At 38.7% G+C, this 57,671-nt stretch carries 55 protein-coding genes (2 of these 55 cut by a window edge); 42 read left to right on the plus strand and 13 right to left on the minus strand.

Going from position 1 to position 57,671, the window contains the following annotated elements; translation table 11 throughout:
- On the plus strand, positions 1 to 595 hold the end of the coding sequence (hutI, locus tag PX700_RS10275; protein WP_479520673.1) for an imidazolonepropionase. Its footprint begins 653 nt before the window's first position; the window shows 595 of its 1,248 coding nt (coding positions 654-1,248); its start codon lies beyond the left edge, outside the window; its stop codon occupies positions 593 to 595.
- A 120-nt stretch (positions 596 to 715) separates the two neighbouring features.
- Positions 716 to 2,380: an EAL domain-containing protein gene (locus tag PX700_RS10280; protein WP_479520721.1), complete on the plus strand. Its 1,665-nt coding sequence runs from the start codon at positions 716 to 718 to the stop codon at positions 2,378 to 2,380.
- Here PX700_RS10280 and PX700_RS10285 read toward each other — a convergent pair.
- Complete coding sequence (locus tag PX700_RS10285; protein ID WP_479520674.1) at positions 2,377 to 3,426, minus strand: formimidoylglutamase; 1,050 nt, start codon at positions 3,424 to 3,426, stop codon at positions 2,377 to 2,379. The genes PX700_RS10280 and PX700_RS10285 overlap by 4 nt on opposite strands.
- Before the next feature lies 1 nt (position 3,427).
- Positions 3,428 to 3,925 carry a ribonuclease E activity regulator RraA gene (gene rraA / locus PX700_RS10290; protein ID WP_002959955.1) on the minus strand — a complete coding sequence of 166 codons (498 nt, stop codon included), beginning with the start codon at positions 3,923 to 3,925 and terminating at the stop codon, positions 3,428 to 3,430.
- 201 nt (positions 3,926 to 4,126) lie between these two features.
- On the opposite strand from rraA, the gene PX700_RS10295 reads away from it, so the two are divergent.
- The 3 genes from PX700_RS10295 (at position 4,127) to PX700_RS10305 (ending at position 7,704) form a co-directional block, all read left to right on the plus strand.
- Positions 4,127 to 4,666 (plus strand): phosphatase PAP2 family protein, encoded by a 540-nt coding sequence (locus PX700_RS10295; RefSeq protein WP_479520675.1) that lies wholly within the window; start codon positions 4,127 to 4,129, stop codon positions 4,664 to 4,666.
- On the plus strand, positions 4,663 to 5,694 hold the full coding sequence (locus PX700_RS10300; RefSeq protein ID WP_479520676.1) for an MJ1255/VC2487 family glycosyltransferase: 1,032 nt from the start codon (positions 4,663 to 4,665) through the stop codon (positions 5,692 to 5,694). The genes PX700_RS10295 and PX700_RS10300 overlap by 4 nt, the downstream gene beginning before the upstream one ends.
- Before the next feature lie 129 nt (positions 5,695 to 5,823).
- On the plus strand, positions 5,824 to 7,704 hold the full coding sequence (locus PX700_RS10305) for a methyl-accepting chemotaxis protein (protein ID WP_479520677.1): 1,881 nt from the start codon (positions 5,824 to 5,826) through the stop codon (positions 7,702 to 7,704).
- Positions 7,705 to 7,729: 25 nt separating this feature from the next.
- On the opposite strand, the gene PX700_RS10310 is transcribed toward PX700_RS10305, so the two are convergent.
- From PX700_RS10310 to priA, 5 genes are all read right to left on the minus strand, one after another.
- Positions 7,730 to 8,104 carry a gamma-butyrobetaine hydroxylase family protein gene (locus PX700_RS10310; protein ID WP_415637797.1) on the minus strand — a complete coding sequence of 125 codons (375 nt, stop codon included), beginning with the start codon at positions 8,102 to 8,104 and terminating at the stop codon, positions 7,730 to 7,732.
- A gap of 57 nt (positions 8,105 to 8,161) precedes the next feature.
- Positions 8,162 to 9,490 carry an HslU--HslV peptidase ATPase subunit gene (hslU, locus tag PX700_RS10315; RefSeq protein WP_415637798.1) on the minus strand — a complete coding sequence of 443 codons (1,329 nt, stop codon included), beginning with the start codon at positions 9,488 to 9,490 and terminating at the stop codon, positions 8,162 to 8,164.
- 11 nt (positions 9,491 to 9,501) lie between these two features.
- Complete coding sequence (gene hslV, locus PX700_RS10320; RefSeq protein ID WP_002958366.1) at positions 9,502 to 10,020, minus strand: ATP-dependent protease subunit HslV; 519 nt, start codon at positions 10,018 to 10,020, stop codon at positions 9,502 to 9,504.
- Positions 10,021 to 10,099: 79 nt separating this feature from the next.
- On the minus strand, positions 10,100 to 10,627 hold the full coding sequence (locus tag PX700_RS10325; protein ID WP_007582031.1) for an SPOR domain-containing protein: 528 nt from the start codon (positions 10,625 to 10,627) through the stop codon (positions 10,100 to 10,102).
- A 20-nt stretch (positions 10,628 to 10,647) separates the two neighbouring features.
- Entirely contained in the window at positions 10,648 to 12,834 is a 2,187-nt protein-coding gene (gene priA / locus PX700_RS10330; RefSeq protein ID WP_415637799.1) for a primosomal protein N', read from the minus strand.
- 230 nt (positions 12,835 to 13,064) lie between these two features.
- On the opposite strand from priA, the gene rpmE reads away from it, so the two are divergent.
- Together rpmE and PX700_RS10340 are read left to right on the plus strand one after the other, a co-directional pair.
- Positions 13,065 to 13,280 carry a 50S ribosomal protein L31 gene (gene rpmE, locus PX700_RS10335; protein ID WP_007582029.1) on the plus strand — a complete coding sequence of 72 codons (216 nt, stop codon included), beginning with the start codon at positions 13,065 to 13,067 and terminating at the stop codon, positions 13,278 to 13,280.
- Between the two features lie 525 nt (positions 13,281 to 13,805).
- Positions 13,806 to 15,047: a malic enzyme-like NAD(P)-binding protein gene (locus PX700_RS10340; RefSeq protein ID WP_415637800.1), complete on the plus strand. Its 1,242-nt coding sequence runs from the start codon at positions 13,806 to 13,808 to the stop codon at positions 15,045 to 15,047.
- Between the two features lie 247 nt (positions 15,048 to 15,294).
- On the opposite strand, the gene metJ is transcribed toward PX700_RS10340, so the two are convergent.
- A complete protein-coding gene (metJ, locus tag PX700_RS10345) occupies positions 15,295 to 15,615 on the minus strand; it encodes a met regulon transcriptional regulator MetJ (RefSeq protein ID WP_007586263.1) in 321 nt (106 codons plus the stop codon).
- Positions 15,616 to 15,904: 289 nt separating this feature from the next.
- On the opposite strand from metJ, the gene metB reads away from it, so the two are divergent.
- Both metB and metL read left to right on the plus strand, forming a co-directional pair.
- Positions 15,905 to 17,152: a cystathionine gamma-synthase gene (gene metB / locus PX700_RS10350; RefSeq protein WP_415637801.1), complete on the plus strand. Its 1,248-nt coding sequence runs from the start codon at positions 15,905 to 15,907 to the stop codon at positions 17,150 to 17,152.
- A gap of 209 nt (positions 17,153 to 17,361) precedes the next feature.
- Positions 17,362 to 19,716: a bifunctional aspartate kinase/homoserine dehydrogenase II gene (metL, locus tag PX700_RS10355; protein WP_415637802.1), complete on the plus strand. Its 2,355-nt coding sequence runs from the start codon at positions 17,362 to 17,364 to the stop codon at positions 19,714 to 19,716.
- 269 nt (positions 19,717 to 19,985) lie between these two features.
- Here the strand turns inward: metL and PX700_RS10360 are convergent, their stop codons facing one another.
- A complete protein-coding gene (locus PX700_RS10360; protein WP_415637803.1) occupies positions 19,986 to 22,478 on the minus strand; it encodes a penicillin-binding protein 1A in 2,493 nt (830 codons plus the stop codon).
- A gap of 130 nt (positions 22,479 to 22,608) precedes the next feature.
- Between PX700_RS10360 and PX700_RS10365 the strand changes: the two genes are divergently transcribed.
- From PX700_RS10365 to PX700_RS10405, 9 genes are all read left to right on the plus strand, one after another.
- On the plus strand, positions 22,609 to 23,688 hold the full coding sequence (locus tag PX700_RS10365) for a pilus assembly protein PilM (RefSeq protein WP_415637804.1): 1,080 nt from the start codon (positions 22,609 to 22,611) through the stop codon (positions 23,686 to 23,688).
- Entirely contained in the window at positions 23,676 to 24,248 is a 573-nt protein-coding gene (locus PX700_RS10370; RefSeq protein WP_415637805.1) for a PilN domain-containing protein, read from the plus strand. Before PX700_RS10365 ends, PX700_RS10370 begins: the two co-directional genes overlap by 13 nt.
- A complete protein-coding gene (locus PX700_RS10375; RefSeq protein WP_415637806.1) occupies positions 24,238 to 24,843 on the plus strand; it encodes a type IV pilus inner membrane component PilO in 606 nt (201 codons plus the stop codon). The genes PX700_RS10370 and PX700_RS10375 overlap by 11 nt, the downstream gene beginning before the upstream one ends.
- A complete protein-coding gene (locus PX700_RS10380) occupies positions 24,840 to 25,379 on the plus strand; it encodes a pilus assembly protein PilP (RefSeq protein ID WP_415637807.1) in 540 nt (179 codons plus the stop codon). Before PX700_RS10375 ends, PX700_RS10380 begins: the two co-directional genes overlap by 4 nt.
- Positions 25,366 to 27,477 (plus strand): type IV pilus secretin PilQ, encoded by a 2,112-nt coding sequence (locus tag PX700_RS10385; protein ID WP_415637808.1) that lies wholly within the window; start codon positions 25,366 to 25,368, stop codon positions 27,475 to 27,477. Before PX700_RS10380 ends, PX700_RS10385 begins: the two co-directional genes overlap by 14 nt.
- Before the next feature lie 184 nt (positions 27,478 to 27,661).
- A complete protein-coding gene (gene aroK / locus PX700_RS10390; protein WP_004589350.1) occupies positions 27,662 to 28,180 on the plus strand; it encodes a shikimate kinase AroK in 519 nt (172 codons plus the stop codon).
- A 27-nt stretch (positions 28,181 to 28,207) separates the two neighbouring features.
- The gene (aroB, locus tag PX700_RS10395; RefSeq protein WP_415637809.1) at positions 28,208 to 29,278 is read left to right on the plus strand and encodes a 3-dehydroquinate synthase; all 1,071 of its coding nucleotides are present in this window, start codon (positions 28,208 to 28,210) and stop codon (positions 29,276 to 29,278) included.
- Positions 29,279 to 30,631, plus strand: coding sequence for an AAA family ATPase (locus PX700_RS10400; protein ID WP_415637810.1), 1,353 nt, complete (start codon positions 29,279 to 29,281; stop codon positions 30,629 to 30,631).
- A gap of 53 nt (positions 30,632 to 30,684) precedes the next feature.
- On the plus strand, positions 30,685 to 31,542 hold the full coding sequence (locus tag PX700_RS10405) for a Dam family site-specific DNA-(adenine-N6)-methyltransferase (protein WP_415637811.1): 858 nt from the start codon (positions 30,685 to 30,687) through the stop codon (positions 31,540 to 31,542).
- Here the strand turns inward: PX700_RS10405 and PX700_RS10410 are convergent.
- Together PX700_RS10410 and PX700_RS10415 are read right to left on the minus strand one after the other, a co-directional pair.
- Positions 31,499 to 31,684 (minus strand): DUF2970 domain-containing protein, encoded by a 186-nt coding sequence (locus tag PX700_RS10410; RefSeq protein WP_415637812.1) that lies wholly within the window; start codon positions 31,682 to 31,684, stop codon positions 31,499 to 31,501. The two genes, PX700_RS10405 and PX700_RS10410, sit on opposite strands and share 44 nt — an antisense overlap.
- Positions 31,685 to 31,687: 3 nt before the next feature.
- Complete coding sequence (locus PX700_RS10415; protein WP_415637813.1) at positions 31,688 to 31,984, minus strand: hypothetical protein; 297 nt, start codon at positions 31,982 to 31,984, stop codon at positions 31,688 to 31,690.
- 161 nt (positions 31,985 to 32,145) lie between these two features.
- Between PX700_RS10415 and rpe the strand changes: the two genes are divergently transcribed.
- Genes rpe through trpS form a run of 3 tightly spaced genes read left to right on the plus strand, consistent with a single transcriptional unit; the run spans position 32,146 to position 34,531 of the window.
- Positions 32,146 to 32,829 carry a ribulose-phosphate 3-epimerase gene (gene rpe, locus PX700_RS10420; protein WP_197140480.1) on the plus strand — a complete coding sequence of 228 codons (684 nt, stop codon included), beginning with the start codon at positions 32,146 to 32,148 and terminating at the stop codon, positions 32,827 to 32,829.
- A complete protein-coding gene (locus tag PX700_RS10425) occupies positions 32,829 to 33,494 on the plus strand; it encodes a phosphoglycolate phosphatase (protein WP_479520678.1) in 666 nt (221 codons plus the stop codon). The genes rpe and PX700_RS10425 overlap by 1 nt, the downstream gene beginning before the upstream one ends.
- 32 nt (positions 33,495 to 33,526) lie before the next feature.
- On the plus strand, positions 33,527 to 34,531 hold the full coding sequence (gene trpS / locus PX700_RS10430; RefSeq protein ID WP_415637815.1) for a tryptophan--tRNA ligase: 1,005 nt from the start codon (positions 33,527 to 33,529) through the stop codon (positions 34,529 to 34,531).
- Between the two features lie 188 nt (positions 34,532 to 34,719).
- Here trpS and uvrA read toward each other — a convergent pair whose 3' ends face one another.
- Positions 34,720 to 37,545, minus strand: a complete 2,826-nt coding sequence (gene uvrA / locus PX700_RS10435) for an excinuclease ABC subunit UvrA (RefSeq protein ID WP_415637816.1) — start codon at positions 37,543 to 37,545, stop codon at positions 34,720 to 34,722.
- A gap of 162 nt (positions 37,546 to 37,707) precedes the next feature.
- Here uvrA and PX700_RS10440 point away from each other — a divergent pair, with 162 nt between their 5' ends.
- The 6 genes from PX700_RS10440 (at position 37,708) to PX700_RS10465 (ending at position 44,246) form a co-directional block, all read left to right on the plus strand.
- Positions 37,708 to 39,075 (plus strand): MFS transporter, encoded by a 1,368-nt coding sequence (locus PX700_RS10440; RefSeq protein ID WP_165741171.1) that lies wholly within the window; start codon positions 37,708 to 37,710, stop codon positions 39,073 to 39,075.
- 20 nt (positions 39,076 to 39,095) lie between these two features.
- Complete coding sequence (ssb, locus tag PX700_RS10445; protein ID WP_149593365.1) at positions 39,096 to 39,821, plus strand: single-stranded DNA-binding protein; 726 nt, start codon at positions 39,096 to 39,098, stop codon at positions 39,819 to 39,821.
- 400 nt (positions 39,822 to 40,221) lie between these two features.
- Complete coding sequence (gene arsH / locus PX700_RS10450; RefSeq protein WP_415637817.1) at positions 40,222 to 40,938, plus strand: arsenical resistance protein ArsH; 717 nt, start codon at positions 40,222 to 40,224, stop codon at positions 40,936 to 40,938.
- A 9-nt stretch (positions 40,939 to 40,947) separates the two neighbouring features.
- Positions 40,948 to 41,964 carry an ACR3 family arsenite efflux transporter gene (gene arsB, locus PX700_RS10455; RefSeq protein ID WP_415637818.1) on the plus strand — a complete coding sequence of 339 codons (1,017 nt, stop codon included), beginning with the start codon at positions 40,948 to 40,950 and terminating at the stop codon, positions 41,962 to 41,964.
- Between the two features lie 137 nt (positions 41,965 to 42,101).
- Positions 42,102 to 42,395 carry a thioredoxin domain-containing protein gene (locus tag PX700_RS10460; RefSeq protein WP_415637819.1) on the plus strand — a complete coding sequence of 98 codons (294 nt, stop codon included), beginning with the start codon at positions 42,102 to 42,104 and terminating at the stop codon, positions 42,393 to 42,395.
- A gap of 336 nt (positions 42,396 to 42,731) precedes the next feature.
- On the plus strand, positions 42,732 to 44,246 hold the full coding sequence (locus PX700_RS10465) for an EAL domain-containing protein (RefSeq protein WP_415637820.1): 1,515 nt from the start codon (positions 42,732 to 42,734) through the stop codon (positions 44,244 to 44,246).
- Positions 44,247 to 44,249: 3 nt separating this feature from the next.
- Here PX700_RS10465 and PX700_RS10470 read toward each other — a convergent pair whose 3' ends face one another.
- Positions 44,250 to 45,158 carry a 1-aminocyclopropane-1-carboxylate deaminase/D-cysteine desulfhydrase gene (locus PX700_RS10470; protein WP_415637821.1) on the minus strand — a complete coding sequence of 303 codons (909 nt, stop codon included), beginning with the start codon at positions 45,156 to 45,158 and terminating at the stop codon, positions 44,250 to 44,252.
- A 78-nt stretch (positions 45,159 to 45,236) separates the two neighbouring features.
- Between PX700_RS10470 and PX700_RS10475 the strand changes: the two genes are divergently transcribed.
- The 15 genes in view from PX700_RS10475 to PX700_RS10545 are tightly spaced (at most 22 nt apart) and all read left to right on the plus strand, a layout consistent with a single transcriptional unit that may run on beyond the window.
- Positions 45,237 to 46,160, plus strand: a complete 924-nt coding sequence (locus PX700_RS10475) for an MSHA biogenesis protein MshI (protein WP_415637822.1) — start codon at positions 45,237 to 45,239, stop codon at positions 46,158 to 46,160.
- Positions 46,157 to 46,756, plus strand: coding sequence for a PilN domain-containing protein (locus PX700_RS10480; RefSeq protein WP_415637823.1), 600 nt, complete (start codon positions 46,157 to 46,159; stop codon positions 46,754 to 46,756). Before PX700_RS10475 ends, PX700_RS10480 begins: the two co-directional genes overlap by 4 nt.
- Positions 46,753 to 47,448 (plus strand): agglutinin biogenesis protein MshJ, encoded by a 696-nt coding sequence (locus tag PX700_RS10485; RefSeq protein ID WP_415637824.1) that lies wholly within the window; start codon positions 46,753 to 46,755, stop codon positions 47,446 to 47,448. The genes PX700_RS10480 and PX700_RS10485 overlap by 4 nt, the downstream gene beginning before the upstream one ends.
- The gene (locus tag PX700_RS10490) at positions 47,426 to 47,752 is read left to right on the plus strand and encodes an agglutinin biogenesis protein MshK (protein WP_165724855.1); all 327 of its coding nucleotides are present in this window, start codon (positions 47,426 to 47,428) and stop codon (positions 47,750 to 47,752) included. Before PX700_RS10485 ends, PX700_RS10490 begins: the two co-directional genes overlap by 23 nt.
- A complete protein-coding gene (gene mshL, locus PX700_RS10495) occupies positions 47,736 to 49,388 on the plus strand; it encodes a pilus (MSHA type) biogenesis protein MshL (protein WP_415637894.1) in 1,653 nt (550 codons plus the stop codon). The genes PX700_RS10490 and mshL overlap by 17 nt, the downstream gene beginning before the upstream one ends.
- Before the next feature lie 2 nt (positions 49,389 to 49,390).
- On the plus strand, positions 49,391 to 50,293 hold the full coding sequence (locus PX700_RS10500) for an ExeA family protein (RefSeq protein ID WP_415637825.1): 903 nt from the start codon (positions 49,391 to 49,393) through the stop codon (positions 50,291 to 50,293).
- A complete protein-coding gene (locus tag PX700_RS10505; protein ID WP_415637826.1) occupies positions 50,290 to 51,432 on the plus strand; it encodes a tetratricopeptide repeat protein in 1,143 nt (380 codons plus the stop codon). Before PX700_RS10500 ends, PX700_RS10505 begins: the two co-directional genes overlap by 4 nt.
- Positions 51,429 to 53,156 (plus strand): GspE/PulE family protein, encoded by a 1,728-nt coding sequence (locus tag PX700_RS10510; RefSeq protein WP_415637827.1) that lies wholly within the window; start codon positions 51,429 to 51,431, stop codon positions 53,154 to 53,156. Before PX700_RS10505 ends, PX700_RS10510 begins: the two co-directional genes overlap by 4 nt.
- A complete protein-coding gene (locus PX700_RS10515) occupies positions 53,143 to 54,363 on the plus strand; it encodes a type II secretion system F family protein (protein WP_415637828.1) in 1,221 nt (406 codons plus the stop codon). The genes PX700_RS10510 and PX700_RS10515 overlap by 14 nt, the downstream gene beginning before the upstream one ends.
- A 4-nt stretch (positions 54,364 to 54,367) precedes the next feature.
- Positions 54,368 to 54,952: a pilus assembly FimT family protein gene (locus PX700_RS10520; protein WP_415637829.1), complete on the plus strand. Its 585-nt coding sequence runs from the start codon at positions 54,368 to 54,370 to the stop codon at positions 54,950 to 54,952.
- A 22-nt stretch (positions 54,953 to 54,974) separates the two neighbouring features.
- The gene (locus tag PX700_RS10525; protein ID WP_415637830.1) at positions 54,975 to 55,505 is read left to right on the plus strand and encodes a prepilin-type N-terminal cleavage/methylation domain-containing protein; all 531 of its coding nucleotides are present in this window, start codon (positions 54,975 to 54,977) and stop codon (positions 55,503 to 55,505) included.
- A gap of 8 nt (positions 55,506 to 55,513) precedes the next feature.
- Positions 55,514 to 56,005 carry a type IV pilin protein gene (locus PX700_RS10530; protein ID WP_415637831.1) on the plus strand — a complete coding sequence of 164 codons (492 nt, stop codon included), beginning with the start codon at positions 55,514 to 55,516 and terminating at the stop codon, positions 56,003 to 56,005.
- Positions 55,992 to 56,558, plus strand: a complete 567-nt coding sequence (locus PX700_RS10535) for a type IV pilus modification PilV family protein (protein ID WP_415637832.1) — start codon at positions 55,992 to 55,994, stop codon at positions 56,556 to 56,558. Before PX700_RS10530 ends, PX700_RS10535 begins: the two co-directional genes overlap by 14 nt.
- Positions 56,558 to 57,397, plus strand: a complete 840-nt coding sequence (locus PX700_RS10540) for a PulJ/GspJ family protein (RefSeq protein ID WP_479520679.1) — start codon at positions 56,558 to 56,560, stop codon at positions 57,395 to 57,397. Before PX700_RS10535 ends, PX700_RS10540 begins: the two co-directional genes overlap by 1 nt.
- Positions 57,387 to 57,671: the 5' portion of an agglutinin biogenesis protein MshP gene (locus tag PX700_RS10545; protein WP_415637834.1), read on the plus strand. Its footprint extends 207 nt past the window's final position; only the first 285 of its 492 coding nucleotides appear in the window; it begins with the start codon at positions 57,387 to 57,389; the stop codon falls past the right edge of the window. Before PX700_RS10540 ends, PX700_RS10545 begins: the two co-directional genes overlap by 11 nt.

The following is a 57,671-nucleotide window of genomic DNA, read 5'->3' on the forward strand; positions in this document are numbered from 1 at the left end:
AGCTGATGCAGTCGATGTATTTTGTGAAAATGTAGGGTTTAGTTATTCGCAAACCAAACGTGTTTTTGAGGCGGCTAAAAAGCATAACCTCCCAGTAAAATGCCATGCTGAGCAGTTATCTAATCAACATGGTGCTGAGCTGGTGGCGCAGTTTAATGGTTTATCGGCTGACCACATTGAGTATCTTGATGAGGACGGTGTTAAAGCGATGGCACAAGCAGGTACTGTTGCAGTGTTATTACCCGGTGCGTTTTACTTTTTACGAGAAACAAAGTTCCCACCTATTGAGCTACTTAATCAGTATAAAGTGCCTATAGCTATCGCGAGTGACTTTAACCCTGGTACTTCACCGCTGTGCTCAGTGCACTTGATGATGAACATGGCGTGCACATTATTTAGATTAACGCCTGAACAAGCATTAGCGGGTGTTACCGTTAATGCAGCTAAAGCTCTAGGGCTAGAAGATCGTGGTGTTTTAAAGCTCGGTGCAAGAGCCGATATTGCACATTGGCAAATAAGTCATCCATCACAATTAAGTTATCAGTTTGGCGTAAATAAACTGTTAAATTTATGGATTTTGGGTAGAATTAATTAGTTTGTATTATTTTTGCCCACATATAATCTGGTTTAAACTTTTTTAGCGAATACGGATGCCGTTAATTTGAACATACTAACCGACAATAACTTTCCGATATTTTTTAGCGGTGCGCTTTTAATGGCGATGATCGCCACGTTATTTTCGGTTAAAAACACCAGTACTAAATTTAGTTATTTATGCACTTGTGTTGTAGGTTTGGCTATTTTAAGTAGCAATGTAGCCTGGCTGGCTATTTTACTTGCCTTTGGTTTTTGCTTCCATTTATGGCAAGCATTTGAGCGAAATAATTGGAGTATGATAGTTATCAGCTCAACGGCGGGACTTTTATTTGTTGTGTTATTTTCAGCTCATTTATTGTTAGAAGTTCCGTTATTTTGGGTTGTTTGCGCAATATTATTATTAGCAATTGTGGTTTTTTTAAATGACGAAGACGCCGAGATAGAAATAGCTATAGAGCCAAAGCCTGCAGATGACGCATTTATTGAAGGATCTCCGCTTTCGGTTTTTGCAGGCAGAAAACAGTTACGTCAAGGTTACTACGTATGGTGCAATAACAAACAAATAAGCGCCGCATTAGTCGTTATTCGTCTTGAAGGGTTTGAGCAAGTTAATCAGCATATTGGACGCGATTTTGGCGATATTCTTTTAGCCCAATCGGCTAATCGAATAAAAGAACTGCTTTCAAGTGACGAAATAGTGACTTTAGTTGGGCAAGAAAAGCTGGCCCACTTAGGGGGCCTTAACTTTGCATTTATTTGTAGTTTCGCAAATCAAAAGCACTTGCATGAGTTGGTTATTGATCAAATTATTGGAGCAACACATAAACCATTTAATGTTGCTAACTGCACAATAGAAGTGAAAGCGAGAGCAAGTTACGTTGATTGTAATGAGCAAGATGATAATTTTGATAACTTGATATCGTATGCATACTTAGCACTCGATAGCCATCCAGAGCGTAAGGTTGTTCCTTACCATCAACAGATGATGATTGAACTGCGAGAGCAACAAGCACGCTTAAAAGAGCTTGCTAACATTGATTTTGCTAGCGAATTAGAGCTTTATTTTCAACCTATTATCTGTAATGAAAGCGGTCAAATTGAGTTTTTAGAATTACTTCTGCGTTGGCAACATCCTAAACAAGGGATTTTATCGGCTAATCGTTTTATTGATGATATTAGAATTGCAGGGCTTGGTTATCCGCTTGCTAAGTTTGTAATAGAGCGAGCTGCTGAGCTTGCAATGGCGCTTAGAGTAGAAGGTATTTCTATACCGCTTAGCATTAACGTATTTGGCCCTGAAATGCTAAAAGAAGAGTTTGTAGAATTTGTAGATGTTGTTATAAGCGAGCACCATTTAGAAGCAGGCGACTTAATTGTTGAATGTCCTTTGCATATTTTTGCTGGTTTAGATGACAAAGGCAGAGGCATGATCGCAAGGCTTAATAATATTGGCTTGAAAGTGTGTGTTGATGGACTGGGCGATAATCCTGTATTGCTCTCTAAACTGCCTAGTTTAGCGGTTGAATATATTAAGGTTTCACCTTCACTTACGGCTGATTTTAGTAATCAAAATAATATACGTAGTTTAGTTGGCGGAATGGTCGAAATGCATAACCAACAAAAAACAAAAGTGATTTTTGAAGGGGTAGAAACGCTTGAGCAACTTAAGTTTGTAAAAAGCTTAAAAGGTTATGCAGCCCAGGGTTATTACTTTGGTCACCCGCTAAGTAGCATTGGTTTGATGAGCTGGCTAAAAGAGTGGCGACAAGCGCAGCAGCGTTAGGTGTTTTCTTTGGCTTGTAGGTAACTATTTACAAGCGCACTTATTACTTGCCCTACATGCGTAATTCCCGTTTCTACTCCATTAGGATGCTGGCTGGGAGCGGCTTCACACAAGTGTAAATACTTAGCGTGGCGGTTACTTGCAGCTAAATGTACAAAGTGCTCAGTGTCACTCACACTAAATCCACAGCATGTGTACGCACTAACAGGCATGTAAGTAATACTATCTAAGTCAACTTCAATACCCAGTGGTAAATCGTTAAAATTATTCATTGCGTTTTCAATTGCCTGCGTAAGCGTTACTTTTCGCTTAACGTGTATTGATTGATAGCTATCAAACTTAAAGTTAGCTTCACTCATTGCATCTATAATTGCTTGATTATTTTTTAATTCATGTAAGCCAATAACATGGTAATTACTTAGATGTTGCTCGTTATACGCGTAGCGAAAACCATTACCACTGTGGCGACCTTCACATTCTCTAAAGTCTGCATGAGGGTCAAAGTTAATGGCATTAATAGGCGTGTTTTTTGACTTACTTAGCGCACGAATAATTCCCAAGCAATTATTATGACCTCCGCCAATCACTATAGGCTCAAGCCCCGCTTTAAAAATAAGGCTTAATACTGACTCTACGCGTTCATCAAGTTGTTGGCATAAATCTCGCAATTGAGTTAACTGCTGGGCTTGTTGGTTATTAAGTTGGCTACTTTGCGCCATTAAATCATCAGTATCTACTTCACCCAATAAAAGTACTTTTTGAGTGGCAATAAATTGATTGTGAGGTTGGTTTAAAAAGCGTTTTAAAAAAGCCGGCCATGCTTCGTTTGCACCGCCATTTCCTAAATTTGCCTTGGGGCCAATATCTTCGCAAATACCGAGGAGTACGTAGCGAATACCAAATTGAGCAGCGTCAATGAGTGCTTGTTGTAGGTTTACTTGAGTGTCGAGCAAGGCCATTGCTTGCCATGCTTTTTTCTCATTTGCGCGGGTAGAGCAAAGTGTTCTAACCGCGCTTTCATCATATACTTTTAAGTGGGAGATCACGTTATACTTCTACAACTTCCAACTCTAATTCTTCTGCAGATAAAACAATGCCTGTGCTGTCGGCATAAATAAAATCGTCATCAAAAAATGATACGCCTGCAAAGTTAACACCTATGGCATCTTCACCAGCACCTTCGCTGTCGGCTGCAACAGGAATAGAAGCAATTGCCTGAATGCCTAAATCAAGTTCTTCAAGCTCATCAACATGGCGTACAGCGCCGTAAACAACAATACCATTCCAGTTGTTTTCAAGTGCTAGCTCAGCCAGTTCAATATCGATTAGTGCGCGACGAGTTGAGCCACCACCATCAATAAGAAGTACTAGGTCTGTACCATCTTGAGAAAGTAATTCGCGGATCAGTTCATTATTTTCAAAACATTTAACCGTTTTAATGCGGCCACCAAAGCTGTGTCGACCACCAAAGTTGATGAACATTGGTTCTAGCACGTCAACCACGTCAGCAAAGTGGTCGCATAAATCAGAAGTGCTGTAATCCATTATTTTATCCTCAAAAGGTACATTAATTTATAACTCAGTATACCCTCCTTATAAGCAATAACAACGACTTAATAGCAGTAAATTTAGTCAAAACAAGCGCTAAATCATTAATCGCAATAATAGTGTATTAAAAGCGTCACTCAATTGTTATTTACAACACATAAGCTAAATCGGTGTTCATATATTATGCAATGAGGGTAGATGATGGATAATAATATGCTTAAAAAGGTAACTCAGATAGATGAGCAATTATTTTTAACTCTGTTTAATTGCAATTCACCGAAGTGGTTTAAAACAATGGCGTTTGGATTATCTAAAAGTGGTGATGGTGGATTGTATGTATTGGTGTGCTTAGCTGTATGGTGGCTTAGTAATAATGAGCAGCAACAATTATTACCTGTAACGATATTAATTGGTTTTGTTATAGAGAGGCCTATTTACTTACTGGCCAAAAATAGATTTGCCCGAATTCGTCCATGCGACTGTTTGGTAACAAACGCCTATATAGTTCCCAGTGATAAGTTTAGTTTGCCATCAGGTCACAGCGCAGCTGCCTTTTTAGTTGCTATAATACTAAGTCATTTTTTTCCAGAATATGCATGGCTACTACTTAGTTGGGCAGCCGGTGTGGCTATTTCTCGTGTGGTCTTGGGCGTGCACTTTCCTGCAGATATTATTTTAGGTGCAACTATTGGTAGTTGTTGTGGCCTATTTTCGTTAGCGCTCGTGGTGCCTGCATGAAAATACTGTACGGAGTACAAGGTACTGGTAATGGACATATAACGCGAGCTCGCGTTATGGCAAGTTGTTTTACTAAACTCGGTATTGAGGTTGATTATGTTTTTTCAGGGCGTGCAAATTTAGATTACTTCGATATGCACGAGTTTTCAGATTATAAAGCGTATCGGGGCTTATCGTTTAGTACTGAAAATGGGCAAGTTAAAAATTTAAAAACACTTAAAAACATGCGAGTTTGTAAGCTGGTGAGTGATATAAAATCGCTTGATGTAAAACAATACGACTTTGTACTTAATGACTTTGAGCCCATTACTGCATGGGCTGCAAAAAGAGCCGACATACCCGTTATTGGTATTAGTCATCAAGCTGCATTTTTGTCAGATAACGTACCTATGTTTGGTCGTGGTATATTCAGAAAATCGCTCATTAAACATTACGCACCTGCATCTACTTACTTAGGTGTACACTGGCAACCATTTGCAAATAACATAATACCGCCTTTTATTGCTCATCATAATCATGAAAACCCTGTTGCAGTAATGAATAAGGTATTGGTGTATTTACCTTTTGAAAACTTAGATAGCGTTGTTGATTATTTAAAAGACTTTCCCGAAAAAGAGTTTTATTGTTATCACCCACATGCCAGTAATCAATCTTTTGGGCATATACATTTGCGAACCCCCTCACGTTCTGACTTTTTAAATGACTTAGCAAATACCAGTGGTGTTATTGGGAATGCAGGGTTTGAGCTTGCCAGTGAAGCGCTTAAGTTAGGTAAAAAGTTACTATTAAAGCCCTTGTATGGGCAGTTTGAGCAAACAGCAAATGCACAAACTTTGTTTGCCATGGGTATGGCGAATGTTATGAACTATTTAAACCCGCAAGCCCTTGATGACTGGAATAGTGCCCCGCAAAATAAGCAAATAAATTACCCAAGCGATCCTGCACCATTAATTAATTGGTTGGTTAAAAAGCAGTGGAGTAATACAGAGTTGTTACATAAAGGTTTGTGGGAGAGTGTAAATTTATAATGGCAAAGTAATGGTAATAAAAGCAAAGGTAATTAAAAAGGTTGAAAATAGTAAAAAAAAATTAAGTTTATAATTTAGCCATACTCAATAAGCTATAATGTAAATGCGTATTTAATAAAGGTATTTACGATGGATTTTTTACAAAACTTGACTATTAAACGACGTTTACAATTAAACGCCGTAGTTGTTGGTTTAGCGATGGTGGTTCTTTTATGTGTGATCATTTTTGAATCACGTACAACTCTTAGTTTAAATAAGAGCATTCAATTAGCAGAAGAGCTTAATGTCCATGCACTAGCGCTGCGTAAGCACGAAAAAAACTTTTTGTTTTATAAACAAAAAGACGCATTAACCGAATTTGAAACAGATTTTGTACAACTAAGTAGTAAAGTTACTAAGCTAAAAAAATTAATGGTTCAACAAGGTATTTCTGCTGAACAGGTTCAACATTTTGAACAACTAATTAATAGTTATAACAATGACTTCAATTCTGTTGTTAAGCTGCAAAAAAAGATTGGATTACATCCTAAAGATGGCCTATACGGTAAGCTTAGAAGTTCAGTGCATGAAGTAGAAGAGTTATTAAAAGAGCAAGAAAGCTATAAACTTTTATCATCTATGTTGCAGCTTAGACGATCAGAAAAAGACTTCATGCTAAGATTTGATCGTAAGTATTTAGAGCGCTTCAATGAAGGTATAGACACGTTTAAGCAGCAGATTACTTCCGCTGAATTATTAAGTAGTTATAAAGCACAAATACTTCCTTTGATTAATACTTACCAAAATGAATTTAAAACATTGGTACAAGCGCAAACAAAATTAGGTTTAGACCTCAACTCTGGAGCGTTAGGTGTAATGAGGCAAAACGTAGATCAAAGCGATGCAATAGTTACTCAAATAGTTAAAGAAACAAAGCTACAAGTTGAAAAAAGTGTAGAGGAAGCACAATTTTTAGCCATTCTTATTTTTGTGATTGCTGGCATTATTGTTTTAATGTTGGTTTATTTCACGAGCCGTTCGATTATTGTGCCTATAGAGCGGGTATATCATACCATTAACGATATTCGTCGTAATAATGACTTAAGCGTAATGATAGAGCAAACGGGTAAAGACGAAATCACTACGATGACGGTCGACTTTAATAGCTTAATAGGCGATTTTAAAAACTTAATTAACGAAGTTAACAGTGCTTTAAATACACTTAATGTAGCAACCGAACACTTATCAGAAAGTACCGTAGCAACAAGCTCTGGTATGCAAGAGCAATTACACGAGGCTGATATGGTTGCAACTGCAGCGACTGAAATGCAAGCAACTATCCAGGATATTTCACATAATACTGAAGCGGCTGCTAAAAAAGCTGAATCAACAAACTTAAGTGCTCAACAAGGGCGTAGCGAAGTAGACTCTACCGTTAAGCATATTAGGGCTTTGTCTGATTCGTTAGGGAATGCATCAAATGTAGTGTCGCAACTAGAGAAAGACGGTGAAACAATTGGTTCAGTGCTTGATGTGATCCGTGGTATTGCAGATCAAACAAATTTACTTGCGCTCAATGCGGCAATAGAAGCTGCACGTGCTGGTGAGTATGGTCGTGGTTTTGCCGTAGTGGCAGATGAAGTACGTTCCCTTGCACAACGTACTCAAGAGTCTACCAGCGAGATTGAAGGTATTATAAGTACTTTGCAGCAGCGTACTCAAGAAGTGGTGAGCATAATGCACAAGTGTCGTTCTCAAGGTGATGAAAGCGCCTCGCAAGCTATTAAAGCTGGTGAGCTATTAGGTGCAATTACAGAAGATGTACAAACTATAATGGAAATGAGCTCTCAAATAGCGGTTGCTATTGATGAGCAAAGCCAAGTGGCATCAGAGGTTAATAAAAATGTAGTGCGAATTCGCGATATTGCGCAAGATGCAACAGGTCATGCTGCTAACAATGCACAAACAAGCGAAGAAGTATCGCAGCAGGCGCGCGTTTTATTCACTGCTATCGATAAGTTTAAAGTATAGTACTGCTAAAAGTGACCAATAAAGTTTAAGGCATAAACTTTATTGGTACGCTGTTTTTACTTTGTTCGTGCTCAGCCACCCGCGCTAAATACTCATCCCACAATCTATTTTGCTGCTCTTGGAGTTTTGTAAAATACTGCCAACTAAATAACCCGCTGTTATGCGCATCATCAAAATCTAAACGCAGTGCATAGTGCCCAACGGGTACTATGCTTTTAATGCCGACTGATTGCTTATTTAAAACCAGTTTCATAGGGCCAGAGCCATGACCTTGCACTTCGGCAGAAGGGGAGTGAACGCGTAAAAATTCACAACTAAAAGTGGCTTGGCTGTCGTCGTCAAAAAAAACGTCTAAGTTTTTACTCACGCTGTGATAATGCACTTTTGTAACGTGTTTCATTTAATATGTTCCATAAAAAAGCCCCCGTACGGAGGCTTTTAGTATAAAGGGTATCAATTAAAGAATGAAGCGACTTAAGTCTTCATCTTCAACAAGCGCACCTAGGTGTTTTTCAACATAAGCGGCGTCAATGACAAGTGATGAGCCTGCTTTTTCAGAGGCGTCGTATGAAATTTCTTCCATCAATCTTTCCATCACTGTGTGCAAGCGGCGGGCACCAATGTTTTCGGTCTTCTCGTTAACTTGCCACGCGGCTTTAGCAATACGCTCAATGGCATCATCACTAAACTCAATCGTTACTTGCTCAGTTTTAAGGAGCTCTCGTTGTTGCTCAGTAAGCGATGCATGCGGCTCTGTAAGAATGCGTTTAAAGTCATCTGCAGTCAGTGCTTCAAGTTCTACTCGAATCGGTAAACGACCTTGTAGCTCAGGGATCATGTCTGATGGCTTAGACATTTGGAACGCACCTGAGGCAATAAATAACATGTGGTCCGTTTTAACCATACCGTGTTTAGTGTTTACAGTTGAGCCTTCAATTAGCGGTAGTAAATCGCGTTGAACGCCTTCGCGGCTTACATCTGGGCCTGAGCTGTCACCGCGTTTACAAATTTTGTCTATTTCATCAATAAACACAATACCGTTTTGTTCTACTGCAAAAATAGCCTGTTCTTTGAGCTCTTCAGGGTTTACTAATTTAGCGGCTTCTTCTTCCGTTAATAGTCTGAAGGCTTCTTTAATTTTTAACTTACGTTTAGTACGTTTATCGCCGCCCATGTTTTGAAACATGCTTTGTAACTGGTTGGTCATATCTTCCATACCAGGAGGGGCCATAATTTCTACGTTTGACTGAGCTTGTGCTAAGTCTATTTCGATTTCTTTATCATCTAATTGGCCTTCACGTAATTTTTTACGGAACGCTTGGCGAGTAGACGAAGTATCGTCGCGTTGGCTTTCGCCATATTGATCTTTAGCAGGCGGTAAAAGGGCATCTAAAATACGCTCTTCTGCTGCTTCTTCAGCGCGATGTTTAAACTTTTTAGTTTGTTGCTCACGTGTCATTTTAATCGAAACATCAACGAGATCACGTATGATCGTATCTACTTCTTTACCAACATAACCAACTTCAGTGAACTTAGTCGCTTCTACTTTAATGAATGGTGCGTTAGCAAGTTTTGCTAAACGGCGGGCAATTTCTGTTTTACCTACACCTGTTGGGCCAATCATTAGTATATTTTTTGGTGTTACTTCACTGCGTAAATCTTCATTTAATTGCATACGGCGCCAGCGATTACGAAGTGCAATAGCGACCGCTTTTTTAGCTTTAGCCTGACCTATAATGTGCTGATCTAGCTCGTGAACAATTTCTCTTGGGGTCATATCAGACATAATAGTTCCTATTATAATTCTTCGATTGTTTGGAAGTTATTAGTAAATACGCAGATGTTGCCTGCAATAGTTAAGCTTTTCTCTACTATTTCACGAGCGCTTAAATCTGTATTTTCTAAAAGGGCGGTTGCAGCTGATTGCGCAAAGTTACCACCACTACCAATTGCAATTAAATCGTTTTCTGGCTGAACTACATCGCCATTACCGGTAATAATTAAAGAGGCGGTTTCGTCTGCAACAGCGAGTAATGCTTCGAGTTTTCGAAGTGCACGATCGCTACGCCAATCTTTAGCCATTTCTACTGCGGCTTTAGTTAGGTTACCTTGGTGCATTTCTAATTTGCTTTCAAAACGTTCGAAAAGAGTGAAGGCATCAGCAGTACCACCGGCAAAACCAGCGATTACTTTGCCATTATAAAGACGTCGAACTTTACGGGCGTTGCCCTTCATCACGGTGTTACCAAGTGAAACTTGGCCATCGCCGCCAATTACAACTTTGTCGCCGCGGCGAACACTTACGATAGTAGTCATGTTATTCCTCATCACCGAGCTGCAGAGGCAACTCGTAAAAAACGATTATGATGAGGTTATATGGGTGAATGGTTTATTTTCAAGTCCAGCCCCAAATTCCGCAGCCGACTATTTTTACACGTTTAAGTTTGTTTTTATCGCTTTCGGCTTGGCGTTTGGTTTTATAAGGGCCTAAACGTACTTTATACCAAGTACCATTGCTGCCTTCAGCCTGTTTTATTTCAGAAATTAGCCCTGCAAATGCGATTTTAGCTTTTAACGATTCAGCTTGTGCATGAGTTCTGAACGAACCGCACTGCATAACATAAGGACCTTTTTGCTCAAGTTCTTTTACTTCAACTTGAATTTCGTGGTTTCTGATTTCTTTAATAAATTCCGGTGTACGTGGAATAACAACTTCTACTTTTGCGGGTGCTGTTGGGTTAGCTTGTTTTTCGACAAGTTTTGGATCGGCATTACTTTTTATAAACCATAGTGTGTAGGCAAAACCACCTACGAGTAAGATGGCTATAACGGCTAAAAGAATAGGAAATGGTTTTTTAGCGGGTGCGTTTTTTTTACTGTTTCTGCCTGCAGGCTTTTTATTAATATAATCGTGCTGTGCCATGGTGTTATTTTGGCCTTAACCTAAATCATGTCTATAGGGTCTACGTCTAAGCTCCAGCGTACTTTTTGTGCAAGTTTACTGGTACTTAAATAATCAACCATTTGCGCAAGGTACTGATGTAATATGCGACGATCTTGCGCTTGAATATGCAATTGAAAACGATACATACCTGCGACTCTTTCGAGTGGTGCAGGGATCGGACCGAGCAATTGTATACCAGATACCCCATTCACAGGAACCAAATCCGTCAAAAAATCGACGACTAGTTTAATACTATGTCCTTGTGCACGCACAATGGCCATATTTGTAATGGGCGGTAAGTCAGCATCATCGCGCTCACTAAGAGCAAAGCGGGCAAAGTCTTGGTAACCATTATTAACTAAGTCTTGTAAAAGAGGGTGCTCTGGAAAGTGTGTTTGTAATAACACTTGGCCAGGCTCTCCTGAACGTCCAGCACGACCCGCAACTTGAGTTACTAATTGCGCTAAGTGTTCTGTCGCTCTAAAGTCGCACGAGTATAAGCCGCTATCTACATCTAAAATTATAACAAGGCTTACATCTGCAAAGTGATGGCCTTTGGCAAGCATTTGTGTACCTACCAAAATGCGTGCACCCCCTAGGTTTATTTCATCAAGTGCTTTTTCAAGGCTACCTTTGCGGCGAGTTGAATCGCGGTCTATACGAGTAACAGGTGTATCAGGGAATTCGGTCGATAAAAATTCTTCAATTTGCTCTGTGCCTTTACCGTTAGGAAATATTTGTGTACTTCCGCAATCAGGACATTGATGAGGAACAGGGTATTGATCGCCACAGTGGTGACAGATCATTTGCCCAATCGCTTTATGAAATGTAGCGCTGGTACTACAGCGTTTACATTCACTTAGCCAGCCACATTCATGGCAAATAAGAGTGGGTGAGAAACCTCGACGATTTAAAAATACCATAACCTGTTTACCGCGATTTAAGTGCTGACGCATAGTAGCAAGGCTTGCATGTGCAATACCCGCTTGGTCGGGCTGACCTTTCATATCGAGTAACTTAAATTGGTTGTCGGTCGCTGTTTGCGCACGCTCGGTTAAACTTAATAGCTGGTATTTGTTATTAATTGCTTTGTGGAGTGTTTCAAGCGCGGGTGTGGCGCTGCCTAATATAAGCGGGATTTTATGCTGAAAAGCTCTGTAAGCGGCTAAATCACGAGCATGGTAACGAAGGGTATCTTGTTGTTTAAATGACGAGTCGTGTTCTTCATCAACAACAATCATTCCGAGTTTTAAAAATGGTAGAAAAATACTCGAACGCGTGCCAATAACTATCGCGCAACTGCCTTTTTCGCAAAAGCGCCATGTTTGTAAACGTTCGTTGTCGGTAAGTGCTGAGTGCCAAAGCATAATAGGTGTATCAGGAAAGCGGCGGCGAAAACGATTCACTGTTTGTGGTGTTAGGCCGATTTCGGGCACGAGTACGAGAGCTTGCTCGCCACGTTTGAGTACTTCTTCTAGGCACTGTAAATACACTTCGGTTTTACCGCTGCCCGTTACGCCTTCTAATAAAAAGCTGCTAAAGCCAGTACTTTGATTGATAGCTGTGCAAGCAACCGCTTGTTCTTTATTAAGCACTGGTTTACTACCAACCGTTGGCGCAACGCTTTGCCATTGGTTATCGTGCTCAATAGTTTGTGTTATGAGTTCTTTATCTATTAAGCTATCTATTGTTTTTTTACTAAAGCCCAATGCTTTTAATTCAGTTAATGATGACTTACCTGATTGCGATAACTGCTTTAATAGGTTGAGCTGTGTTTTAGCTTTTAATGACGGTACTTTTGCACCTTTTTCTGTCAGAGCAACCATATTAATGCTGGTTTTATCTGGTGATTCACCTTGGCGAAGTACAGCCGGTAGCGCTATATGAATAGTTTCGCCTAAAGGGTAGCAGTAGTAGCGAGCAGTAAAGCTAAGTAAGTCTAAATGTTGGGAACTTAAAATAGGGGTATCGTCGATGACTTCTATAATACTTTTTATTTTATTTTCTGGGACATCAGTACTATTTTTGATACTGAGAATTACGGCTACTTTTTTTTGATTACCAAAAGGTACCAAAACCCGCATGCCGGGTAGTAAAGGAGTTGATAAGCCACTGAGCTGTTCTTCTATTTTATAATCAAAGGTGCGTGGAAGCGGAACTTTAATAGCAACTTCAGCAAAACTCATAACAACTCAACCCGTAAAATTAATGCTGTAATGTACTAAAAATAACGCTAAAAACCTACTAGCAATAGTACTTGAGAAAGAGATTGTTCACTTTTTTAGCGAAAACCTAAATAAATACTTGTGCAGGGGAAGGTTGTTGGATAAAATCCGCCACCAACAAATTTGTTTTAACGACGTATGGTGCCAGACTCCGGGTTTGGAGAGCGATGCGGCCTTAACTAGAGGTTCCTATGAAAGAAGGTATTCACCCTAAGTACGAAGTAATTTCTGCAACATGTTCATGTGGAAATAAATTCGAAACTAGCTCAACTCTTTGTAAAGACATTCACTTAGACGTATGTTCTGCGTGTCACCCGTTTTACACTGGTAAGCAAAAAGTTTTAGACACTGGCGGACGTGTTGATCGTTTCAACAAACGCTTCGGTGCACTTGCCAGCAAGAAATAATTATTGCTGTTTAGTTAAAAAAAGCACCTTAGGGTGCTTTTTTTGTGCCTAAAATTTGTTATTTATTATTTTATTTCGCTGACTTTAGCTATATCCCCTTTGCATAACTATTTCCTATTCTTATTCTGAGTATGCATAATCCTTTACAGACAAATCGATAGATATTCTCTATATTTTAAATAGTACAATTTTTAACTAGGTTGATAAAAGTAGCTAACGTGGGCTTATCTGTTTTTAAAGTAGAGTAGTAGGCTGTTATTTTAAGTTTATGCTGATACTTTATATATACATTTTATTAATATTTTAATAAGTATAAAAGCACCTCAAAACTTACTTTTTAGGTGAATTTTTATTTATGAAATGTTGATATAATTCTGCAAAGTTACTGAAAAACCTCTTAAAATCAAAGGATATAGCATATAACAGGATAGACCTGATATTGCTTGGAATTTAAAAATAATAAGGGTATCGTACCCCAAGACTCCACCTCTCACTTTAACTTAAATTGCAGGATACCATCGCGTTATGTCTGACTTTCGTGAACAAGCACTACATTATCACTCACATCCCGTACCTGGTAAAATTAGCATTGAGCTAACAAAGCCCGCTGAAACGGTTCATGATCTCGCACTTGCGTATAGCCCAGGTGTTGCCGAACCTGTACGTGAAATTGCTGCAGATCCTGCTAATGCATATAAATATACCGGTAAAGGTAATATGGTTGCGGTTATCACTAACGGTACTGCAATTTTAGGACTTGGCAATTTAGGTCCTTTAGCGTCTAAACCAGTAATGGAAGGTAAAGCGTTATTGTTTAAACGTTTTGCAGGGCTTGATTCTATTGATATTGAAGTTAAGCACAAAACAACAGAAGACTTCATTAATACGGTTGCCAACATTGCCGACACCTTCGGCGGTATCAACCTTGAAGATATTAAAGCCCCAGAGTGTTTCGAAATTGAAAAGGCATTGATTGAACGTTGTAGTATTCCGGTTTTTCATGATGATCAACACGGTACTGCAATTGTAACGGCTGCTGGTATGCTCAACGCGCTAGAAGTACAAGGTAAATCAATTGAAGATGCAATTATTGTATGTTTAGGGGCTGGCGCTGCAGCAGTTGCGTGTATGGAGCTGTTAATTAAGTGTGGTGCACTGCGTGAGCACATTTACATGCTGGACCGCAAAGGTGTTATTCATACTCGTCGCGATGACTTAAACGAATACAAACAACTGTTTGCTAACAATACCGATAAACGTACGCTGCAAGATGTAATTGCAGATGCGGATGTATTTGTAGGCGTTTCTGGCCCTAACTTATTAGCGGCTGAAGATTTAAAGCTAATGGCAGCAAAACCGGTTGTGTTTGCGTGTTCAAATCCAGATCCTGAGATTGATCCTGCACTTGCGCACGGCGCACGCAACGATTTAATTATGGCAACAGGGCGCTCTGATTACCCTAACCAAGTTAATAATGTTTTATGCTTCCCGTTTATTTTCCGTGGTGCACTTGATGTACGTGCAAGCGCTATTAACGATGAAATGAAAATTGCTGCAGTAGAGGCTATTCGTAGTATTGCCAAAGAGCCAGTACCTGCAGAAGTTTTAAAAGCCGCTGGTGTTGATAAACTAGAATTTGGTGCGCAGTATATTATTCCAAAACCAATGGATCCACGTTTACTACCGCGTATAGCAAGAGCTGTTGCACTTGCTGCTCTTGAGTCGGGTGTAGCACAAATTGATTTACCAGAAAATTATATGCAGTAAATCTATACAGTAGATCTATGCAATAAAATTTAGACATAAAAAAACCTCAGTATTAACTGAGGTTTTTTTATGTCTTTGTAATATTTATACCAATTCCAATAAATAGCTGATCTATTTTACTTGCTAAAACAACCCATTTCTTTGTTGTAAATTTCGCAAAGGGAATAACCATTTACATCAATTTACGCCTAGAACTGAATTATTTTTTCGGCGTAAAATTTAGATCACATACTTAATGGAATTGGCATTATTCTTCGTTTAAAACGGGTACTTCTAGACCCATTTCTTGCATTATTTTTTTAACTTCTTCAGGTACTTTTTCTGCGTTATCTTTACGTAGGTCGTCATCATTTGGTAGAGGTTGGCCAGTAAAAGCATGCAAAAATGCTTCACATAATAGTTCACTATTTGTAGCATGGCGAAGGTTGTTGATTTGACGGCGTGTACGTTCGTCAGTTAATACCTTTAATACATTTAGCGGGATCGAAACGGTGATCTTTTTAACTTGCTCTGATTTTTTCCCGTGTTCTGCGTATGGGTGAATATACTCACCATTCCATTTAGCCATAAGATGTATCGTTGCCTCAGATTATTAATTTCTCACACGGCATAAAAAGCGTGTAAATATGCGTGAAATTCTATCGATTTAAAAAAGATAGTCAAATAATAGATACAGATCTACCTTAATAAGCCTATTGTGGATGTAAATATAGGCGCACTTTAACAAACTTAATTGTGGCGTTAGTTATGGCTATCTTTGTTTTTAGCCATCTAGAGCTTTAAAATACTTTGACTTATCAAAATGGATAATTTACTCTTTTAGACGTCTAAACATCCAAATTAATCAGGTGACGAATATGAGCGAAGAAAATAAAGCAACCATTGCTGTGCGTAACGGCGTTGATGCTGATAAGCATCATGGAGCGGTAGTACCGCCAATCTATTTATCGACTACGTATTCGTTTGCCGACTTTGATACTAAACGCGAGTATGACTATGGTCGTAGCGGCAATCCTAATCGGGATATTTTAGCTGAAACGCTTGCTAAGCTTGAAGGTGGTGCTCGCGGCATAATTACGGCTACAGGCATGGCTGCCGTACATTTAGCTACTCAGCTACTTAACAGTGACGATACGCTAGTAATTCCACATGATTGTTATGGTGGTAGTTATCGTTTATTTACATCATTACAAAAACGCGGCTTACTAAAGCTCGAAATACTCGATTTAACAAAAGCAGAAAGCCTGCAACAAATTTTAGCAATTAAACCTAAGCTTATTTGGATAGAAACCCCAAGTAACCCAGTACTTCGTTTAACAGATATTAAAGCGGTTACCGATGTTGCAAAACAATGCGGTGCATTGGTTGCCGCAGATAACACGTTTTTGTCTCCTGCCTTACAAAACCCTATTAAGTTTGGTGTCGATATTGTGGTGCATTCAACTACTAAATACATTAACGGACACTCAGATGTTGTGGGTGGCGCTGTTATTACAGCAACACAAGAGCTAGGCGATGAGCTTGCTTGGTGGGCTAATAACATTGGTATTACGGGCGCACCTTTTGATAGTTATTTAACGCTGCGTGGTTTACGTACTTTAAATGTGCGCCTAAGGCAGCATCAAGAAAATGCACTGGCAATAGCTGAGTACTTAGAAAGCTCTGAATTTGTAAGCCAAGTTTATTACCCAGGTCTTGAGTCACATCCTCAACACGAGCTTGCTAAAGCACAACAACTTGGCTTTGGTGGCATGGTTAGTTTTGATATTAAAGGCGATATAAACGACGCTGCAGCATTTTTAACTAGCCTTAAAACGTTTAGTTTAGCTGAGTCATTAGGTGGCGTAGAGAGCTTAATTTGTCATCCTGCAACCATGACGCACGCAGGCATGGATGCAACAGCACGTTTAGAAGCGGGTGTTGGCGATACGCTTATTCGTATTTCGGTAGGTATTGAAGATATACACGATTTAGTCGCTGATTTTGAGCGCGTGTTTAAACTTGTAAAACCAGGGCAAAATAAAAATGTTGGCCGTGTAGGCAAAGGGGCTGGTACTTCTGGTGGTAGCGTTAAATTAAGTGCAGTACGTCCGGCGCTTTGGTAAGTAATACCAACCCACAATAATACCTAATCAATTTGAGGGATTAAACCAGACGCTAACGTCGTTAAAAATTTCTGATATACGACTGCATGGATGCAGAGCAATGCAGGAGCAATTAGTGATAACAACTAAATAACGAAATATTTGCTTTGTTATCGACACGGTTTTCTTACCTCAAAATAGACCACTTAATTAAGCGAATTGGTATAAATATGGTTAATTGTATACATAAATTTGGTGGCTCGAGTTTAAGCTCAAGCGATCGCTATCAAAGCGTAGCAAAAATAATAATTACGCATACTCAACCGGGTGATTGTGTGGTGGTATCGGCTGCGGGTAAGACAACCGATACGCTAGTATTACTTTGGCAAAGTTATCAAAAAGAAGATACTCAAGCAGTAGCCGATATTCTATTGCAGTTAAATAACCATCAAAGTGATTTAATAGATCAGCTATTAGAAGCCGATTTAAAACGAATTGCACTTAAAACACTAAGTATCGAACTTAGCTATATTGCAGAACGTGCTCAAGCTGAGCAACTAAAAGAGGCTGCATTACTTGCACATGGCGAACTGTGGTCAGCACGTTTACTCGCTACTTATTTACAGCAACTAAATATTGAGGCATGCGCTCAAGATGCACGTACTCTTTTTACCTTAAGTGATGGCGAATTAATGCATGCAAAAAATGTGCAGCAATGTGGGCAGTTAATTTTACCTAATAAAATAAATGTTGTTACTGGGTTTATTGCCGCAGATATTAAAGGCGAGACAGTAACGCTTGGACGTAATGGTAGTGATTACAGTGCAACACTGCTTGCAAATTATTGTAATGCTAAGCAAGTATGTATTTGGACTGATACGCAAGGAGTGTTTAGTACTGATCCACGTAAAGTGCAAAAAGCGATTAAATACGGCAAAATTTGCCGTGGACAAGCTAATTTACTGGCTCGTTTAGGTAATCCTGTTTTACATGCTAAAACGCTATCGCCTCTTAAAAATACCGATATTAAGCTAGCTGTTCGCAGTAGTTTTGATGTGCAAGCAAGCCCAACCGATATCGTAAAAGAGGGAGCAGCGAAGAAAAAACGTTTTATAACCACCTTACAAAATGTGGACCTATTAATGGTTGAAGGATTAAGTGAGGGAGAGGTTGCAAGTGTTAGTCAGCTTATTCAGCATAGCCTGCATCACTTTAATCACAATGGTGAAGTGTATTTGGTAGTACCAGCAGCACAAACTTATCTGGTTATTAATTATTTTGCGGGTAGGGCAAATATTAGTGAGTCAAATTTAAACGGCTGTGCAATTGTAGCGCCTGAGCAAGATGTTAATACATTAAGCTTACAAGCATTAGGTTTATTAAAACTCCACAGCATAAAACCTCGTTTTGTCCATCAAGATACTGGCTATGCTTTATTACTTACCGATCAATTTATAGATAGCGATATACAAAGTGCTTTACACGATAAGCTAATTAATAAAGGCCAAGAAATAGCAATTATAGTTGCGGGGCTTGGTAACGTAGGTGATGCTTTTATTAAGCAGTTATCGGCACAATTTGAGCGTTTATCAGATGACTTTAGCATTAAATTAGTTGCATTAGTACGCTCTCAAGAGATGTTGTTTAATCCAAGTGGAGTTAATCCTCAAACATGGAAAAAACAATGGAAGCTTGAGGCAAAAAAATACCAAAGTAGTGATTTATTAAATGCAATTAGCGAGCTTGATTACGAGCATAAAGTTGTCATTGATATTACCGCTAGCGAGCAATTTAGTCAGCTTTATACTGGTTTTGTCCAAAGCGATTGTCATTTAATTAGTGCAAATAAATATGCGGGTACAGCGCCTACGCTCTGGTATCAAACGCTTAGAAATAATTTGGCAGAGCGCAACTTATATTGGCGATATAATACAAGTGTCGGCGCTGGTTTACCTATTAACTTTGCCTTGGCAGATTTGCAAAATAGTGGCGATAAAATAACACGTATAGAAGGTGTTTTCTCAGGCACGCTTTCGTGGTTATGTAGTAAATATGATGGTTCTACCGCATTTTCTGAGTTGGTACTAGAAGCACAGGAAATGGGATTCACAGAGCCAGACCCTCGCGAAGATTTATCTGGGCGTGATATGCAGCGTAAGCTACTTATTTTAGCTCGAGAGCTAGGTGTAGAGCTTGAACTTGACGATATTAGCTTATCGGCATTAATGCCAGATGAGCTTGCGCTGGGAAGCTGGGATGACTTTTTAAATAAAAAAGCACAGCTAGATGCATTCATTGAAGAGCATACAGCCGCAGCAAAAGCTAAAAATTCAGTACTTAGGTACACCGGGTTATTAGAAATTACAAACGATAAAGTAATTGCTAAAGTGGGAATCGCGTATGTGCCAAATGGTAATGCGTTAGTGAATTTAACACCGGGCGATAATATTTTTGTAATTAATAGTAAGTGGTACAACGACAACGCATTAGTGATTCAAGGACCTGGGGCAGGTAGGGAAGTAACCGCAGCGGGTATTCATTCAGATTTATATTGGCTTGTTCAAAACTTATACCAACCTGCATAAATCTTTGATCAATTTAACGAATTAAATTGCACTATAACGTCGTTAAAAATTTTTTATTTACGACTGCATGGATGCAGGAGGTAGAGCAATGCAGGGAGCAATTGCCGAGAACAACTAGATACAAAGATTTTTGCCTAGTTCTAGCGTAATTTTCTTAACGTTAAATAGACCCCATATATAAGCAGATTGGTATTAAAATAGATTTTATATTTATACAAAATAGAACGGCCGCTTAAATAAGCGGCCGTTTTTGTATTACATACATATTATTAAAATAGTTCTTCTTCAGTTTTTGTGTCTTCTTCAAATATATCGTTAGGCTGAGATAGCACATACTTTGTAGGGGCGGTGCCTTTTTCAAAATATTCAAAGCGACTTGTGTAGTCATTTTTATGACTCAACAAGCCAGTAGCTAAATCAATGCGGATTGAAACAAGCCCTTCAGGCGGTTCAATTGGCGCTTCAGGTGTTCCCTCAAGTGCGGCTTTCATAAACTCAATCCATGCAGGTTGTGCTGTTTTAGCACCCGATTCAGCTCCAGATATTTGGCTACTATCAAGGTTGTTATTGTAAGTTGAGCGACCAAGAGAGTTGCCAGGGTTATCAAACCCAACCCATACAGAAGTCATCACTTTACTGTTAAAACCACTAAACCAAGTATCTACAGAATCGTTTGTTGTGCCTGTTTTGCCCGAAAGGTCGCGACGTTCTAAGGCTTGTGCGCGCCAACCTGTACCACTCCAACCTGTTTTATGAGCCCAGCTTCCGCCGCCCCAAATACCACTGTGCATTGCATCAGCTATTAAAAATGCATTCTGCTTAGATATAATTCTCGGTGCACACTTTTTTGGTTGATCCACTTCAACGTTACTATTGTGTATTGAGAGTTCATTGTATGTTGGTAAAGACTCTTCGTCACAGGCAAGAGCAGGGTTTGCTTCAACTAATACATTGCCGTAGGCATCTTGAATCTCTGAAATAAAGTAAGGTTCAATTAAGTGGCCACCATTGGCAAACGTACTCATACCTCGGGCAAGTTCAAGGGGAGTGATAGAAGCACTACCAAGCGCTAGTGATTCACTGCGATTAATGTCAGCGTTTTTAAAGCCAAATTTCAATAAGTGATCGGCTGTACGTTGTAACCCTACACCGCGTAGCAAACGCACCGAAATAACATTTTTAGACTGCGCTAAAGCGCGGCGAATTCGAATAGGTCCATTGTATACAGCAGGGCTGTTTTTAGGACGCCATGCTACGCCTTGGCTTTTATCCCATTGGTTTATAGGTGCGTCGTTTAATATAGACGCAAGCGTATAACCTTTTTCAAGCGCTGCTGAGTATATAAACGGTTTTATATTAGAGCCAACTTGACGCTTAGCTTGTACCGCGCGGTTGTATTGGCTTTGTTCAAAGCTGTAACCACCTACTATGGCTTTAATTCTACCGTCTTGCGGGTCGAGTGACACAATAGCACTTGATGCTTCTGGTATTTGGCTTAGTAAGTAGCTGTCATCTTCATTTCTACGCACCCATATTTGCATTCCTGGCGTTAAAATATCAGTCGCAGCTTTTGGAGCAAAGCTTTGGCGGTAGCGAGTAATATATTTACGCGCCCATTTTAAGCTATCCCAAGTCAGCGTTGTTTGCTCACCGTTTTTAAGCAGTACCGTTGCTGTTTTATCATTAACGCTAAGCACAGCAGCTGCTTTTAAAGTGCCTAACTCATTTACGCTCTGTAATTTATTAAGTATTTGCTGCTTAGTTAAAGCCGGTTGTGTTTCAGGGTTCCATAAAACATCAGTTGGGCCTCTAAAACCGTGGCGCATATCATAATTATGTAAGTTATTTACAAGTGCGTTTTGCGCTGCTTTTTGAACTTTGGATTCGACAGAGGTGAATATTTTAAAACCTGAGTTATATGCTTTATCAATTCCATAACGAGAGACCATTTCGGCGCGTACCATTTCAGAAATATACGGTGCGTATAAGTTTATTTCGGCACCATGAAAATAAGCGGTTATAGGTTGACTTGTTGCTTCGTTATATTGTTCTTGTGTTATGTAATCTTCGGTTAGTAAGCGGCCTAAAACAACATTTCGACGTGCTTTTGCACGAGTCGGGTTACGAATTGGATTTAAGGCAGAAGGTGCCTTAGGCAAACCTGCAATCATCGCCATTTGGGCAAGCGTTAAATCTTTTAACTCTTTGCCGTAATATACTTGCGCTGCCGCACCAATACCAAAAGCACGATTACCTAATTCTATTTTATTAAGATAAAGCTCTAAAATTTCGTCTTTTGTTAATACATCTTCGATATGCAGTGCTATAAATATTTCTTTAACTTTGCGGATGTATGCTTTTTCGCGTGTCAAAAAGAAATTACGAGCGAGCTGCATAGTAATCGTACTTGCGCCTTGCTTTTTCTCGCCGGTAGATATTAGAACAAGGGCTGAGCGTACAATACCTATAGGATCTATGCCAATATGATCGTAAAATCGATTATCTTCTGTTGCTAAGAACGCATTAATTAACGTTTGAGGGATCTCATCAATAGTCACTGGAATACGGCGTTTTTCACCGAATTGATTGATTAAAAGCCCATCTTTAGTAAATACTTGCATAGGGGTTTGTAATTGCACGTCTTTTAAAACTTGCACACTGGGGATATCAGGTTTAACGTAGTAATAAAGGCTGACCAAAGTGATCAGACCAATTAACACACAAATGATAAAAAATTGTAAAGTTCGTTTTAATAAAATCACTTATATTTCCCTAAATGGACTCCCAATTGCGAGTTTTGACTGCTAGTATATATTGATTAAAAAATGAATAATATTTTTTCATATAAAAATTATAACTTGTTTATTATTAAAACAAAGGCCAAGTTGAAACATGCTAAGTCAACTATTTCAAAAACCGTCCCCGATGATGGTGGGAATTGATATTGGATCGCACTCTATTAAGGCTGTGCTTTTACGTGAAATTGAAACGGGATTTCGACTAGAAGCACTTGCAATTGAGCCAATGCCAAAAGGCGCCATGAGTGAGCGCACAATTCAAGATATTGAAGCAATTGGTAACGTAATTTCAAAATTAAGAAGAAAATTACCAAAATCGTTAAAATCTGCTGCGGTAGCTGTTTCAGGCCAAACAGTCATCACAAAAGTGATCTTCATGGATGTATCGTTAACTGATGCTGAACTTGAATCACAAATTGAAATTGAAGCCGATAGCTTAATTCCATATCCACTTGATGAAGTGAGCCTCGATTTTGAGAAGCTTTCAACGAATGAGGCAGACCCTAGTAAAATGAATGTTTTGCTTTCAGCCGCTCGTACTGAAAGTGTAGAAGCGCGTGTTGGCGCTTTAGAAGCGGCAAACTTAGAAGCCAAAATAGTTGATGTAGAAAGCTATGCGTTAAGTCGTGCAATGGATGTTTACTACCAACAGCTACCTAGCGACGCATTTAATAAATGTGTGGCTGTGGTTGATATTGGTGCAGTTTTAATGCTTGTGAGCGTTGTTCAAGCAGGTGAGACAATTTATACCCGAGACCAGGTTTTTGGTGGCGACCAATATACAAATAGTATTGTTGCTTATTATAATAAAGGCTTTGATGAAGCTGAAATTGGTAAAACATCAGGTGATTTACCGCCAAACTATACCTTTGAAGTGCTAGCCCCTTTTCAAACCTCATTACTTCAACAAGTGCGACGTGCGGTACAAATGTTTTTAACAACCAGTGGCAAAGATCAGATAGATTATATTGTCTTAACGGGTGGCACATCGATGATAAAAGGTATTGACCGATTACTCATTGAAGAACTCGGTATTCACTCTGTCGTTGCTGAGCCTTTTGATAATATGGAAATCTCCCCTAAAGTAGATCGCAACGTGATGCAGCGTCACAAAACGCAATTTGCAATTGCGACCGGGTTGGCATTAAGGAGCTTTTCAACATGCCACATATAAATTTACTGCCTTGGCGTGAATTACAACGCGAAGAATCGAAGAAGAAATTCGTAACTATACTTGTTGGTGTCGTTATACTTTGTTTTGCGAGTATGTATTTATTGAGCTCTTTTTATGGTGCTTTAAAAGATGGTCAAAACTTAAAAAATAACTATTTAAGTTCAGAAATTAGCATGTTAGACAAAAAAATAAGTGAAATAAGAGGCTTAGATAAAAGAAAAGAAAACTTACAACAGCGTATGAGGCTTATTGAAGAATTACAAAGCAGCCGTAATCTGGGTACGCAAATAATAGATGAAGTAGCTAAAATAGTGCCCGGTGGTGTTTATTTAACAAAACTAGAGCGCAGGGGCAGCCAAATACATGTACTAGGGCGTAGTGAGTCTAATAACCGTTTATCAACAATGCTGCGCGAAGTACAAAGTTCATATTTACTAGAGAATCCTTCAATGCAGGGCATTGTTGCAGGCGATCAATCTTCGCGTTTACTTAGTGATTTTAATATGGAATTTTATGTAAAACCATTTGATAAAATTGGTGAGGTTAGCGATGAACCTTAATTTTAAAGCTCTAAGTGAAATTGATTGGAATGAAATAGAGCTCGATAACATTGGCGATTGGCCTCTTGCTGTTAAAGCAATTTGTTGTGCGTTTGTTGCTGGGCTTGTATTGTTTTTTAGTTACAGCCTATTAGTTTATGATGAAATTGATAGCTACCATAGTGCGGTTGCTAAAGAAGTTGAATTACGTACTACTTATCGTACTAAATATGCAGTAGCGAGTCGGCTCGATGTTTATCGTCAGCAAATGATTGACATGGAAGGTAAATTTTCACAACTATTAAAACGTTTACCTACCTCAAATGAAACCCCTGGCTTACTCGATGATTTGTCGTATGTTGGGACAACGAGTGGCCTGACTTTTTTAAAAATAGGCTGGTTGCCAGAGGTTGAAAAAGAATTTTATACCGAGCTGCCGATTAAAATTGAAGTGATCGGTACCTATCATGAGTTTGGTGAGTTTGTAGGTAAAGTGGCTCAGTTACCACGAATTGTAAGCCTACATGATTTTTCTATTTTATCATCGGGCGATAAACAGTTAACCTTCAGTGTTGTTGCAAAAACATATCGTTATGAAGAAGGGGTTAAAAAATGAAACTCCTTCGCGTAGTGCCTTTAGCGATAGCCTTTGTTTTAATTGGTTGTAATGATGATACTTCTGAACAAAAAGAATTCATTGATCAAGTTAAGGCAAGTACAACACCAAAAGTAGACTCAATTCCTGAACTTACAAAGTTTGAAATATTTGAATATAGTGCAGGGCAGCTACGTAGTCCGTTTGTAGCGCCTCAGCCTGAAATAATTCAAAATAAATTAACGCAAGTAAAAAACTGTTTGCACCCAGATCAAGAGCGTCGCCGCGAACCGTTAGAAAAATACCCGCTAGATAACTTAGCAATGAAAGGCACAATAGGTTCTAGCGGACAAATATGGGCATTAATAACAGCAGCAGATGACACCTTACACCGCGTAACGGTAGGGAATTACCTTGGTAGTTATGATGGAAAAGTAAAAACAGTAAGCAATGATTATATAGAATTAGTGGAATTAATCCCTGATGGGTCTGGCTGTTGGAAAGAGCGTTTGACTAAATTAGAAATGTTAGAGGCGGCAAAAAATGACGCAAATTAATAATAAAAAAGGTAAAAATAGCATGCATAAGGATGAACTTTGGCTTCATCGTATTTCACGAACATTATTGGCTGCTATTGCTTTAGTCACTGTAAATTCAGCCGTTGCAGGGCCATTATTATATGATGTTCGTTATAATCCATTACTTAAAGGCGAAACTGAGTTACAGCTTGTTTTTGATGAAGAGTTAACGCTTGAGCCAAAAGTTCAGGTGTTTAATAGCCCAGCCCGAATCGAAATGTTTTTCGATACTGCAGAGTTAGAGGTTGGTTTAAATGATGTTGAAGTTAATCAAGCTGGAATTAGCAGTGTTACTAATGTTTTAACTAACAGTGGTTTAAAGGTAACGGTAAACTTAGATAGATTAAAAATTTATGAAACTGAAGTTCATAACAACTTAGTATCAATACGCGTATCGGACAACCCTCTTACAGAATCTGAAAATGAAAATGAAGATACAGTGTTGGACTCAGGTGACGTAAGTGGAAATTACATCAACCGTATCCAATCAATTGATTTTAGACGTGGTGAAAAGGGCGAAGCGAAAGTACTCGTATTTTTACAAGACACTCAAGCTGCAATTGAAGTCCACGAAAGTGGCGGTAAAATTTATGCAGACTTTCACCACACCGATATTTTAGATGACCTACTTTATGAATTAGATGTATTAGATTTTGGTACTGTTGTAAGTAATATCGAGACTTTTAAAGAAGATGGATTAAGTCGTGTCGTTATTGAGCCAAACGCTCAGTTTACATTTACGTACCAGCAAATAGATAATATTTTAACGCTGACAGTAGAAAAAGATGAAACGCAAAACGCCTATTTAGATGGTGGCGTTGAATATCAAGGTCGCCCTATGACCTTAAATTTTCAAGATATTTCTGTACGCGCAGCACTACAAATTATTGCGGGCTACAATGACTTTAACTTAGTAACCAGCGATTCAGTAACGGGTAACATAACGCTGCGCTTAGATGGCGTACCGTGGGATCAAGCGCTTGATGTAGTACTGCGTATTAAAGGGCTAGATAAGCGCATGGATGGCTCTATTTTAATGGTAGCACCTACAGAAGAACTAGCTGCACGTGAAGCTAACGATTTAAAAGCTAAACAGCAAGTTGAAGACTTAGAGCCTCTATACAGTGAATACATTCGATTGAACTATGCTAAGGCCGAAAATTTTGCTGACTTATTAAAAACAGATAGAAACAGCATAATAACCGCTCGTGGTAGTGTGTCGGTTGATCAGCGTACAAACACCTTGTTAATTAAAGACACAGTAAAGAGTATAGAAAATATTCGCCGCATGATTGAAACACTCGATATTCCAGTGCAGCAAGTTGTAATAGAATCGCGAATGGTCACAGTGCGTGATAACGTTACTGAAGACTTGGGTGTACGTTGGGGCTTTAGTGACCAAGGTAGTAGTGTTGGTATTTCAGGCTCCCTTGAAGGTGCGGAAGGTATTTATAACGCAACATCAACCTCAAATGCGCCAAGTATTTCAGATCGATTAAATGTTAATTTACCTACATCAAACCCAGCAGCAAGTATTGGCTTGCATATAGCCAAACTGGCTAACGGTACACTCATTGACTTAGAACTAAGTGCGCTTGAAAAAGAAAACAAAGGTGAGATTATTGCTAGCCCGCGTATCATAGCGGCTAATCAGCAAAAGGCGCGAATAGAGCAAGGCACTGAAATACCTTACACTGAATCAGCTTCAAGTGGTGCTACTACTGTAAGCTTTAAAAAAGCGGTACTAAGCTTAGAAGTAACACCTCACATCACACCTGATAATAAAGTAATCCTAGATTTAGTGATTACTCAAGATACACGTGGTGATACCGTACAAACGGGTACAGGTGAAGCTGTCTCTATTGATACCCAAGAAATCCAAACACAAGTGTTAGTTGAAAATGGCCAAACCATCGTACTCGGCGGTATTTTCCAGCAACAAATCATTAATACTACAAGTAAAGTACCAATTTTAGGTGATATTCCTTATGTAGGAAGACTATTTAAAAGCACAAGTGAGTTTAATGAAAAGCGTGAATTACTTATTTTCGTGACACCAAAAATACAAATTGATTAAAATACAGTGGTTTTATGTTAACCAACGGGTGATTATTTAGATTAATTGCCCGTTATATGGCTTTTTATGCTAATTGACTTGAAATACCCCCGCAATTACTGAGATAATCCCCTCCTTAATTTTGGGGCCAGGTCGTTAGGCGGGGTTTTATTTCAAATTTTAGAGTTTGTTTGTACTAAAAGATATGGCTGAGAAACGTAATATATTTCTAGTTGGCCCCATGGGGGCTGGCAAAAGCACGATTGGTCGTCACATCGCTGACCAATTACACCTTGAATTTGTTGATTCTGATCAAGAAATCGAACGCCGCACAGGTGCAGATATTGCATGGGTATTCGATCTTGAAGGTGAAGAAGGCTTTAGACTTCGAGAAGAGTCTGTTATTGGCGATTTAACCGAGATGCAAGGTATTGTACTTGCTACCGGTGGTGGTTCAGTAATGAGCAAAGAAGTTCGAAACAAGCTTTCGGCTCGAGGTATCGTTGTATACCTAGAGACACCGATAGAAAAGCAAGTTGCACGCACGCAACGCGACAAGCGTCGCCCATTACTGCAAACTGAAGAAGCACCTCGTAACGTACTAGAGCGCTTAGCAGAAGAACGCGAGCCACTATACAAAGAAGTTGCTGATTTTGTTGTACGTACCGATGAGCAAAGCGCTAAAGTTGTTGCTAACCAAATCATCGAGAAATTAGATTTTTAAAAACCAATAATAAGGGAATAACCAAGCATGCTTAAATTAACTGTTAATTTGGACGAGCGAAGTTATCCTATTTATATTGGGGAATCTGCACTTCAAGATAATGGCCGCCTGGTTCACCACATTGGTGATTGTCGGCCTATCATCATTACTAATGACACAATAGCGCCTTTATATTTACAAAGGTTACTTGATTCATTAGCTGATCTAAATCCGCTATCTTTTATTATTCCTGACGGTGAACAATATAAATCACTAGAATGGTTTGAAAAAATATCAGCATTTTTACTACAAAATAACTGTGGCCGAGATACATGCTTAATTGCATTAGGTGGCGGTGTTGTAGGTGATCTAACTGGTTTTGTAGCTGCTTGTTATCAGCGCGGCGTACCGTTTATTCAAATACCAACGACAGTGCTTTCACAGGTTGATTCATCGGTAGGTGGTAAAACGGCAGTAAATCATCCTTTAGGTAAAAATATGATAGGGGCATTTTATCAGCCTCAAGCTGTTTTTATTGATACGCAGACATTACACACCTTACCTGAACGAGAGTTTGCAGCAGGTATGGCTGAAGTAATTAAATATGGTCTGATTTACGATACCGAACTATTTGCTTATTTAGAGAAAAATGTAGCTAATTTACAGCAACTCGATGAAGCATGTTTGCAGCATATTATTTTTAGATGTTGTGAAATAAAAGCGCTTATAGTTGCTCAAGATGAAAAAGAACATGGCCTGCGAGCTTTGTTAAACTTAGGTCATACATTTGCTCATGCAATTGAGGCGCAGATGGGTTATGGCGTTTGGTTACATGGTGAAGCTGTTGCAACGGGAATGGTATTGGCAGCTAAACTTGCGCAGACACGCCAAGATTTAAGCGCAGATGAAGTTGAGAGAATTATTAAGCTACTTGAGCTGTATAATTTACCAACAGAAATTCCAAAGCAAATGACTAGCGAGCAGTTTTTAACGCATATGCGTAAAGACAAAAAGAATAAAAAAGGCACTATTCGCTTTATTCTACCTACCCAATTTGGCCAGTGTGCATTAGTTGATAATGTGTCTGATGATCAAGTTAGAGACTTAATCGAGCAGTAAATGCAGTCACAAATTTTACCAAGCCGTGCGGCTTTGGTGGATAGAATCGCACTGCAATTTGAGTACGGGCAAAATTTAGTTGTTTTACTTGGCACTTCTGGGCTAGGTAAAAGCTATATGCTCGAAACCTTCATTACAGATAAATACAACGACTTTAATAAAGCCTTTGTGCAAGTAAGCGCACAAATGACTGACGCTCAGCTAATGAGTGAGCTATTAGAGCAAAGCTTTAACTCTCCCCTGATTGATCACAACTTAAGTTTACCTGAAAACTATTACCAATTACTGCAGCAGCAACCATGCGGACCATGTTTATGGGTACTTGATGGCGGTAGGCAATTATCTGATGAGATGTTAATTGAGCTTGAGTTACTTTCTAAAAACAGCCCAAATACGCTATATATTATAATAGCTTCACAGTCTAAACTGGCTTTAAATAACGCTGTTGAAATTTATTTGGAGCCGCTAACGCTTCAAGAAAGCAAGATGTTATTGCAGGGGTACTTTACAGACTTACCCTATGATGAAGACCCTGTATTTAGTACTTTTTTAGCTGAGGCTCACGGTAATCCCAGCTTATTGCTTGCTTGGCAACCTAGTGAGCACATAGCCGATATTATTGTCAAAGACAAAGTGTCTTGGCGATTACACTTATTGACTTTGATGTTGCTGATTATGCTATTAATTATTGGCCTGCTTTATAAGTCGGATATGACGCAGTGGTGGCAACAGTACTATCAGCAAGAAGAAACACAAGTAGTAAATACAGCAATACCAATAGAGCAAGTAAGTGAGTCGGCTATAAATAAAAATGACTCAATAATTAGCTTAAATGAATCAAAGGTAGTTGAGTCACCTATTAAGTCAGAACGTGTACATACCAATGATGTGCCCGCTATAATGCAAAGCCTTACTGAGTCTGCCAATACTGTTAATGTATTAGACAATGATGTTGATGATAGTGCTAAAAACAAAAGCAGTATAGTAAGTGACGCTAAATCTAAAGCTCTTAAAATAAAAAAAGTAGATACCGTAAAGCTAACTCAGGTTAATCAGAATAATATATGGTATATGCAGCAGCCAGATACAAATAGTGTTATTCAATTATTAGCTGTAACTCAGCAGGAAGTTAGCGATAGTTTTATTGCTCAATTTAATCTACAGCAGCAAACTCATACCTATCAAACCAAACGAAATAATAAAATGTGGTGGGTTGTCACATTTGGCAGTTTTGAAAGTATAAAAGAAGCAAAATCAGCAATGGATACTTTATCTGCTGGGGTTAGAAAAAATAAACCTTTCTATAAAAAAATTAGTAAAATAAAGCAAGAAATAGCACTCGTTGATCAGTAAAACACACTGCTTTAGTGTAAAATCGCGCAACACCAGATTGAAGTAAAGAGCCAATGCAGCAAAAGAGTAGAGCCTTCCTTAAATGGGCCGGCGGAAAATACAGCCTAGTTGAAAATATTAATGCGCGATTAAACCAAGCTAGCAAGCATGCTGATACGTTGGTTGAACCTTTTGTTGGTGCAGGCTCTGTGTTTTTAAATAGTGACTTTAAACACTATATTCTCAACGATATAAATGCAGACTTAATTAACTTATACAAAGAGCTAAAAAGCTCTCCAGATGAGCTGATTAGTGACGCTAAAAAGTTATTTGTAGATTTGAATAATCACGCAGATGCTTATTACGAATATCGTGTGCAGTTTAATCAAAGTCGTGATGTATATGAACGTTCAATATTGTTTTTATACATGAACCGCCATGGTTACAACGGACTCTGTAGGTATAATTTAAAAGGTATTTTTAATGTGCCTTTTGGTAAATATAAAAAGCCTTACTTTCCTGAAAAAGAAATGTATTTTTTTGCTGAAAAAGCACAAAAAGCAACCTTCACCTGTTTAGACTACGATGACGTTTTTAAGTTAGTACCTAACAATGCTGTTATTTATTGCGACCCACCTTATGTACCATTAAGTAAAACGGCTTCGTTTACCTCTTACGCTAAGGGCGGGTTTAATTTAGATGATCAGGCTAATCTGGCTAATCTGGCTGAGAAGGCGGCGTTTGAAAACAACACGCCAGTGCTTATATCTAATCACGATACTGTATGGACTCGAAAAATTTATAGCCAATCATCACTTGATCAAATACAAGTAAAGCGCACTATCAGCCCCAAAGGTGGCTCTAGAAATAAAGTAGACGAGTTAATGGCTATGTATTTAGCACCCAAGCAACCACTGCATAAATTGCGATAACAAAAGCAATAAATAATGTAATCGCAATTAAAATAATAGACTTAGGAGAGTGTTGTTTAAAATCAGCTTGGCGTTTATTTTCAGATTGAACACCAAAAAATGCTGCTAGCACACTTTGCAACGCGCTAATAAATTGCAGCATTATTTAAAATAAGGGTTTTAAAGAAGGAGTATTTTTAGAATCATCAGAACTAGTAAGTAGCTCTAGCAAATCGAGGTAATGAAACTGAGCGCTACGGCTATCGCCAGTTAACCACGAAAACCACGATGACTCTTCTTCAATTTTAATACACGTAGGTAATGTGCTGTTAGCACTTACAGTTTGTGTATTATAGCAATTATTAACCGAGCTTAATTCTTGCTCAGAGCTTGAACCAAAGCTAAACGCCCCGATAAGCAGTAATGCCGACGCAATTAATATCCCAGTTTTAAATGCACGCATGATAAAATCCAATAATTTGTTACTTTTTTAATCATAGCAAATATTGGTTAAATATCAAACTTAAAGTTACCTGAAATAGGGGCTATTACGCCATATTACTTGGGTAACATCTTCAATTAAGTTACATTAACGCAATACACTATTTATTGATGGAGTTAATCATGTTTAACCCAGAGCAAAAATATTTAATTGCCCCTTCTATTTTGTCTGCTGACTTTGCAAAGCTAGGCGAAGATGTTGATAAAGTACTCGCTGCGGGTGCCGATGTGGTTCATTTTGATGTAATGGATAATCACTATGTACCTAACCTTACAATTGGTCCAATGGTGTGTAAAGCACTTAGAGATTACGGTGTAACAGCGCCTATCGACGTGCATTTAATGGTTAAGCCTGTTGATAGCCTTATTCCACTGTTTGCAGAAGCTGGGGCATCAATTATTACTTTTCACCCAGAAGCTAGCGAGCACGTTGATCGTACAATACAGCTGATTAAAGACCACGGCTGTAAAGCAGGCTTAGTGTTTAACCCTGCAACAAGTCTAAGTTATTTAGATCATGTTATTGATAAGCTCGATACCATTTTACTTATGTCGGTTAACCCAGGTTTTGGCGGGCAAAGTTTTATCCCTCATACGCTTGAAAAATTACGCCAAGCAAAACAGCGTATTATTGAGTCAGGCCGAGATATTCGCTTAGAGGTTGATGGGGGTATTAAAGTCGATAATATTGCAGCAGCAGCTCAAGCAGGCGCAGATATGTTTGTGGCAGGCTCAGCTATTTTTAATCAGCCAGATTACAAAGTGGTGATTGATCAAATGCGTGAACAGCTTGGAAGTGTAAAATAATGAAGTACGATATCGCCTTATTTGATTTAGATGGTACCTTGGTTGATAGCGTTTACGATTTATACATAGCCATAAATCTCACATTAACTGACTTAGCATTCCCGATAGTAAGTCAGCGTTTGGTTGAAAGCTGGGTAGGTAATGGTGTTGAAGTACTCGTTAAGCGCGCTTTGAGTGGCGATATGCAAGTGAGTGAACATTTAGATGAATCACTCAGCAGCAAAGCAATTACGCAATTTTATAAACATTATGAGCAACATGTTGGTGAATATAGTGTGTTGTACCAACATGTAGAAACTGGGCTTTCAGCACTTCGTGGTATGTCTAAAGCATTAATCACTAATAAGTCTCGTGTGTTTACAGAGAAGTTGCTTGATAAACTAGCACTAGCGAGCCATTTTGATGTGATTGTATGTGGTGACGACATGGCAAAAAAGCCATCGGCAGAGCCTTTACTATTTGTCTGTAAAAAGCTAAATGTTGAACCTAATAAAGCAATAATGATAGGCGATTCTAAAGCAGATATACTTGCAGCTAAAGCCGCTAACATAGACGTAATTGCACTTAGTTACGGCTATAACCAAGGTGAAAATCTTGCAGATTATAATCCGCAGTACCTATGCGATAACTTCTTAGATATAATACCTGTTCTAACGCAGCGTTAAATATTATTAATTAAGCTAAATAAAGGAAAATCATGAGTAAACCAGTAGTATTAAGTGGCATGCAGCCAACCGGTGGTATGACAATAGGCAACTATGTTGGCGCTATTAACCAGTGGGTTAAGCTACAGGAAGAATGTGATAGCTACTTTATGCTTGCAGATTTGCATGCGATTACGGTACGCCAAGACCCTGAATTACTTCGCGCTCGCGTATTAGACGGAGTTGCACTATATACAGCATGTGGTATTAATCCGGAAAAAGCAGCGTTATTTGTACAATCTCAAGTGCCTGAACATGCTCAACTAGGTTGGGTTTTAAACTGTTATGCGCAAATGGGTGAGCTTAATCGAATGACTCAGTTTAAAGATAAGTCAGCAACGCACGCTAATAATATTAACGTGGGTTTATTTGCTTATCCAGCTTTGCAAGCGGCTGATATTTTATTGTATCAAGCAGATAAAGTGCCAGTAGGGGATGATCAAAAACAACATCTTGAATTAACGCGCGATATTGCTACACGATTTAATAATGTATATGGCGACATTTTTACGCTACCAGAGCCGTACATTCCTGAGTTCGGCGCTCGCGTAATGAGTCTGCAAGATCCGCTTAAAAAAATGTCTAAGTCAGATGAAAACCCAAATGGTTTTATAATGATGCTAGACGAGCCTAAAAAGATTGAGAAAAAACTTAAAAAAGCAGTAACAGACTCAGACGAACAAGCGCGTATTTACTTTGATCGCACAGAAAAGCCAGGAGTATCAAACCTGCTTACTTTATTAAGCGTTGCAACTAAGCGCTCAATTGAAGATCTAGTGCCAGAATACGAAGATAAAATGTATGGCCATTTGAAGAAAGACACTGCCGATGCAGTAGTAAGTATGTTAGAGCCAATCCAAGCCCGCTTTAAAGAGATCAGAGAAGATCAAACGCTTCTTAACAGCATCATGAAAAAGGGCGCTGAAAAAGCGAGTGCTCGAGCAGAAGTTACATTAAAAGCCGTTTATGATGCGGTTGGATTTATTCCACGCCCATAAGGATAGCTCTACCACTTATGTAAAAATGCCGCTTACTTCAAATAAGCGGCATTTTTTATTGGGTACTGATTAATATGACTGACGTGACTATAAACACATTTTATATAGAAATTTGGTAACTCACCCGATACTTTATAATTATACAACCGAGTAACACCGACTTTCCTTATCGTGAGTCAGTAAAGCCTCTATTTACTTAATAGAGGTTTTAGGTAATGCCCAGTATGTGAACGCTCACATTCAGCAACTTCTTCTGGTGTGCCTGCAATGAGTATTTCACCACCGCCAGCACCGCCTTCAGGTCCTAAATCGATAACCCAGTCTGCTGTTTTAATCACATCAAGGTTATGCTCAATAACAACAATGGTATTACCGTGATCGCGCAGACGATGAAGCACTACAAGAAGCTGTTCTATATCAGCAAAATGTAAGCCTGTTGTAGGCTCATCTAATATATAGAGTGTTTTACCTGTATCGCGCTTTGACAGCTCGCGCGCTAGTTTTACACGTTGCGCCTCACCACCAGAGAGAGTAGTAGCGGCTTGACCTAAACGTACATACGATAAACCAACGTCCATCAATGTTTTAAGCTTACGGGCAATAGCAGGTATTTTATCAAAATACTCATGCGCGTCTTCAACAGTCATCTCAAGCACTTGGTGTATATTTTTACCTTTATATTGTACTTCGAGGGTTTCGCGGTTATAGCGTTTGCTCTTACATACATCACACGGCACATATACATCAGGTAAAAAGTGCATTTCAACTTTAATTAAGCCGTCACCTTGGCACGCTTCACAGCGTCCGCCTTTAACGTTAAAGCTAAAGCGACCTACTTTATAGCCTCGTGATCGCGCTTCTTGTGTGCCTGCAAATAACTCACGAATGCCGGTAAATATTCCTGTGTAGGTTGCCGGATTTGAACGCGGAGTACGACCAATCGGACTTTGATCAATATCGATTACTTTATCGAAATGATCTAAACCACTAATTGATTTATAAGGTGCTGCTTCAGCAGTTGTTGCGCCATTTAGCTCTGTATGAGCAAGTTTGAATAAAGTGTCGTTTATTAGTGTTGATTTACCCGAGCCCGATACACCTGTCACACAGGTCATTAAACCAAATGGGATTTTTAAATCCACATTTTTAAGGTTATTACCCGTTGCGCCAAATAGCTCTAGCCATTTGTCGTTAGTTGGGTGACGCTCTTTTGGTATTTCTATTCTACGCACGCCTGATAAAAACTGGCCTGTAACCGACTCTTTACTTGCTAAAATATCGTCGCGCGTACCTTGAGCAATAATATGCCCACCATGAACACCTGCACCAGGGCCAATATCAATAATATGGTCAGCGGCACGGATAGCGTCTTCGTCATGCTCAACCACAATAACGGTGTTACCTAAGTCGCGCAAATGGACCAGTGTTTGTAGTAAGCGGTCGTTATCGCGTTGATGCAATCCAATTGATGGCTCATCTAGTACGTACATTACACCTACAAGGCCAGCACCAATTTGGCTCGCTAAGCGAATTCGCTGAGCCTCACCACCCGATAGTGTGTCTGCACTACGCTCAAGTGATAAGTAATTTAGGCCAACGTTAATTAAAAACGATAAACGGTCGCGAATCTCTTTTAGTATTTTTTCAGCTATTTGGCCTTTTTGTCCGGTTAGCGTTAACCCTTCAAAAAAGCTCATGGCTTCACCAATACTCATGCACGTGATTGCAGGTAAGTTGGTTTTGCCTATAAACACATTTCGAGATTCTTCGCGTAAACGCGAGCCATTACAGCTAGGACATGCTTGGCTTGTTTGGTATTTAGCAAGCTCTTCGCGTACTGAGTTTGACTCAGTTTCGCGGTAGCGGCGATTCATGTTGTTTAAAACGCCTTCAAACTCATGATTACGTGTAATTAAATCGCCACGGTCGTTACGGTAATTAAACGCAATTTTAGTGCTACCAGAGCCATCTAAAATAATTTTTTTCGAGTCGCTGTCTAAATCTTGATAAGGCACATCTAAATCAAAACTATAATGCTCAGCAACGGCTTGTAGCATTTGATAGTAATAAAAGCTGCGTTTATCCCAGCCTTTAATTGCACCGCCAGCAAGGCTTAACTCTGGGTTATGCACCACACGGTTAGGATCAAAATATTGGCGTATGCCTAATCCATCACACGTTTGACACGCACCCGCAGGGTTATTAAACGAAAACAAACGCGGCTCAAGTTCAGTCATTGCATAGCCACAAGTAGGGCAGGCAAAATTTGCTGAGAATAAAATCTCTTCAGCGCTGCTATCGTCCATATATGCAACATGTGCAACGCCGTTCGACATTTCAAGAGCCGTTTCAAACGATTCAGCCAAACGCTGTTGTAAGCCATCTTTTACTTTAAAGCGGTCCACAACAACTTCAATTGTATGTTTTTTGTGAAGCTCAAGCGTTGGTGGATCAGATAAGTCACATACTTCACCGTCGATACGGGCGCGAATATAACCTTGGCTTGATAGCTGCTCTAATAACTTAACATGCTCACCTTTACGCTCTTTTACTATAGGCGCAAGCAGCATTAATTTACTGCCCTCAGGCAGTGCTAAAACGGTGTCTACCATTTGGCTCACTGTTTGTGCCGCAAGCGGTAAATCATGTGTAGGACATCGTGGTTCGCCAACGCGGGCAAACATAAGTCGTAAATAATCGTAAATTTCGGTAATAGTACCCACAGTTGAGCGCGGGTTATGAGACGTTGATTTTTGCTCAATCGAAATGGCAGGAGAGAGGCCTTCAATGTGATCTACATCAGGCTTTTCCATGAGCGATAAAAATTGTCTTGCATACGCAGAGAGTGATTCAACATACCGGCGTTGCCCTTCTGCATAAAGTGTATCAAATGCAAGTGATGACTTCCCCGAACCAGATAGACCAGTAATAACTATTAATTTATCACGTGGAATGGTTAGGCTGATGTCTTTTAAATTGTGCGTGCGGGCGCCTCGGACTTCAATGTTTTCCATGCTATCTCGTTTATTACCAAAATTATTTACTCAGTATCGCATAATACGAAGCAATATTAATCCTTGATCAATGAAAAATCCTTACTTATAGGCGATTAATTATTGCTAAGCTTATGGTAGAATCCCAACCTCAATTTTTCATACTGTAAGATCACATAGATAATGACCGCATCTTCACTTAATTCACGAGAAAAACGCGCCGCTGTATCATTAGCGAGTGTGTTTGCATTTAGAATGCTCGGCTTGTTTATGCTGATGCCTGTATTGGCTATTTATGGACAATCGCTTGAAGGTTTTTCGCCTATTTGGATTGGTTTTGCCATTGGTGCGTATGGTTTAACGCAAGCAGTACTGCAAATACCTATGGGCCGATTATCAGATAAAATTGGTCGTAAAAAAGTTATTGTGGGTGGCTTAGTTGTATTTGCCATTGGCTCTGTAGTGGCTGCATTAGCTGACTCTATTCAAATGGTTACAGTAGGGCGTGCCTTACAAGGTATGGGCGCAATAGCCAGCGCATTGTTAGCGTTTGCTTCAGATTTAAGTCGTGATGAACAGCGACCAAAAGTAATGGCCGTTATTGGCATGAGTATAGGAATGAGCTTTGCCTTTGCTATGTTACTTGGGCCAATTGTTGCAGCCTCATGGGGTATTGCAGGCGTATTTTGGTTAACGGCTGTTTTAGCTGTTGTAGGCATATTTATTGTTACGTTATTGGTTCCTAAAGCCGTTAATAAAGCGCCTAAAGGCGATACATTAGCAAGCTTTAGCGACATTAAAAAATTAATTAAACACCCACAGTTAGCACGATTAAATGCCGGTGTATTGTTACTTCATTTAACGCTAACCACTATTTTTGTTGTACTGCCGAGCCAGCTAATTAAAGATGGCTTAGTTGCTGATCATCACTGGTATTTATATATTCCAGTGCTATTTTTAGCATTTTTATTAATGGTACCAATAATGATTGTGGCCATTAAAAAAGAGAAAGAAAAACAAGCCTTTATTGGCTCTGTAGCCCTGTTAACTATTAGTATGTTAGCTATGTCGGTATGGGTTAATAGCGTAGTTGGTATTGCTGTGTGTATGCTGCTTTATTTTGTGGCATTTAACTTTTTAGAAGCCACAATGCCAGCACTTGTATCGCGTATAGCACCAGCAAGTCAAAAAGGTTCAGCAATGGGCGGCTACTCATCTAGCCAGTTTTTAGGCGCCTTTTTAGGCGGTATGTTAGGTGGCTATGTAGCACAAACAACAACGACACAAGCTGTGTTTGCGGCAGCGGCACTTGTTGGGTTAATATGGCTTATTATTGCGTGGAAAATGCAAGTCCCACCCAAAAGTAAAGTTATTAGTTTAATGACCAAATTAGATTCTGAAGAGCATGCTCAAACACTTGCTTCTCAGTTAGTTGCTTTACCAGGCGTAATAGAAGCAACTGTGGTTCGCGATGAAAGTCGCAGCTATTTAAAGATTAATGATAAAGAATTTGACCTAGACCAAGCTCGTAAAGTAGCTGGTTTAATCTAACATTTATAGGAGATGGTTCCATGGCACGCGGTGTGAACAAAGTAATTTTGGTTGGTAATTTAGGGCAAGATCCTGAAGTTCGTTACATGCCTAACGGCAATGGTGTAGCAAATATTACCTTAGCAACTTCGGATAGCTATAAAGATAAAAACACTGGTCAAATGGTTGATAAAACTGAGTGGCACCGTGTTGTATTTTTTGGCAAATTAGCTGAAATTGTTGGTGAATATTGTCGTAAAGGTTCACAAATTTATGTTGAAGGTAAACTTCAAACACGTAAGTGGACCGATCAACAAGGCCAAGAAAAATACACTACAGAAATAGTTGTAGATGGCTTTACTGGTCAAATGCAAATGTTAGGCGCACGTGGTGGCGATCAACAAAGTGGTGGTTACCAAGGTAATCAATCACAAGGTGGACAACAAAGTGGTGGTTATCAAAATAATCAATCACAAGGTGGTCAGCAAAGTGGTGGTTACGGTCAAAATAATCAAGGCCAAAGTAACCAACAGCAAGGTGGTTATACTCCACAGCAGCAAGCAGCACCTGCAGCGCAGCCTCAATCAGCGCCTGCGCCACAGCAAAATAATCAATACCAACAACCGCAAAGCGGCTTTGCACCACAACAAAACAGTGCACCGCAGCAGCAAGGTGGTTTCGCTCCTAAACCACAAAATGCTCCGCAAGGCGGTGCATCAAACCCAATGGAACCAACCATTGATTTTGACGACGATATCCCCTTCTAAATGATATAAAGTTATTAGTGTTAAGCTAAATGCTTTTAAAGAAGTAACTTAAAAACCCAGCGTAATTGCTGGGTTTTTTGTGCGCACTAAAACGTGAATGAAATAGTAGAAGCAGTAATTTTTATTTTTTAATTTATCTATTGGCATAAATACCCATGTTGCAAAGCTTATTAAGTGCAAAATCTACGTGAAACTATAGTCCTCTGCTTGAGTAAATAGTTGAGCCATTAAAATTAGTTATATCAAATATCTACCATAATACCTCCCATTGTCTTGAGCTAATTTTAAATAACTTAAAAGTAAATTTTATAAAATAGAGTTTGACTTACAAGTCTTTATGTGTGAAATTTCATATATACGGTTTTTCATATGCTTGTTTTTACCAAAGGTTGAGTTATCAATGTCAGAAGTTAATGGGTTACCAAATACAAATAAAGCACACAGTGTTGTTCCACTCACATCAAATTTTAACGTTAGTTTTTCTGAGCATAAACCTAAAATTTTATTGTTATATGGCTCATTAAGAGCGCGTTCTTATAGCAAGTTAGTTATAGAGGAGAGCGCTCGTTTATTAACGCATTTTGGTGCTGAGGTTAAAATTTTTAACCCTGAAGGTTTACCTCAAACCGATAGTGAAGATGAATCACACCCTAAAGTACAAGAGTTGCGAGATTTAATGCTTTGGTCAGAAGGGCAGGTATGGTGCTCACCAGAACGTCATGGCTCAATGACGAGTATATTCAAAAATCAAATTGATTGGGTCCCTCTTAGTCTAGGAGGTGTAAGGCCAACGCAAGGTAAAACATTAGCTGTGTTGCAAGTTAGTGGCGGTTCGCAATCATTCAATGTGGTGAACCAACTACGAGTATTAGGGCGTTGGATGCGCATGGTAACAATACCTAATCAGTCGTCAGTGCCACAAGCGTACCTAGAATTTGAAGAAAATGGACGGATGAAACCCTCTGCGCTCTACAATCGGATTGTTGATGTTATGGAAGAGCTGATTAAATTTACTTTATTATTACGAGATCAAAAAGATTACTTTGCAGAACGCTATTCTGAACGAGTGGAATCTGCAGAAGAGCTTAGTCAACGCGTTAATTTGAGTTCTATTTAGGGGAATGTAATGGGATTGTTTGAACGATATTTATCAGTTTGGGTAGCTTTAGCAATTGCTATAGGTATTTTTACAGGCTCAATAATACCAGAGCTATTTATACTAATAGCAAGCTTTGAATATGCGCATGTAAATATAGTAATAGCGATACTTATTTGGCTAATGATTTATCCAATGATGGTTCAAATTGATTTTTCATCTATTAAAGACGTGGGTAAAAAGCCAAAAGGGTTATTATTGACGGTTGTACTAAATTGGCTTATCAAGCCATTTACTATGGCGCTATTAGGTTGGCTATTCTTTAAGGGTATATTTGCAGACTGGGTTGACCCAAAAACTGCAACTGAATATATTGCAGGCATGATTTTACTAGGTGTTGCGCCATGTACGGCTATGGTTTTTATTTGGAGCCAATTAACCAAAGGCGATGCTAATTATACGTTAGTACAAGTTTCTATAAACGATATAATTATGATTTTTGCATTTGCACCTATAGCGGGTTTATTACTGGGTGTAACCGATATAACAGTACCGTGGGATACGTTATTTTTATCTGTGGTGTTGTATGTACTTATACCATTAATTTTAGGTGCGGTTACGCGTAAAAAACTTGATAAAGCCGAGGATCATTCTCGACTCAATCAGTTTTTGAGCATTATGAAACCCTATTCAATTATGGGGTTATTAGCGACAGTCGCTTTATTATTTGGTTTTCAGTCACAAACTATTTTAGCCAACCCCGAAGCGATTGTACTTATAGCTATTCCGCTACTGATTCAAACCTATGGTATTTTTGCTATTGCTTATTTTGCCGCAAAAAAAATGAAGCTAGAGCACAATATAGCTGCACCAGCGTGCATGATCGCAACATCTAATTTCTTTGAGTTAGCAGTTGCCGTGGCTATTTCATTGTTTGGTTTACACTCTGGTGCTGCACTTGCAACCGTAGTAGGTGTGTTAGTTGAAGTACCTGTAATGCTAAGTTTAGTTTGGTTCGCAAATAAAACGCGCCATTGGTTTAAGTAAAAGAAGCTAGCAGAGATTGTTATACATAATAATTACTGCTAACGAGACTACTCAAAATATATTTAGCACTATTAAAGCCACGAGCTATGGGCCTGTCGTAATAGAATATATTAAAGAGGGGAGCAAAATTCTAATTATTGGCGCTACTTTCAGACGCAGACCTTGTAGTTAAAGCTACGCTTCGCGTAACAAAATCTTCAGCTAAAGAACTTGCTTTACTAAAGGAAAATATAACAGAAGATGCGATTTTAGAGACTATGCTTGAGTATTCGATATTAGTTGATAAACCGACTTTTTATGTTGTAAAAGGTATAAAGCTTTGTCGGTCTGGCGAAACAGGTTTGCACTCATTAAAAAGGCATCCAGTGGATGAGTTTTCCAAAGTAGATGGACAAGCAATACTGACAGAGCATGATAAAGCAGAAGTATAGACTCTGTACATATCACAAATTAAACCTATCGCTTTATAAGGCCTCGTTTATGCGAGGCTTTTCGTCTAGAACTCCCCATAAACGTTTAAACTTATTTTGAGCCTTGTACTTATGCGGATCTTGAACAACACTTTAGTTAATAATTTAACGAGTGAGTATGCCATGCATCAAAGAAAACTCTGGTTTTTAAAGCAATTCAAAAGGATTTATTTCACTTTTATAGCTTGCGTACTTCTGAGTTTTAATTTTTTATTAAATGATGTGTTACATCAAAAGATACATACGTCTGGGCAGCAACTGGTTAAACAAGTGTATGAACTAAATTTAGCACCTTTAATGAATAATGAAGTGTTACTCGCGTTGGCTAAAAGTGAAGGTTTTATGCTTGAAGCACAGTCTTCTTCTTCACACTTAATGCATTTAGTAAGTGTAGAGCGCGAAGTGTTTAGCTATAAAACACTCAGTTTACGCTTGTATCATTATCCGGCCTGGGTGATGCAAAGCTACTTATTCTTATTACTAAACTTAATTATTATAGGAGCTGCTAGCTGGTCCTTTCGCTGGTGGAGCTTACTTAAAGTGAATCCAGTACCTATAAATGCAAACACACTAGCTGTCCCCACTAAAACGGTTAAACAAAAGCAGCAAAAAACAATATTTACTAAGCAAGTAAAAAACTGTGAACTGAGCTCTTTATATGGAGTGAATTCAGCAACACATCACTTATTTTTACTTGTTAGCTTTGATTGCAATTTTAATCAAAATATAGATATAAAAGCGAGCTTTAACGCATTAGTAGCTAAAACGTTCGCTGAACTTAGAGGGAGATCGGTAAACGTCGTTGACTCTAATTACTTAGCCATTACTCTGCAAGGCGTCCCTGTTACCGAATTAGATTGTTACGTTGCACGATTACATAAGTGTGTATTTGTATTATGTCAAAATAATCAAAAAGGTATTACCCGTAAAAATATTAAAATAGGGGCATGCGACTATAAATTAGGTGCAGACGAAATAATGATAAATCAATTTGCAAAGTCAGCACTTACACTATCGCAAAGTAGTTTGTTGCAGCATTGCCATCGCTTACCACTACGCCATATCCAAGAAAAGGTACTATCTAGCAAGCAAGTAATTGAAAATATTGAAAAGAATAAGTTCATATTGTTTTTTCAGCCATTATTTGAACTCTCAAGTGGTAATATTTTACAACATGAAGTCCTAATTAGAGTGCGTCATAGCAAGCATGGTTTGCTTGCCGCTCGTTATTTTATTAATCAAGTTTATAATAATCAAGATACTTTAATATTAGATAAGGCCGTGATAAACCAAGTTAAAAGATTAATACAAAGCGAGTCATCGGCTTTAACCGTGAGTGTAAATTTGCACCCCAATAATTGGTTTAATGATGAATTTTGGCATTGGTTACCCGCTCAACTGACACAGTTAAAACTCAATGCAAAGTTACAATTTGAAATACGTGAAGAAGACTTTTTTACACCAAGAAAAAAAATAACAAATGCATTAAATATAATCAAAAAAGATCGATCTCAAATAATCATCGATAATGTGAAAAACAGTGAAAAAATTGCGACTTTGATCAATCATAATGAAGTATGTGCTCTTAAATTATCGTACGATCTTGTCCGCTTAGTTCATGAAAAAAATCACAATCAAATGAAAATTAAAAAGATAGTAAAGGCTGCTAAACTACTAAATTTACCAGTGTATGCTGTCGGCGTAGAAACACAAAAAGAGCTATTTATACTCGCGAAATTAGGGGTAGTGGGCGCGCAAGGGTTTTATTTTTCAGAACCTTTGCAAGAGTTTACTCAAACAGTATTTCACTAGCATTTAGATTAGGCCTCTGTATTTGAGCCCATCTAAACCCTGAAGCCCACCAGTATGAACGGCAATTATTTTACTGCCGGGGGCAAAGTAGTCTTGTTCAATAAGCTGCCATAATGCATACATCATTTTTCCACTATAAATAGGCTCAAGCGGTAAATTATAAGTGCGGCCCATCTCTTGGCAAAACTGCCATAACTCAGGTGAAAACTTACCATAGCCACCACCATGAAACTCTGTAAGTAACTGCCAGTTGTTTTGATTTTTAGCTTTGTTACTTAGTTTTTTAATTTCTTCGTTTAAATAATCAGCTTGTTTTAATACAGCAACGCCTATTACCTTTGTTGTTGGAGCGCTACCTTCGATTAATCCAGCAAGCGTGCCGCCACTGCCAGTGGGGCAAACTAAGTAGTTATGCTCAGGTAAGCTTTGTACTAACTCTTTGCATCCTAATAAGGCGTGTTCATTGGTGCCACCTTCAGGAATTATATAGGCGTCAGGGAAGCGTGCTTGGAGCGATTCTAAATAAGCTTCATCGTGGCGCTGTCTATATTCAATACGATTAACGACATGAAGTTGCATACCACATTGCTGAGCAAACTGAATTGTTGGATTGTCTTCGTCAAGCTGTGGGCCGCGAATAATAGCGCGGGTTTTAATATTAAACTCTTTACCTGCAGCGGCGCAGGCATGAATGTGATTTGAAAAAGCACCGCCAAACGTAAGTAATTCGGTTTTTTTAACCTTTTGCATATGGGCTAAATTGTATTTTAATTTACGCCATTTGTTACCACTTATTAGCGGATGTAATAGATCGTCACGTTTTACACCTAAATAAATTTTTCTCTTTTTTAGAAACGTTGTATCTATTTGTTGAATATGGTTATTTTCGTTTATTTTGAATGATTGATGCATTTTTTATTAGTTTTCAACTTGGCAAAGTAAAGAAAGTGTACGACACTTGGTTAATACATAATTAACAATAGTAGCTATATGAAAGAACAGCTGTTTTCTTGGTTAAATCGTAGTTTAGATCCTAATACAGCTATTGGTGTAGCAACGTATGCAGATACTGTAAACGCAGTCTGTTTAAAAAAACAACGCGACCAATGGATGGTGCATAGTTCACATAGTGTCAATGTATCTGAGCAAACCGATTATACCGCTGCTATTGTTGCTTGCACAAATCAAGTTTGTAACGACGTGTGTGCAGTAAATTTAGTTGTACCACACTATTTTTATCAAATAGTGCAAATGGATAAACCAAACCTTAGCGATGAGGAAATCATCCAGTCACTCCCTTGGACTACAAAAGATTTAGTTGATATAGCATCTGAAAACATAGTTGCTGACTTTATTGATTACCCTATAACGTTACCAATGCAAAGCAGCAAAATGAATGTATTTATTACTAATAAGCTGCAGCTACTTCCGTTTATAGATAGTTTTGAGCAAACCAAGGCTGTTTTGCGTGCAATGACCTCTGAAGAAATGGTTTTGGTTACTTTGTTTGGCGCGTATAAAGAAGCGCATATGCTGATTGTGCAACATGTTAATCATGAGCCTCGAATCTTAATTATTCGTAATGGACAATTAGTATTAGCTAGGCGATTAAACGGTTTTTTAGGTATTTCTGATAAAGATCAAAATCAAGAATTAGTAGAAGCGTTAGGATTAGAAATTCAGCGTTCTATGGACTTTTTTGAAAGCCAGCTCAAGCAACCGCCAATTCGCAGCATTCAGTTACAGTGCGACGACTTATCTTCATTGACTCTTAGGGCAGGTCTTGCAGAGTTTTTACAAGTAAAGGTTGTAGATTTTACGCCCAATTTAGAATTAGCGAAGCAATTAGAACCTAACTTTTATTATGCACTTGGTGCTGCCTATCAATTAACTGATCCGGAGTCTGTGCTATGAAAACCCGGATTAATTTTTATCAAAAAACCTTACGAGTACGGCGAGACCCAGTCCCTTTATCGGGAATGATTACGCTGTGGTTAGGTGCGCTATTAATTATTGCAATCACCTGGACTTTTTATAGTTATAAAGCCTATTCAAGTGAGCTTGATTTAGAACAAAATAGGCAATACCTCAAGCAAGGGAAAGCCCAGCTAGAAGTTGTAAAGCAGCAATTAGCAGAGAAGCAAAAGAAAACGCTCTTCATTAATGAGTTAAAAACACTGCAGCAAGAGGTTTTACATAAACAGCAAATATTTAGCTATTTAGAGCAAAGTTCGAATCAATCTGCAACCGACTATGCACAGGTTATGCAAGATTTAGCCAAGTATCACGAGCCTAATATCTGGCTTACCCATATTAAATTTGTAGGGCAAAGTGTTACGTTTCAAGGGCAGGTATCGCAGTCAAAATTTTTACCTATGTGGTTTAATAATTTAAAGCAATCACCTTTTTTTATTGATAAAGAATTTTCAGTTTTAGAACTGTCAACAAAAGATGGTTTGAGTGAATTTAATGTGGCGACCGACCTTACTGATAAAGGCGCTAAACCATGAACACAAAAAAAAATAGCCAAAGTAAAAAGAACAAAGGCTGGCCTATGTGGGCTAAGTATCAAGCGCAATTTGCATCGCTGCAAAAGCGTGAGAAGTATTCAACAGTATTTGTTGGCTTATTTGTGGTGATTTACCTTGGCCTGTGGTTTGTTATTTTTCCACAGCAAGATGAAGTTGCTCATATTCGTTCTGAACAAAATGCAGCGCTGCAGGAGTTACAGCAAATAAATGCACAGCTTTCAATGCTAAATCAAGCACTTAATCACGATTACACTAAAGTGTTACGCGGTCAAATAGCACAGACAAGAAATAAGCTAGAGGATATAAACAATCAGCTTAATAGTTTTAGCCAAGGCTTTGTTGCTGCTAAAAATGTACCTGCTGTTTTAAAAGATTTACTCGTAGATAGTAGCGATGTGAGAGTAAGCAGTTTTAATGTAAAACCTGCGCAGGCTATAGATGTTGAAAAATTGGGTGAGCATGATACGCAAACATTATTTTTTGAGCATCAGATGGTGGTTACTTTAGAAGGTAGTTATTTTAGCTTACAAAAATATTTAGCAGCATTAAAAAATAACCAAGAAAAATTGTTAATACAAGAGTTTAGTTACCAGGTACTAACGTACCCAGAAGCTGAGCTAACTTTACAAATTGCTACAGTGAGCGCTAATGAAAAATTTATCGCATTATAATTTATGTTTTTTATTACTTTTGTTCACTTTCGCACCCAGTGCATTAGCGCAATTACGTGATCCTACTCAACCAAATATGTATGTAAATAACAACAAGAGTGTAACTCAAAACACAGAACTTAAATTGCAATCTATTATTAAAAACAGTACTGCATTCAAGGCTATTATTTCTGGCCATATTTATCGAGTGGGTGATGCTGTAGACGATTTTCGGGTGCTAAGCATAAACTCAAAAAAGGTTGTGCTAGCAAATGACGATAAACAAATAAAATTAGAATTATATGACTATGAAATTAAAAAATAATTTATCTTACCCGTGGCTTTTTCTCCTATTATTGCCTACATTTTTAACGGCTTGCCATAGCTTTAAGCCTGGTAAAGAAGTTAAAACTCATATAGAACAAGAGCTGGCTGAAAAACCTGTGGAAGCTAAAGCGATTGCGCCTTTACAGATGCCGAGTGAGCTTACACAAAGTCTATTATCATCAATAAATAATGAGCAAACTATAAGTGATGATTTATCTATAAAGCGTTTTGATGTAGCCGCTAATGACGTTGAAATAGGCGCCTTTTTTGCAGGCTTAACAGACGACACCCCTTTTAGTGTTGCTGTACATCCTGAGGTGAGTGGCACTATTAGTTTAAATCTCAAAAGTGTGACATTTAATGAAGTGATTGCGGTTATTAAACGCATGTACCCTTTAGATATAGTTAACGAAGGGCGTATTGTACAGGTGCTACCAGCTAAAATGCGTACCGAAACAATACCCGTAAACTATTTAATGATGCAGCGTAATGGATTATCAACAGTAAGTGTTGTAGCGGGGGGCGTAAGCCAGTTTGCGCAAAATAGTGGCAGTTCCAGTCGTTCTAGTAACTCTAACCAAGGAAGCCAAGAGTTTGGCAGTGATAATGAAAGTTTAGAGTTAAATGGTTCTCGTATTCAAACAATTAATAAAAATGATTTTTGGAAAGAGTTAGAGCTTGCTCTTAAGTCGTTAATTGGTGCAAGTGAAGGGCGCTATGTTGTTGCTAGCCCACAAGCAAGTTTGGTAACGGTTAATGCATTACCAAGTGAGATTAGTCAGTTAAAAGAGTTTTTGCGTCAAAGCCAAGAAAACTTACAGCGCCAGGTTATTCTTGAAGCTAAAATTATAGAAATAACTTTAAAAGATGAATACCAGCAAGGGGTTAATTGGGAAAGAATATCAAGTGGGTTAGAAGGTGGTGTATCGTTTGCAACAACCGCAGGTACAACGATTAGTAATAGTATATCGGCTGTTTTAGGCGGGTCATCGTCGTTAACAATTCAAAAAGGGGATTTTAACGGCGTTATTAACTTGCTTGAAACGCAAGGTGACGTGCAAATGCTATCTAATCCTCGGGTAACCGCAACAAACAATCAGAAAGCTGTTATAAAAGTAGGTCAGGATGAATACTTTGTAACCAATGTATCGAGCACAACAGTGACAGGTACTTCAACAACGACATCGCCAGAGATTGATTTAACGCCTTTCTTTTCGGGTATTGCACTAGATGTAACGCCACAAATTGATAAGTACGGCTCAGTAATTTTACATGTACACCCCTCAGTGACTGAAACCGAAGAGCAATTAAAAGTAATTACGTTAGATGATCAGCGTTTTGAGTTGCCACTAGCGCAAAGCAATATTAGAGAGTCAGATACGGTAATTCGTGCACAAAGTGGTGAGATAGTTGTTATTGGCGGTTTAATGCAAACGACAACAGAAGATGAAGAATCAAAAACACCAATATTAGGTGACATTCCGATTTTTGGTAATTTATTTAAAAGTATACGTAAGCGCCAAGAGAAAAAAGAGCTGATTATTTTAATCAAACCAACGGTTGTTATGCCGGATACGTGGAAAAAACAGCAAGGCGAAACTCGCAGACTTTTAAATACTTGGTATGAAAATTAACTATGTATTTGCGCTTTTTCAGTTTAAGTGAAATGCCTTTCACGTTAACCCCAAATACGGAGTTTTTTTGTGCGCTTGAACCTCATCACGAAGCTATGCAGGTACTTACAACCGCAATAGAAATGGGTGAAGGGTTTATTAAAGTCACAGGTGAAGTTGGCACAGGTAAAACGCTACTTTGTAGAAAGTTATTAAACCAGCTTGAGCCAGATTACATTGTTGCTTATTTGCCTAACTCCTATTTAAGCCCTGAAGAGCTTAGATGGGCCATTGCAATAGAGCTCGGTATGGATGTAGATAAAGCATTAGATCAACAAGCACTTGGACAGCTTATAAATCATCATTTATTGGATTTACAAGAAGATAATGAGCGTGTAGTCCTTTTGATAGATGAGGCGCAATGCTTGAGTTGGGAGACTCTAGAAGCACTGAGATTATTTACAAACTTAGAAACAGAAAGCGAAAAACTAATTCAAGTGGTGTTATTTGGGCAACCTGAACTTGATGAAAAACTAGCTAATAATAAAGTAAGGCAATTACGCCAACGTATTAGTTTCTCTTATAAATTAAGGGCTATGACTGGTGCTGAGGTTATTTATTATATAAATCACCGCTTACAAGTTGCAGGGTTTAATAGACCTCCTTTATTTAATAATAGTATGGGGCTTAAAATTGCCAGAGCTAGCCGTGGTATTCCTCGGTTAGTTAATATTTTATGCCATAAAGCACTATTACAAGCGTATGGTGAAGGGCTAAATAAAATAACCAATCGCCATATTCAGCTTGCTATAAAAGATACTGAAGACTGCGCAAAATACCGAGCAGGTCAATATTGGAGCTACAGTGCTTTAATGTTTAGTATTTTAGCTATTGCTGCCATCTGGGTATGGAGGCAATGGCTATGAGCGTTATAAATAATATGCTTAAAAACATTGAACAACGAGAAGCTAAGCAAGTAAATGTTCAAGAAGGCATAAATATAAAACCAATATATGACTTAAGGAATATTGCATTTAAAGTTGTAATTGTACTTATTATGCTAAGCGTCATTTTTTTAGCGTACTTGTATTTACCTAATGCTGACAAACAAGAAACTCAACCTAAGTCTGTGTTACCACCGCAAAAAATGGTTGCGGTTATAACCTCTAATTTATCTGACTCTGAAGATGACGAAAATACTGTAGAGCCTTCAGTTGGACAAGACGCTGTGAAAAAGGTTGTGCAAGTTGAGCCGGTAAATCAAGTAGATAATGATTTGGTTGAGCCTAAGTTGGATGAAGCTACATTGTTAGCTTCTCAGCCAATAGCAGATCCGATTGTAATTGCCCAAGTTAAACAAAGCCCTGAACTAGATAGTGATAATGAATTGGCAGCTAGCGAGTTTACTGTTAGCAAGCCAAAAATCACTCCAGCAGCTAAAGCTAAGCCTCAAAATACGATGACTAAAAGTGCGCCAGAAGCCAAGTCGCCACAGGATTTATTAATTGAGCAATTAGCTGCAGCTAAACAGGCAATACAGTTTGGTTTATACAACGAAGCCATTAGTGATTTAAACACTGTTTTAGCGCAATCGCCTTTACACGTAGAAGCCCGAAATTTACTGGCTGCAACCTATTTTAAACAACAAGATATAAATTCTGCGCAGCAGGTTTTACAGGCAGGTATTCGTCAAAGCCCTAACGTACTGGAATGGCGTGTAATGCTAAGCAAAATACTCATTATGCAACAGGAGTATGAAGGCGTATTACTGCTTTTAACTGACGAATTTGAATCTCAAGCGAATCTTGATTTTTGGGTGCTGCAGGGAACTGCTGCTCAAAGTGCGAGTAAGCACTATAAAGCACTTGAAAGCTTTAAACATCTTACACAGCTACAGCCTAGTCAAGCTAAGTGGTGGCTGGCACTTGCAACATCAAAGGATGCATTAGGAGAATATCTTGATGCTAAGCAGCTTTATAAGGTTGCTCTAGATTTAGGTGGATTAAATACAGCTATGACCCAGCATGCATTACAGCGTTTAGTTGCGCTAAAGGAGGCCGTATGAGACCTAGTTTAAAGATGCGCTTAGGCGATTTACTTGTTCACGAGCACATGATCACCGAAGCGCAACTTAGTGAAGCACTAAATGTTCAAGCAGCAACAGGTCGTAAATTAGGCTCGACGCTTATTACACTTGAGTTTATTAGTGAACCACAACTATTGCGCTTTTTAGCGCAGCAATTACAAGTTCCTTTTTTAGATATATCACAGCGAAAAATATCACACGATGTATCTAAGCTTTTATCTGAGGTTTATGCGCGTCGTTATAGAGCATTAGTTATTGAAGATAATGGCGACTCTGTTTTGGTTGGGATGAGCGACCCGGCTGATTTAAGAGGGCTTGATCAACTTGCAACTATGCTTGCTCCTAAACGAATAGACTTAGCCGTTGTACAAGAAAGTCAGATAATGGCTGCGTTTGACAACGTATATCGTCGTACGGATGAAATTACTAACTTTGCAGCACAACTTCATGAAGAATACCAAGACGTAGAAGAGTTTGATTTAAACTCCTTAGGTGATGAAACATCGGATGCAACTGTTGTAAAGTTACTGCAATCTATATTTGAGGATGCTGTGCAAGTTCGTGCATCCGATATTCACATAGAGCCTGATGAAGGCTTGCTACGTATCCGTCAGCGTATTGATGGCATATTACAAGAGCACACTCTTAACCAAGTAAAAATAGCATCTGCATTAGTATTACGTTTAAAGCTTATGTCGGGATTAGATATATCTGAAAAACGCCTTCCTCAAGATGGTCGCTTTAACATAAAAGTGCGCAGCCACAGTATTGATGTGCGCCTATCTACCATGCCTATTCAGCATGGTGAATCAGTTGTAATGCGTTTGCTTGATCAATCTGCAGGATTATTATCGTTAGATGAAACAGGCATGCCAGTACACATATTAAAGCGTGTACGCAGTATTATAAAACGTCCACATGGTATGGTTTTAGTTACTGGACCAACAGGTTCGGGCAAAACAACTACACTTTATGGCGCATTAAGTGAATTAAACCAACAAGAAAATAAAATTATTACCGTAGAGGATCCGGTTGAATATCGTATTGGGCGCATTAACCAAGTACAAATAAATAATAAAATAGGGCTGAGCTTTTCAAGTATTTTACGGACCGCTCTAAGGCAAGATCCTGACATTATAATGGTTGGCGAAATGCGGGACCAAGAAACGGTCGATATTGGATTAAGGGCCGCTTTAACAGGTCACCTCGTACTATCAACGTTACATACCAATGATGCAATTACCAGCGCTATACGCTTAATTGACATGGGCGCACCTGCTTACTTAGTGGCAAGCTCATTGCGCGCTATTATTGCCCAGCGATTAGTAAGAAGAGTATGTAATGACTGTAAAGTACCTTACCTGCCAGATCGCCAAGAAATAAGTTGGTTAAAATACTTAGGCGAAAATGTTACTGACGCTCAATTTTCTAAAGGGCAAGGTTGCACTGCATGTAATCACAGTGGCTATAAAGGACGTGTAGGTATTTTTGAGTTACTCGAAATGGATGATGCGATGATGGATGCATTGCGCGCTAACGATACACAAGGCTTTGCAAAATCTGCCAAAAATAGTGCTAACTTCTCACCGCTTTCAACAATGGCATTAAATTACGCTAAGCAGGGTATCACCTCGTTAGATGAAGTATTTAAAGTGGCGGAATATATCCCAGAAATAGTAGGGGATATTGATGCAGCTATATAGCTATAAGGCGAAAGACAGCAAAGGTGTATTGGTTAAAGGCCAATTAGAAGCAAGTAACCAAGCTGGCGTAGCTGATAGTTTAATAAAACGTCAATTTATACCCATATCAATTTCATTAGTTGAAACAAAAAATAATATTAAAATTTTCGATAATTTGTTTGTCGAAAAAATAACGCTAGACGACATGATTATGTTTTCTAGGCAAATGTATTCGCTACTAAAAGCAGGGATTCCAATTATACGAGCAATGATTGGGCTGGCAGATACAACACAAAATAAAGAATTTAAAAATGTATTGATGGAAGTTACTCGGCAGCTTGAACAAGGCCGTGACTTATCCAGTGCGATGGCGATACATAATGAAGTGTTTAGCCGACTAACAGTGTCAATGGTAATGGTTGGTGAAGGTTCTGGCCGGTTAGAGGATGCTTTTTACCAACTCGCTATTTATTTTGAAAAAGAACAAGAAACCCGAAAACGTATAAAAGCAGCAATGCGCTATCCCACTTTTGTCATTTTGGCTTTAGTAGGAGCCATGATTATTTTGAATATTTTTGTAATTCCTACCTTTGCGAGCATGTTTGCCAAATTTGATGCCGAATTGCCGTTAATGACTCAAATATTAATTGGCACCAGTAGTTTTTTTGTTAACTATTGGTGGTTGCTGTTAGTTATAGGTATTGGGGCGGTATTTGCGTGGAAACGTTATTTAAATACAGATGCTGGGCGCTTCAAGTGGGATCAATATAAATTAAAAATCCCCTTTATTGGCGATATTTTAAAACGTACGTTGCTTGCACGTTACAGTCAAAGTTTAGCTATGGTATTACGTTCTGGTGTACCTATGACCACCGGATTATCGCTAACAGCGCATGCTGTAGATAATAGCTATATGGAAAAAGCGATTATAACTATGCGCCAAGATATAGAAAAGGGCGATAGCTTACTTAGAGCGTCAAAAAGCTCTGAGCTGTTTTCTCAGCTTGTGTTACAGATGGTTGCGGTGGGTGAAGAAACAGGCCGGGTTGATGAGTTACTTCAAGAGGCTGCCGATTATTATGAGCGTGAAGTTGATTACGACCTACGTAGTTTAACCGCAAAAATAGAACCTATTTTAACTGTGTTTGTTGCCATTATGGTGCTGATTTTAGCGTTGGGTATTTTTATGCCGATGTGGAACATGATGTCAGCGATTAAAGGTAATTAACCAAGTGATAGCATCAAAGGCTTACTCAAAAGGTTTCTCATTATTTGAGTTAGTTATTGTTGTGATTTTACTGGCAGTAATTTTGAGCTTTGCTATACCTCAATATATAGGTATTAAAAATCAAGCGCATAATGCGAGCGTTGATGCTATTGCAGGTGGTTTTTCATCGGCCGTAGGCATGGTTAGGGGGCAATGGGAATTAGAAGGAAGACCAAACAGCAGGTCAAATAAAACATTTGTTAATTATGGAGGAGTAATAGTTGGTGTTGATGGAACGTTAGGTACACCAACAAGTGATGAAACAGAAAAAAAAGATACTCGCGCAGAAGCTATAAATGCTAATAAATGTCGCCAAGTATTAAATGTAATTTTACAAGATGCACCCAGTAGTACGTTAAGTAATGAAATATCAAGAATAAAAAGTGTAAGTTTTTTAGTTAGGTACAATGCAAAAAGTTCGCAATGCGTCTACTATTTAACTCATACCCTTGATATTAAAAGTATACCTACCAATACGGGTGAAATATTAGGGTTAACAGGTTTTTCATATTTTGCTAAAACAGGCAAAGTAAAAATATTTAAAAATTAAGTAATTAAAAAGAGGCTTACTTATGAAAACGCAATCGTTAAAAAGTTTACCAATGAATAAACAAGCAGGTTTTACACTTGTTGAATTGATCATCGTAATTGTTATTTTAGGCATTTTAGCTGTTACTGCAGCACCTCGCTTTTTAAACTTGCAAGGTGATGCCAATGCTTCAACACTTGAAGGCTTACAGGGCTCTATTCGCAGTGGTATGAATATCGTAAACGGTAAATCTATTATTGCTAGTGATCACAAAAAAGCAACGGCTACAGTCACTGTAGATACAGGTGATGCAGTCGATACAGTTTATGGCTACCCTGCAGCAAAACAGGCTGCCTTTGAGGCATTTTTAGATGTTAGCTTTGCTGCTGATGATTCAGCAGATTTTAATATTGTAGAGATTGCAGCTGATAAGAAAGTAATAATTTTCCCAAATAGTTATGTACAGACAGACCTATGTCGCATCGAATATACAGAAGCTAGTGATGCGAATGCAGGTACACCCCCAGTTTTAGTAGAAAAACCTACTATTGATACTTATTTAACGGGCTGTTAATTACATAAATGAAAAGCAGTAGTAAGCAACGATTGCGTGGGTTCACACTCATTGAGTTAATTATTACTCTAGTAATATTGGGAATACTGTCGGTAACGGCAGTTCCCAAATTTCTGGGCAGCTCAACAGAAGACGCCTATTCGTATCGAGATCGTACTTTAAATGCGCTGAGAACAGTGCAGCTACGTGCAATGCAAAATACAGCAACGGCAAGCTGTCATACCCTTTATATAACCTCCACACTTATTGCTCCTCCTACACCCGATACATGTATCGGTGGAGCTGATGCTAATAACACCGATCATTTAGTGGTACAAATAGACACGCAAAGAAGTGATATAACCTTTAACGCTTTAGATAGTAACGCGAATATATTTACCCAAATTAGTTTTGATCCTTTAGGTAAATCAAATCAAACTTGTACTACGCAATGTCGAATAGATGTTGGATTAGCCGGCGTATGCATCAGTGGTGAAGGGCTTATATATGCGTGCCCTTAGCGTGAAGGGTTTTACTCTAATAGAGCTTATTATTGGCATAGTCATGTTTGCTATTTCGCTTAGCATTATTACTGCTTTAATAGCCCCGCAAGCCAAAAAAAGTGCAGAGCCAATAATTGCTTTAAGAGCATCTGAATTTGGTCAATCATTAATGAACGAAATTCAAAGCAAGTCGTTTGATGAGCACAGCGATAGAAGCGTTCCTTTTAGGCGTTGCGGTGAAACAGCCTTAGGTGCAGAATCTTGTACCGCATCAGATGATTTAGGCGCTGATAACTTAGATGCGGATAACTTAGAGGCAGGGCTTGAAACCCGAACCAGTTATAACGATGTTGATGACTATATCGCACTTTCTAACCAACCTATTACAAATAGTTTAGGTGAGGTGTTAAGCGAGTACAGCGACTTTAATTTAGTTGTTACCGTTGAGTACGATAGCGACTTTAACGAATCGACCACCAACGATGGCACAACCTTTAAGCGCATTACTATTGAAGTAACATCACCTTTAGGTGAGGTTTACGGCTTTAGTGCATATAAAGGGAATTACTAATGCAAAGAGCTAAATACCAAAATGCATTTACACTTATAGAATTGTTACTTGTCATGATTATTATTGGCATTTTAGCCGTAAGTGCGTTTTCGTTTATTGGTGCCGGTGTCAGTATTTACTCACAAGGTGTAAAGCGCCAAGAAGCGGTTGCACAAGCTCGTTTTTTAATAACGCGACTCAGTAAAGAGTTGCGCCACGCTACGCCAAATTCTTTAAGGCTCTCTTGCGATAATAATACTAGCGGAGCGTGTAGTGCGCAGCAGTGCTTAGAATTCACGCCATTTCTGTCGGCCACTCACTATACAAATTACCTACCTACCGTAGCACCTTTTAATGTTAGCGCTGTTGATTTTGAACTTAATAATTTAACGCAGCCGCAAGCTGGAGATTGGGCAACGATATACCCGTTAAGCAGTGCTGATATATATGATGAAAATAATAATAAGCGCTTAAAAGTATCTGCATTTAATAGTTCAGCGAGTGCAATTGATGAGTGGCAATTTAGTAAAGCATTTGCCCAAGAGTCGCCAAGTAAACGCCTTTATTTGCTTTCAGAACCGGTAAGCTTTTGTGTTGAAGGGCAATATTTATATAGATATACCAATTACGGTTTTACTATTAATCAATTAGATGCAGTGAGCTTACAAGTAAGCAGTGGTATTAAGCGTGATTTATTAGGTATTTATATTGCCAATAATTTAGCGAGTGATTTGTTTTTTACTCTTGATGCGCTCTCCTTGCAAAGAAACGCTGTGCTTAATGTAAATGCGCAAATGCAATTTAACGATACCGAAGTAATGAACTTTAACCATGAGGTGCATATTCCTAATGTACCTTAAAAAAAATTCTCACAGAAAAGCCTTACCCAGTAAGCAAAAAGGGAACTTAATAATTGTTTCTTTAGTAATTATTGTTGCTTTATTAGCGCTGGGATTAGCATTAGTTAAAGTGCTTTCTGGTGCATCACAACAAAACACGATTGAGTATTACGGCGCTCGAGCTTATATGGCAGCGCAAAGCGGCCTTGAAAGTGGTTTAACGCAACTATTTCCTGTAAATAGATCAGTTCAAAGCTGTGCATCAGTTACAGCTAATTTAACCTTTCAAACTACA

This window comes from Pseudoalteromonas sp. TP27, assembly GCF_056470645.1.

Bases quoted from the DNA above. Each gene is read 5' to 3' on its own strand.
- PX700_RS10485 (WP_415637824.1), top strand. From the start codon at position 46,753: ATGAACACAAAAAAAAATAGCCAAAGTAAAAAGAACAAAGGCTGGCCT.
- metL (WP_415637802.1), top strand. From the start codon at position 17,362: ATGGTTAATTGTATACATAAATTTGGTGGCTCGAGTTTAAGCTCAAGC.
- uvrA (WP_415637816.1), bottom strand. From the start codon at position 37,545: ATGGAAAACATTGAAGTCCGAGGCGCCCGCACGCACAATTTAAAAGAC.
- PX700_RS10470 (WP_415637821.1), bottom strand. From the start codon at position 45,158: ATGCATCAATCATTCAAAATAAACGAAAATAACCATATTCAACAAATA.
- PX700_RS10295 (WP_479520675.1), top strand. From the start codon at position 4,127: ATGATGGATAATAATATGCTTAAAAAGGTAACTCAGATAGATGAGCAA.
- PX700_RS10300 (WP_479520676.1), top strand. From the start codon at position 4,663: ATGAAAATACTGTACGGAGTACAAGGTACTGGTAATGGACATATAACG.
- PX700_RS10540 (WP_479520679.1), top strand. From the start codon at position 56,558: ATGCAAAGAGCTAAATACCAAAATGCATTTACACTTATAGAATTGTTA.
- PX700_RS10340 (WP_415637800.1), top strand. From the start codon at position 13,806: ATGTCTGACTTTCGTGAACAAGCACTACATTATCACTCACATCCCGTA.
- aroB (WP_415637809.1), top strand. From the start codon at position 28,208: ATGCTTAAATTAACTGTTAATTTGGACGAGCGAAGTTATCCTATTTAT.
- PX700_RS10505 (WP_415637826.1), top strand. From the start codon at position 50,290: ATGAGCGTTATAAATAATATGCTTAAAAACATTGAACAACGAGAAGCT.
- PX700_RS10305 (WP_479520677.1), top strand. From the start codon at position 5,824: ATGGATTTTTTACAAAACTTGACTATTAAACGACGTTTACAATTAAAC.
- PX700_RS10515 (WP_415637828.1), top strand. From the start codon at position 53,143: ATGCAGCTATATAGCTATAAGGCGAAAGACAGCAAAGGTGTATTGGTT.
- metJ (WP_007586263.1), bottom strand. From the start codon at position 15,615: ATGGCTAAATGGAATGGTGAGTATATTCACCCATACGCAGAACACGGG.
- PX700_RS10385 (WP_415637808.1), top strand. From the start codon at position 25,366: ATGACGCAAATTAATAATAAAAAAGGTAAAAATAGCATGCATAAGGAT.
- trpS (WP_415637815.1), top strand. From the start codon at position 33,527: ATGAGTAAACCAGTAGTATTAAGTGGCATGCAGCCAACCGGTGGTATG.
- PX700_RS10440 (WP_165741171.1), top strand. From the start codon at position 37,708: ATGACCGCATCTTCACTTAATTCACGAGAAAAACGCGCCGCTGTATCA.
- metB (WP_415637801.1), top strand. From the start codon at position 15,905: ATGAGCGAAGAAAATAAAGCAACCATTGCTGTGCGTAACGGCGTTGAT.
- aroK (WP_004589350.1), top strand. From the start codon at position 27,662: ATGGCTGAGAAACGTAATATATTTCTAGTTGGCCCCATGGGGGCTGGC.
- PX700_RS10375 (WP_415637806.1), top strand. From the start codon at position 24,238: ATGAACCTTAATTTTAAAGCTCTAAGTGAAATTGATTGGAATGAAATA.
- arsH (WP_415637817.1), top strand. From the start codon at position 40,222: ATGTCAGAAGTTAATGGGTTACCAAATACAAATAAAGCACACAGTGTT.
- PX700_RS10405 (WP_415637811.1), top strand. From the start codon at position 30,685: ATGCAGCAAAAGAGTAGAGCCTTCCTTAAATGGGCCGGCGGAAAATAC.
- PX700_RS10310 (WP_415637797.1), bottom strand. From the start codon at position 8,104: ATGAAACACGTTACAAAAGTGCATTATCACAGCGTGAGTAAAAACTTA.
- PX700_RS10500 (WP_415637825.1), top strand. From the start codon at position 49,391: ATGTATTTGCGCTTTTTCAGTTTAAGTGAAATGCCTTTCACGTTAACC.
- ssb (WP_149593365.1), top strand. From the start codon at position 39,096: ATGGCACGCGGTGTGAACAAAGTAATTTTGGTTGGTAATTTAGGGCAA.
- PX700_RS10415 (WP_415637813.1), bottom strand. From the start codon at position 31,984: ATGCGTGCATTTAAAACTGGGATATTAATTGCGTCGGCATTACTGCTT.
- PX700_RS10465 (WP_415637820.1), top strand. From the start codon at position 42,732: ATGAATAATGAAGTGTTACTCGCGTTGGCTAAAAGTGAAGGTTTTATG.
- PX700_RS10530 (WP_415637831.1), top strand. From the start codon at position 55,514: ATGAAAAGCAGTAGTAAGCAACGATTGCGTGGGTTCACACTCATTGAG.
- PX700_RS10490 (WP_165724855.1), top strand. From the start codon at position 47,426: ATGAAAAATTTATCGCATTATAATTTATGTTTTTTATTACTTTTGTTC.
- priA (WP_415637799.1), bottom strand. From the start codon at position 12,834: ATGAGTTTTGCTGAAGTTGCTATTAAAGTTCCGCTTCCACGCACCTTT.
- PX700_RS10280 (WP_479520721.1), top strand. From the start codon at position 716: ATGGCGATGATCGCCACGTTATTTTCGGTTAAAAACACCAGTACTAAA.
- PX700_RS10365 (WP_415637804.1), top strand. From the start codon at position 22,609: ATGCTAAGTCAACTATTTCAAAAACCGTCCCCGATGATGGTGGGAATT.
- PX700_RS10525 (WP_415637830.1), top strand. From the start codon at position 54,975: ATGAAAACGCAATCGTTAAAAAGTTTACCAATGAATAAACAAGCAGGT.
- hslV (WP_002958366.1), bottom strand. From the start codon at position 10,020: ATGACTACTATCGTAAGTGTTCGCCGCGGCGACAAAGTTGTAATTGGC.
- PX700_RS10535 (WP_415637832.1), top strand. From the start codon at position 55,992: ATGCGTGCCCTTAGCGTGAAGGGTTTTACTCTAATAGAGCTTATTATT.
- rpe (WP_197140480.1), top strand. From the start codon at position 32,146: ATGTTTAACCCAGAGCAAAAATATTTAATTGCCCCTTCTATTTTGTCT.
- hslU (WP_415637798.1), bottom strand. From the start codon at position 9,490: ATGTCTGATATGACCCCAAGAGAAATTGTTCACGAGCTAGATCAGCAC.
- PX700_RS10480 (WP_415637823.1), top strand. From the start codon at position 46,157: ATGAAAACCCGGATTAATTTTTATCAAAAAACCTTACGAGTACGGCGA.
- PX700_RS10380 (WP_415637807.1), top strand. From the start codon at position 24,840: ATGAAACTCCTTCGCGTAGTGCCTTTAGCGATAGCCTTTGTTTTAATT.
- PX700_RS10325 (WP_007582031.1), bottom strand. From the start codon at position 10,627: ATGGCACAGCACGATTATATTAATAAAAAGCCTGCAGGCAGAAACAGT.
- PX700_RS10425 (WP_479520678.1), top strand. From the start codon at position 32,829: ATGAAGTACGATATCGCCTTATTTGATTTAGATGGTACCTTGGTTGAT.
- mshL (WP_415637894.1), top strand. From the start codon at position 47,736: ATGAAATTAAAAAATAATTTATCTTACCCGTGGCTTTTTCTCCTATTA.
- PX700_RS10510 (WP_415637827.1), top strand. From the start codon at position 51,429: ATGAGACCTAGTTTAAAGATGCGCTTAGGCGATTTACTTGTTCACGAG.
- rraA (WP_002959955.1), bottom strand. From the start codon at position 3,925: ATGGATTACAGCACTTCTGATTTATGCGACCACTTTGCTGACGTGGTT.
- PX700_RS10475 (WP_415637822.1), top strand. From the start codon at position 45,237: ATGAAAGAACAGCTGTTTTCTTGGTTAAATCGTAGTTTAGATCCTAAT.
- PX700_RS10370 (WP_415637805.1), top strand. From the start codon at position 23,676: ATGCCACATATAAATTTACTGCCTTGGCGTGAATTACAACGCGAAGAA.
- arsB (WP_415637818.1), top strand. From the start codon at position 40,948: ATGGGATTGTTTGAACGATATTTATCAGTTTGGGTAGCTTTAGCAATT.
- rpmE (WP_007582029.1), top strand. From the start codon at position 13,065: ATGAAAGAAGGTATTCACCCTAAGTACGAAGTAATTTCTGCAACATGT.
- PX700_RS10410 (WP_415637812.1), bottom strand. From the start codon at position 31,684: ATGCTGCAATTTATTAGCGCGTTGCAAAGTGTGCTAGCAGCATTTTTT.
- PX700_RS10400 (WP_415637810.1), top strand. From the start codon at position 29,279: ATGCAGTCACAAATTTTACCAAGCCGTGCGGCTTTGGTGGATAGAATC.